40 protein-coding genes (2 of these 40 only partly in view) are annotated in these 57,671 nt (G+C 36.9%); 1 reads left to right on the forward strand and 39 read right to left on the reverse strand.

The window, feature by feature from the left end:
* The 25 genes from ACWNCI_RS06335 to ACWNCI_RS06455 all read right to left on the reverse strand — a co-directional run.
* Window positions 1-1,868, reverse strand: partial view of a glycosyl hydrolase 115 family protein gene (locus ACWNCI_RS06335; protein ID WP_449387623.1) — the 5' portion only. Its footprint begins 655 nt before the window's first position; only the first 1,868 of its 2,523 coding nucleotides appear in the window; the start codon lies at window positions 1,866-1,868; its stop codon lies beyond the left edge, outside the window.
* Window positions 1,869-1,890: 22 nt separating this feature from the next.
* Window positions 1,891-3,834 carry a glycoside hydrolase family 97 catalytic domain-containing protein gene (locus ACWNCI_RS06340; protein ID WP_449387624.1) on the reverse strand — a complete coding sequence of 648 codons (1,944 nt, stop codon included), beginning with the start codon at window positions 3,832-3,834 and terminating at the stop codon, window positions 1,891-1,893.
* A 2-nt stretch (window positions 3,835-3,836) separates the two neighbouring features.
* Window positions 3,837-5,213, reverse strand: a complete 1,377-nt coding sequence (locus tag ACWNCI_RS06345; RefSeq protein ID WP_449387625.1) for a glycoside hydrolase family 43 protein — start codon at window positions 5,211-5,213, stop codon at window positions 3,837-3,839.
* Window positions 5,214-5,353: 140 nt separating this feature from the next.
* Window positions 5,354-6,754, reverse strand: coding sequence for a glycoside hydrolase family 43 protein (locus tag ACWNCI_RS06350; protein WP_449387626.1), 1,401 nt, complete (start codon window positions 6,752-6,754; stop codon window positions 5,354-5,356).
* Between the two features lie 15 nt (window positions 6,755-6,769).
* Window positions 6,770-9,352, reverse strand: a complete 2,583-nt coding sequence (locus tag ACWNCI_RS06355) for a TIM-barrel domain-containing protein (RefSeq protein ID WP_449387627.1) — start codon at window positions 9,350-9,352, stop codon at window positions 6,770-6,772.
* Between the two features lie 10 nt (window positions 9,353-9,362).
* A complete protein-coding gene (locus ACWNCI_RS06360) occupies window positions 9,363-11,318 on the reverse strand; it encodes a glycoside hydrolase family 97 catalytic domain-containing protein (protein ID WP_449387628.1) in 1,956 nt (651 codons plus the stop codon).
* 23 nt (window positions 11,319-11,341) lie between these two features.
* Window positions 11,342-13,357: an NPCBM/NEW2 domain-containing protein gene (locus ACWNCI_RS06365; protein ID WP_346985071.1), complete on the reverse strand. Its 2,016-nt coding sequence runs from the start codon at window positions 13,355-13,357 to the stop codon at window positions 11,342-11,344.
* Window positions 13,358-13,498: 141 nt separating this feature from the next.
* Window positions 13,499-14,890: a glycoside hydrolase family 43 protein gene (locus ACWNCI_RS06370; RefSeq protein WP_449387629.1), complete on the reverse strand. Its 1,392-nt coding sequence runs from the start codon at window positions 14,888-14,890 to the stop codon at window positions 13,499-13,501.
* A gap of 17 nt (window positions 14,891-14,907) precedes the next feature.
* Window positions 14,908-16,026, reverse strand: a complete 1,119-nt coding sequence (locus ACWNCI_RS06375; RefSeq protein ID WP_449387630.1) for a glycoside hydrolase family 43 protein — start codon at window positions 16,024-16,026, stop codon at window positions 14,908-14,910.
* A 91-nt stretch (window positions 16,027-16,117) separates the two neighbouring features.
* A complete protein-coding gene (locus ACWNCI_RS06380) occupies window positions 16,118-18,571 on the reverse strand; it encodes a glycoside hydrolase family 31 protein (protein ID WP_449387631.1) in 2,454 nt (817 codons plus the stop codon).
* A 53-nt stretch (window positions 18,572-18,624) separates the two neighbouring features.
* Complete coding sequence (locus tag ACWNCI_RS06385; RefSeq protein ID WP_449387632.1) at window positions 18,625-20,550, reverse strand: alpha/beta hydrolase-fold protein; 1,926 nt, start codon at window positions 20,548-20,550, stop codon at window positions 18,625-18,627.
* Between the two features lie 351 nt (window positions 20,551-20,901).
* Complete coding sequence (locus ACWNCI_RS06390) at window positions 20,902-22,512, reverse strand: glycoside hydrolase family 43 protein (protein WP_449387633.1); 1,611 nt, start codon at window positions 22,510-22,512, stop codon at window positions 20,902-20,904.
* Between the two features lie 217 nt (window positions 22,513-22,729).
* Window positions 22,730-24,448 (reverse strand): glycoside hydrolase family 43 protein, encoded by a 1,719-nt coding sequence (locus ACWNCI_RS06395; protein ID WP_449387634.1) that lies wholly within the window; start codon window positions 24,446-24,448, stop codon window positions 22,730-22,732.
* Window positions 24,449-24,566: 118 nt separating this feature from the next.
* Window positions 24,567-27,026, reverse strand: a complete 2,460-nt coding sequence (locus ACWNCI_RS06400; RefSeq protein WP_449387635.1) for a glycoside hydrolase family 95 protein — start codon at window positions 27,024-27,026, stop codon at window positions 24,567-24,569.
* A 4-nt stretch (window positions 27,027-27,030) separates the two neighbouring features.
* Window positions 27,031-28,329, reverse strand: a complete 1,299-nt coding sequence (locus tag ACWNCI_RS06405) for an MFS transporter (RefSeq protein ID WP_449387636.1) — start codon at window positions 28,327-28,329, stop codon at window positions 27,031-27,033.
* Window positions 28,330-28,965 carry a bifunctional 4-hydroxy-2-oxoglutarate aldolase/2-dehydro-3-deoxy-phosphogluconate aldolase gene (locus tag ACWNCI_RS06410; protein ID WP_449387637.1) on the reverse strand — a complete coding sequence of 212 codons (636 nt, stop codon included), beginning with the start codon at window positions 28,963-28,965 and terminating at the stop codon, window positions 28,330-28,332.
* Complete coding sequence (locus ACWNCI_RS06415; RefSeq protein WP_449387638.1) at window positions 28,962-29,957, reverse strand: sugar kinase; 996 nt, start codon at window positions 29,955-29,957, stop codon at window positions 28,962-28,964. Before ACWNCI_RS06415 ends, ACWNCI_RS06410 begins: the two co-directional genes overlap by 4 nt.
* A 94-nt stretch (window positions 29,958-30,051) precedes the next feature.
* A complete protein-coding gene (gene uxaC / locus ACWNCI_RS06420; RefSeq protein ID WP_449387639.1) occupies window positions 30,052-31,470 on the reverse strand; it encodes a glucuronate isomerase in 1,419 nt (472 codons plus the stop codon).
* 157 nt (window positions 31,471-31,627) lie between these two features.
* Window positions 31,628-32,443 carry an SDR family oxidoreductase gene (locus ACWNCI_RS06425; RefSeq protein ID WP_449387640.1) on the reverse strand — a complete coding sequence of 272 codons (816 nt, stop codon included), beginning with the start codon at window positions 32,441-32,443 and terminating at the stop codon, window positions 31,628-31,630.
* Window positions 32,444-32,489: 46 nt separating this feature from the next.
* Window positions 32,490-33,668: a mannonate dehydratase gene (gene uxuA / locus ACWNCI_RS06430; protein ID WP_449387641.1), complete on the reverse strand. Its 1,179-nt coding sequence runs from the start codon at window positions 33,666-33,668 to the stop codon at window positions 32,490-32,492.
* Window positions 33,669-33,758: 90 nt separating this feature from the next.
* Window positions 33,759-35,714, reverse strand: a complete 1,956-nt coding sequence (locus ACWNCI_RS06435) for a RagB/SusD family nutrient uptake outer membrane protein (protein WP_449387642.1) — start codon at window positions 35,712-35,714, stop codon at window positions 33,759-33,761.
* Window positions 35,715-35,726: 12 nt separating this feature from the next.
* Complete coding sequence (locus tag ACWNCI_RS06440; protein ID WP_449387643.1) at window positions 35,727-38,609, reverse strand: SusC/RagA family TonB-linked outer membrane protein; 2,883 nt, start codon at window positions 38,607-38,609, stop codon at window positions 35,727-35,729.
* Window positions 38,610-38,702: 93 nt separating this feature from the next.
* Window positions 38,703-40,031 (reverse strand): xylose isomerase, encoded by a 1,329-nt coding sequence (gene xylA, locus ACWNCI_RS06445; RefSeq protein WP_449387644.1) that lies wholly within the window; start codon window positions 40,029-40,031, stop codon window positions 38,703-38,705.
* Between the two features lie 99 nt (window positions 40,032-40,130).
* Window positions 40,131-41,615 carry a xylulokinase gene (locus ACWNCI_RS06450; protein WP_449387645.1) on the reverse strand — a complete coding sequence of 495 codons (1,485 nt, stop codon included), beginning with the start codon at window positions 41,613-41,615 and terminating at the stop codon, window positions 40,131-40,133.
* A 19-nt stretch (window positions 41,616-41,634) separates the two neighbouring features.
* Window positions 41,635-42,360, reverse strand: coding sequence for an NUDIX hydrolase (locus tag ACWNCI_RS06455; RefSeq protein ID WP_042719662.1), 726 nt, complete (start codon window positions 42,358-42,360; stop codon window positions 41,635-41,637).
* 631 nt (window positions 42,361-42,991) lie between these two features.
* Between ACWNCI_RS06455 and ACWNCI_RS06460 the strand changes: the two genes are divergently transcribed.
* Entirely contained in the window at window positions 42,992-43,420 is a 429-nt protein-coding gene (locus ACWNCI_RS06460) for a hypothetical protein (RefSeq protein WP_449387646.1), read from the forward strand.
* Between the two features lie 157 nt (window positions 43,421-43,577).
* On the opposite strand, the gene ACWNCI_RS06465 is transcribed toward ACWNCI_RS06460, so the two are convergent.
* The 14 genes from ACWNCI_RS06465 to wecC all read right to left on the reverse strand — a co-directional run.
* A complete protein-coding gene (locus ACWNCI_RS06465; RefSeq protein WP_449387647.1) occupies window positions 43,578-44,732 on the reverse strand; it encodes a DegT/DnrJ/EryC1/StrS family aminotransferase in 1,155 nt (384 codons plus the stop codon).
* Between the two features lie 22 nt (window positions 44,733-44,754).
* Window positions 44,755-45,351, reverse strand: a complete 597-nt coding sequence (locus ACWNCI_RS06470) for an acetyltransferase (protein WP_449387648.1) — start codon at window positions 45,349-45,351, stop codon at window positions 44,755-44,757.
* Between the two features lie 11 nt (window positions 45,352-45,362).
* Window positions 45,363-45,968, reverse strand: a complete 606-nt coding sequence (locus tag ACWNCI_RS06475; protein ID WP_449387649.1) for a sugar transferase — start codon at window positions 45,966-45,968, stop codon at window positions 45,363-45,365.
* 27 nt (window positions 45,969-45,995) lie between these two features.
* Window positions 45,996-47,231 carry a glycosyltransferase family 4 protein gene (locus ACWNCI_RS06480; protein WP_449387650.1) on the reverse strand — a complete coding sequence of 412 codons (1,236 nt, stop codon included), beginning with the start codon at window positions 47,229-47,231 and terminating at the stop codon, window positions 45,996-45,998.
* Window positions 47,232-47,257: 26 nt separating this feature from the next.
* The gene (locus ACWNCI_RS06485; protein WP_449387651.1) at window positions 47,258-48,580 is read right to left on the reverse strand and encodes a hypothetical protein; all 1,323 of its coding nucleotides are present in this window, start codon (window positions 48,578-48,580) and stop codon (window positions 47,258-47,260) included.
* Window positions 48,577-49,599, reverse strand: coding sequence for a glycosyltransferase family 4 protein (locus ACWNCI_RS06490; protein WP_449387652.1), 1,023 nt, complete (start codon window positions 49,597-49,599; stop codon window positions 48,577-48,579). The genes ACWNCI_RS06485 and ACWNCI_RS06490 overlap by 4 nt, the downstream gene beginning before the upstream one ends.
* Complete coding sequence (locus tag ACWNCI_RS06495) at window positions 49,592-50,662, reverse strand: glycosyltransferase (protein ID WP_449387653.1); 1,071 nt, start codon at window positions 50,660-50,662, stop codon at window positions 49,592-49,594. Before ACWNCI_RS06495 ends, ACWNCI_RS06490 begins: the two co-directional genes overlap by 8 nt.
* Before the next feature lie 24 nt (window positions 50,663-50,686).
* Window positions 50,687-51,784 (reverse strand): hypothetical protein, encoded by a 1,098-nt coding sequence (locus ACWNCI_RS06500; protein ID WP_449387654.1) that lies wholly within the window; start codon window positions 51,782-51,784, stop codon window positions 50,687-50,689.
* Complete coding sequence (locus ACWNCI_RS06505; protein WP_449387655.1) at window positions 51,781-52,335, reverse strand: serine O-acetyltransferase; 555 nt, start codon at window positions 52,333-52,335, stop codon at window positions 51,781-51,783. The genes ACWNCI_RS06500 and ACWNCI_RS06505 overlap by 4 nt, the downstream gene beginning before the upstream one ends.
* 71 nt (window positions 52,336-52,406) lie before the next feature.
* A complete protein-coding gene (locus ACWNCI_RS06510; RefSeq protein ID WP_449387656.1) occupies window positions 52,407-53,630 on the reverse strand; it encodes an EpsG family protein in 1,224 nt (407 codons plus the stop codon).
* Between the two features lie 28 nt (window positions 53,631-53,658).
* Complete coding sequence (locus tag ACWNCI_RS06515) at window positions 53,659-54,651, reverse strand: acyltransferase family protein (RefSeq protein WP_449387657.1); 993 nt, start codon at window positions 54,649-54,651, stop codon at window positions 53,659-53,661.
* A gap of 2 nt (window positions 54,652-54,653) precedes the next feature.
* Entirely contained in the window at window positions 54,654-55,235 is a 582-nt protein-coding gene (locus ACWNCI_RS06520) for an acyltransferase (protein ID WP_449387658.1), read from the reverse strand.
* Complete coding sequence (locus tag ACWNCI_RS06525; RefSeq protein WP_449387659.1) at window positions 55,232-56,716, reverse strand: oligosaccharide flippase family protein; 1,485 nt, start codon at window positions 56,714-56,716, stop codon at window positions 55,232-55,234. Before ACWNCI_RS06525 ends, ACWNCI_RS06520 begins: the two co-directional genes overlap by 4 nt.
* 1 nt (window position 56,717) lies before the next feature.
* A protein-coding gene (wecC, locus tag ACWNCI_RS06530; RefSeq protein ID WP_449387660.1) for a UDP-N-acetyl-D-mannosamine dehydrogenase crosses the window boundary here: on the reverse strand, window positions 56,718-57,671 show its 3' portion. Its footprint extends 258 nt past the window's final position; 954 of the gene's 1,212 nt are visible here — the last part of the coding sequence; its start codon lies beyond the right edge, outside the window; its stop codon occupies window positions 56,718-56,720.

A 57,671-nucleotide genomic window follows, 5' to 3' on the forward strand; every position in this document is an offset into this window, starting at 1 on the left:
TATTGATTGTCCAAATAGGCATTTCTGTCAAAATATTCTTTTACTTTATCTGCGTAATAATTGGCTTTCAGATCATATTTAGCAGCCAATTCCCTGTTTTTAGCAACGGCATAATACATTTCATATAAATTAGTGCAAGCATCAATCGGATATAAAACCAGCTGATAATACGCATCCTGATATTCTGCAGGAATCTGCTCTTTCAATCGCAAAGCTTCTAAAGCCAACGCTCTGTAATCATTCAAAACAGTTTCAAATTCGTTATAATTTTCCAGGCTAAATGTTTTGCTGTCCAACGTTTCCGGCGTTACCCTGCGGTTGTATTTAGCATAAAGATTAATCATTCTTGCAATTTCCTTTGAATGTTTTCCACCAAACTGTTGAGCAGACCATTTTTCCGTGTAATCTAAAAGATTTTTTGAATTGAATTGTTTGGGATTCCAGGCCATTTCTAAGAAAAAGCTGATGGGGAACTCCATAGGTTTCAAATCTCCGACATTCACGACCCAAACCTTGTCTACTTTATGTTCGTAAGAAAGATTCATCTGTTCCCAAACGCGCTGAATCGGACTGATATTGATCCATTTAGAATTTCTCGGTCCGCCCACATAATCAAAATGATAATACATCCCGTAACCACCTTTGTGTAAAGGTTTTGAAAGGTCCGGAAGTTTTCTTACATTTCCCCAATTGTCATCACAAAACAGCAAAATAACATCATCCGGAACCCGCATTCCTTTGTCATAATAATCCTGAACTTCTTTGTACAAAGCCCAAACCTGAGGCGTTTTATCGGCTCGTTTCCCTGTGACATCCGCAATGATTTTCCGCTGATCGTTCACCACTTTTTCCAGAAGGGAAATGTTCGTTCCCTCTCCCATCGCTTCGTCGCCGTCCCCACGCATTCCGACAGTCACAAGTTTTTCCCAGTTTTTGCTTCTTTCCAATCCTGACTTCCAGAATTCTTTCAACACTTTCTCGTTTTTGGCATAATCCCAAACATTAGGCAGATTATTTTTCTTGATGTATCGGTGCCAATCGGTCTGCGCCAAAGCCATCGGTTCGTGGTGCGAAGTTCCCATTACGATTCCCATTTCATTCGCCAATGGTCCGCTCAAAGCATCGTCGTCATAAAACGCTTTGCCCCACATCGCAGGCCAGATGTAATTGCCTTTCATTCTCAAAATCAGCTCAAAAACTTTCTCATAAAATTTAGAATTAATTCCTCCAAAAGTCGCTCTCGCCCAACTTCCTAATGAAGGTTCTTCATCATTAAGGAAAATCCCGCGGTATTCTACGGCCGGTTCGCCATCGGTATAAATTCCCTTTTTGAAGTATAAATTTTCCTTCGCCGAAACCGGAACATCTGCCCAATAATACCACGGCGAAACGCCAATCTGCTGAGACATTTCGTAGATTCCGTAAATCGTTCCGCGTTTGTCACTTCCCGCAATTACTACTGCTTCAGAAACACCTGGAAATGGATTAATAATATTCTGAATGATATATTTTTCGTTTTTTCCGGTTAAAGATTTTCCGTCGATCTTCTTTTGTTTAATTAAATCATCGATCACCGATTTTGTTCCGATTGTTCCGATGATAATTAAAGGCGAATTCATTTCTGAAATCTGATTCAAAATCGTTGGCTGAGTTCCCGTCACTTTCTGAAAATCTGATTGCAGATTCCTAACAGCTCTCAAAATTCCATTGTCGATTCCACTATTGGTGAAAATGGAAAGATTGACGAATTTTTCTTTTAAAACGATATTTTCTGATTTTTTTTCTGTGCTGATAAATGGTTCTGTTGCATCAATTTGCAGACAACATCCGAAAAAAGCGACGAGAAAAAATATTTTTATTTTATTCATAATTTTTTATTTTTAAATTATTTCAATTCCTCAAAACAAAACCTCCGTTTGGCTGAATTTCTACATTGAAATCTCCTTTAGCACTTATTTTCACTTCTTTTTCTGATGAATTTCCCTGCATATCGTCGTTAATAATTTTCACCAATTTTCCGGTTAACATTGGAAGATTGATTTTCAGTTTTTTCACCGTTTTTTCCGCATTGATTCCCGCTATAAACCATTGATTCTGATGTCTTCTGGCAATCACCGAATATTTCCCCGGATAACCTTCGATGAGAACTGTTTCGTCCCAAAGCGTCGGAATTTCTTTCATAAAATCAAGCTGAAATTTTGGAGCGTCTGCAAGGTTATTCGGCATCACAGCAAACATCTGAACCGGATTTTGAAACAGAACTGCGGTTGCCAACTGGAAACTATCCGTCGTGTGTCTCTTATTTTTCTCTTTATTGGATTTCGTTAGATATTTATTAAGGAAAGTACCACCAAATTCCATACTCCCGACCGTGTTTCTGATGAACGGATGCAAAGCCGCAAAAAACGCTTCCTGCTTGCGCACATCTTCCGAAAAGTACAGCATTTCTGAGGCAAGAACCGCTTCGCTTCCTGCATAATTCGGATACATCACTTCCCAACCTCTCGGCAAAGTAGCACCGTGGAAAATTATCTTTAGTCCAAAATCATTGGCATCCGACAAAATATCTTCATATAAACGCATTGTTTCTTGTTTGTCTCCTCCAAAAAAATCAACTTTAAGACCTTTCACGCCAGCTTCTTTCAGCCATTTCATTTCTTTTTTTCGCTCTACGGAACTGCTCATTTTGTTTCTCGGTCCCATAGGCGCATCGTTGGCCGAACCGTTGGAATTGTACCATAATAAAACACCTACATTCTTAGATTTTGCGTATTGAATGAGGTCTTTCATTCTTTCTTTTCCGATATTTTTATCCCAAAGTGCATCCATCAAAATGTATTCATAACCAAGTTTTGATGCTAAATCGATAAAGAGACTTTGATCTTCATAATTCATACTGTTATCCTGCCATAGAATCCAGCTCCAGGTAGATTTTCCGAAAGTGTATTTCTGCGAAGGTTCATACATTGGTTCAACAACATCAAAAGGAATTGTAGTTTCGACAATTGGGTTTAAAGAATCGCCAATCGTGATGGTTCTCCACGGCGTTTTTCCCGGAAGTGAAATCGCGGCTCCGGTACTTCCGAAACCATTGTTTTCCGCCATATTCGGATAAGCAACCTGATAAAGATTTTTTTCGGAAGTCGTATCTAAATGAGAGGCACAATAGAGACTGTTCACACCCGTTTCGGAAAGTAAAATCCATCCGTCATTTCCAACGTGAAATAAACCTGGAAAAACATAACCATAATCGGCTTTTGTTCCTAATTCTGCATCTGCTTTGTAACCACTTTCGTAGCTTGGCGCCGTTCTGGCAAAACCGGTCATCGGTTTCATCATAGGCGAAAGGAAAGTTGTGGTTTGGGAAGGGAATCTGTAACCCGTAATTTCTGACTGCACGACGGCACTCAGACGCTCTTTCATCGGTGCAATATCATACCTGAAAGCAATATTGTTGTTGCTGACCTGAAACTCAATTCCGATATTGAATTGGTCTGAATTGGTAAAATTAACCGTTAAAGAATTGGCTTTATAATCAACCTCCGATTTTTTAATTTTTCCGTTGGAATATTTTTTAGAAACCTGGTCTTTTTTACTGTCAATGAATTTCAAGTTTTTAGAAAAATCAGATTCATTGGTGATTAAACCCAACGGAGATTTATCCAACATCTGCTTTCCCTGAAAAGTTACAGAGTATAATGCATTTCCATTCTCCGAAAAAACATTCAGTTTCAGTTTTCCATCAGGGCTTGAAACCTCCGCCACCTGTGCTGAAAAAGTGTTTAGCAACAAAACACTTAGGATGAATGATAGTTTTAGAATAAATTTAGTCATAATTAATTATTTTCAAGAAATGTCCAAGAATCGAAAAACATAATATCCTTTTCTGCTTTTCCGTTAAACACAAAATAGATGTCATGAACGCCCGTAATTTTTTCTTTTAATTCAGCTTTCACGTTTTGCCACCGGTCGTCTCCTCCGGTCAGCGGAACTTTTACCGACGCAATAACATTTCCGTTGAGACTGTCTACACGAACATCCATTGTCACTTCGCTGTTATGCGTCGTTCCCACTCTTGCAGAAAAATTGACTGCACCTTTTTTACCAAAATCGACATTTTTCACACTGGTGTAAGCACCGCTTTTTTTAGCTTTTATGAAAACGCCGGCTTCTTTATTCTGATACGATTTTACATTTTCCGACCACGCAATCATTTCCGCCTGATTGAAAACGTAAGGATTGACCGTTGCAATGGCTTTTGTTATTCCATTATTCATTTTGAAAGGCGAAATCGAACCGTCTTTGTTGAATTCCATTTCCTGCACGCTTACTGACCTTGTGAATCCGCTTCCGCCCGGCAAAGCACCGTTGTGATAGAAAAAATAGGTTTTCCCTTTAAAATCAATCACGCCGGGATGGTTGGTAAATGATTTTCCTTCTGAAGGCATCACAATTCCGCCATATTTCCACGGTCCCTGTGCGCTTTTACTTGTGGAATATCCGATGAATTCAGGAAGCGGACCGCCCGGCCAGAAAAGGTAATACAGATTTTTTCTTTTGTAAAGCCAAGGTCCTTCTTCGTATTTTGTAGGTCTTTCAGGGTTTTCTTTTCCATCTCTTTTGCCGAAAGATTCTGCCGTCATCGGAACCTCAACAATATCACCGGAATAGGAAATCATATCCTGATTCAGCTTTACATATTTCAGTTTCGGATTTCCCCAATACATATGCGCCTGTCCGTCATCATCCACGAAAATGGTCGGATCGATATCACCCCATTCGCTCTGCACCAACGGTTTCCCAAGCGGGTCGTGAAAAGGACCGAACGGACTGTCGCCCACCGCAACACCAATTGCACCTTTGTTATTGGTTTTACTAATCATCGGAACGTACATAAAGAATTTGCCATTCCTTTCGATACATTGCGCCGCCCATGCATCACGCTTTGCCCAGTCGAAATCTTTATAGGAAAGAATGGTTCCGTGGTCTGTCCAGTTCACCATATCGTTGGTAGAATAGACTTTCCAGTCGTTCATCGTAAACCAGGTGGAATCGTCTTCATCGTGGGTGGTGTAAACGTACAGCCTGTCATTATAGACCATTGGCGCCGGATCGGCGGTGTAATTGGTCTGAATAATGGGATTCTGAGATAAAAATGTTCCCGAACATCCTATTAGACAAATATTTACGATTGATTTTATTGTTTTTTTCATATTTAATTTTTTGATTGTTGTTTGAGTCTGAACACTAAGCCCACAAAGTTTTTAATTAAAAATATTTTCTTTTAGGTTTCACAAAGCCGCTAAAGCTTATAAAAGTCTTATGCTATTAATTATGACAAAAGAATTTAATTTTATTTTTTCTGAAAACTCCAGTAATCAAAATTGAAAAGCTTTCTTCCTGCCGTGATATTTTTTCCTTTAAAAACAAAATATACATCGTGAACTCCGGAAACAGCTTCAGTTATTTTCGCAGTTAACATTTTAAATTCTTCCCAACCTCCAGTTCGAGGAACCTCAATTTCAGCAATTTTATTTCCGTCTAATTTATCCAGTCTGACTTCTAAAATCCCACCATCGATTCCTGCCCCTACAGAAGCTGAAAACTCAGACGAACCTTTACCAAAATCTACCGCACGAACTTTAATATAACCTCCCACTCTGATATCTGAAACAAAAACACCAGTTTTTTTGTTCTCCGACGTACTACATTTCTCTGACCACGCCATCGTCTCCGCTTCATTTCTTTGGTAAGGATTTAAAGTTCCCACAGGATTTACGCCTTCTTTGGTCATTGCAATTTTTGGGATGCTTCCATCGGCATTATATTTAAATTCTTCAATCGAAGTTGAACGACCGTAGCTTCCGCCATTCGGTAATAATGCTGTGTGATAAAACAGGTAGGATTTCCCTTTATAATCGACAATTCCGCCGTGATTAGTGAAACTGTTGGTTGGCTGGTCGGTCATTATTTTCCCCTGATATTTCCAGGGTCCGGTTGGTGAAGAGCTTGTTGAGTACGAAAGACATTCTGTGCGGTTTGTCATTCCGGCGTACATCATATAATATTGATTTTTACGCTTGTACAACCAAGGTCCTTCCACGTAAACATCTTCAAATTTTTCCTGTTTCTGTAAAATTTCCTCACTTTTTCCGGGACGTCTCAATCCGCCGAAAGCTTCTACCGATTGTGGAATTTCAGTAATTTTATCATCATAAGTCGTCATATTTTTATTGAGTTTAACATAAAATAATTTGCTGTTTCCCCAATAAAGATAGGCCTGTCCGTCATCATCAATAAAAACGGTCGGGTCGATATTATCCCAGGTTCCCGTTGTTACCAAAGGTTTGCCTAAAGCATCTTTAAACGGTCCTGTCGGACTGTCTGCCACCGCAACGCCGATTGCCATATTGTTATCAACCGTCTGAGCGCAGATGTACCAGTAAAATTTACCATTCCTTTCAATACATTGTGCCGCCCACGCCCGGTCTCTTGCCCAACTGAAAGATTCCAGTGAAATCGGGGCGCCGTGGTCTGTCCAGTTGACCATATCTTCGGTGGAATACACCCTCCATTTGGTCATCGTATAAAAATCAAATCCCGGTTGGTCGTCTCCTGTATAAACATAGAGTTTATTTTTGTAAACCATCGGCGCAGGGTCAGGCGTGAAGTGGGTTTGGATAACCGGATTCTGAGCTAAAATTGTATTTAAGCCGCAATAAATCAGACTGAAGGTTATTACTATTTTTTTCATATATTTCTTTTTATTTTAAAATTTAATGGTAAGTTCATTCCCTTCGTAAAAAATTTTTTTGGTAATAACTTCCTTATTGATGCCTATAATCTCAAGATTAAAAATTCTATGGCTTGTTTGTCCTCTATAAAAACCAGAACGGGTTTCAATCTGTAATTTTCTTTTTTTATCATTCCATTTGAAAGGAATCAAGGTGTAATTCCCTTTTTCATAGTTATAATTATCACCTTCGTCTTCGTACAAAGTAAAATTTCCATCATTGCCCGCATATATTTTTATAGTAAGCTCCTCATTAGATTTTTCTGAGGAATATTGCATTACACGACCAAAAGGAATTATAGAGCCTGATTTTATAAAAAGTGGAATTTTATTTTGCGAAGCATCGGCTAAAATGGTTTTCCCACCATTATTTTTTTGGTTGGTGTAGAAATCGTACCAGAAATAGCCGTTAGGAAGATAAACGTCCCAATTTTCAACATTTGGTTTGATAACAGGAGCAACCAGTATAGATTTTCCAAACATATACTGATAAGACTGTTCAATAGCTTTTTTATCTCCTTGAAAATCCATTACCATAGGCCGCATAATGGTAGAATTATTTTTTGAAATTTCCCAGGATTGAGAATAGATGTAAGGCAATAATTGATATCTAAGATTCATCAAATCGCGCATATCGCTTTCAATTTTTTCTCCATATTTCCAAGGTTCTGTTTCAGACTGATAACCGTGCATCCTGAAAACCGGACTAAAAACACCCCACTGAAACCATCTCATCAAAATATCGTGGTATTTTGGGTCAGAATATTGGGAAGAACCGGGACGGAAAAATCCGCCAATATCGGTTGTCCAGTAAGGCATTCCGGAGATGGAATAATTAAGTCCGGCCACAATTTGCCTTCTGTAAGCATCCCAATCCCAGCCAATATCACCAGACCAATTGATCGTTCCGAACCGCTGTTGCCCGGGAAATGCAGACCTGGTTAAAATGACTACTCTTTTATCAGGATTAGTTGCTCTCTGTCCCTCATAAACTGCTTTGCTCACAAAAAACGGATACGTCAATCTGTAAAATTCACCAATTCCAAAAAAAGTATTTTTCCCGACCAATGCATCATTTTCCGGTTCTGTAGCATCCATCCACCAGGAATCTACTCCATTGTGAAAAAGATTTTTGTTCAACGCATTCCAATGTATTTTTTGTGTTTTCGGATTAAAGATATCAATCCACGGGCTGTCTGGGATGTACAGCCCATCATAATCTTTGGCTACCTCAGATTTTTTATCTAAATTTTCCCAAACGGATACTGAAAATTTTGAGTGAAGCTGATGCAATTTTTCAATAAACTTTTCGGGTTCAGCATAGTTTTGCTCATCAAATTTAGGTACGCCCCAACCATATTTTCCCCAATACTGCCAATCCTGAACAATGACATCTACCGGTAAATTACGCTTTCTAAATTCTTCTACTGTCTTTACCAGATGTTCTGCAGAAGTATATCGCTCTCTGCATTGCCAATATCCGAAAGCCCATTTTGGTAACATCGGCACCTTACCTGTGATTTCCCGGTAAGACGAAATAATCTCATCTGAATTATTGCCTACAAATAGGATATAATCTAATGACTTACTGTGCGGTGAACGGAATGTAGAAATATCTTCCGCCGATTTATACTGTAATGAAGGGCTGTTGGTTGCTTTACAAATCACCTGAAAATGATGTTCCCCTTTCGTAAGAAAAACTTTAGTACTCACGGCAGGAGGAAGCCAAAGGTTAGACTGGTCTATTATCGGTTTTCCATCGATGGAAAGAAAATGACGGTTATCCATATTCCCCAAGTCCAGCATAAAAGTATATTCTCCATCTTTTTTAATTAAAATCTTACCTGTATGCAAGGCTTGTTGCTGAGAAACTTTTACGGTTCCTGAAGTACCGGTTACTTCTCTCTCTACCCCATCAGTGACGGCTTCTTTTTCCAAAGGAACTGATTCGTCTGCCGGATTATACCAGGTTAATCCAAACTGATTCCACAAGATTCCGTATCCTTTTGAAGAATACAAAAAAGGCAAAGCAATCTGGCTGTTGACCTGAATGAGTTTTCTGCTGATATTTTTCAAATTGTAATGACCATCCTGAAACTGACCTAATCCCAGAAGCTGCTCATCTTTATCATTGATAAAACTTTGCTCTGCAATATAACATGATTGAGAAGAGACTCTACTTTCTGTAAGCTTTCGGCTATTTACAGCTTCTGAAAGCAAAACTTTACCATTGCTATCCAGAAAGGTAAGCTGAGCCGTTTTTTTATTGAACAAAACAGCATAATTTTTAGTTTTCAGTTTTAAAGAAGAGGTATTTTCTTTAAATTTAAAATCTGAAGAATTATTTTCATTGATAAAAACAAACTGATTTTCTTCCGGTTTTATTTCTTTTATAAACTGTATTCTTACCGCATTTTCATTCATAGGTCTTAAGACTAAATATCCATCAGAAAGCTTCACAGAAACCTCTTCAGTATTCTTGCTATAGGATAAATAGTGTTGTCCAAAAACTAAAATGGGAAGAACGGTAAGCCAATATGTTATTATTTTAAATCTCATAATTAAACTTTTACAGAAGAGAAATCACCGCCACAAAACCGCCTTGTCGCAACACTTTCACATCGATAGAATCCGTACTTTCTATGACAGAATTATCGGTTAAAAGCTGTTTATCATGTTTCCCGTCTTTGATTAATCTCAGTTTGTATTTTTTATTTTTATCTAGAAAATGAAACTTAATTTTGAGCATTTTTTCAGTATTCTCCCCATTGATTCCACCGATGTACCATTGCGTATTTTTGTTCCTTGCCATCACCACTTCTTTCCCGGGAAAGCCTTGTAATAAAAGTGTTTTGTCCCAACTTGTCGGAATTTCTCTTAAAAATTTCTTGGGTTCATCAGGCAATTCATAATAACCTTCCGGTCTGTCGGCGAAATGCTGAAGTGCAGATTCGAATAAAACGCTTAAGGCTAACTCGTGACCATAAGAAGTCAGATGTGGAAACTGTGAATTGGTAAATGTTACGGGTGTGTAATCCATAGAACCAACCACATTTCTGGTAAAAGGAAGAATGGTGTTGTGAACAGGCGCAGTTGCGGTAAATTCAGGACCGTTGTTGTACCATTCGGCACCGCGAACCGCTTCGTACGTCATCAGGTTCGGATACGTTCTGGCCCAGCCTCTCGGAACCAGACAGCCGTGAAAATACACCATCATTTCAAACTGAGAAGCATCTTCCAGAATATCAATGTAATATTGAATCATATCCTGCTTTTCACTTTCGAAAAAATCTACTTTTACACCAGCAACGCCTAGCTTTTTAAGCTTTGAAAATTCTGCCATACGATTCTCGTGCGTAAGCATTCTGTCTTTTGGCGTAGAAGAAACCCATGTATGGTCGCCACCCGAATTGTACCACATCAAAGGTTTGATGCCTTTGGAATGAATATATTTCAAAGCATCTTCCAGGTTTCCACCATTTCCCATCGAGTCCCATTCCCAGTCGAGCAACGTGTATGGCCAATCCATCGCAACCGCCAAATCTGCAAATTCGCAAACCGTTTTGAAATCTTTGGTCCCGTGATTACTCGACCAATAATTCCAGGAAACTGTGCCCGGTTTTATCCAATCCGTATTTTTAATGACCGAAGGCGGTGCAACATCATCCACCAAAGTGGAAGCTACAATATCATTAAGATTCCCAAGGATGATGACTCTCCATGGAGATTTCCACGGAAAAGTGATTTTTGGCAAAGATTCTCCTTTTCCGCGACCGTCTTTCGGGTCTGGAAACGTGATTTTATATTTATTTTTATCTGATTTGTTGCTTAATTTAGAACCACAATAAGTTCCATCAACAGCCGATTCGTGCAGTAAAAACCAGCAATTATCCTTGGTCTGAAAAAGTGCCGGATAACACCACTCTTCCTGCTGAATTTTGTCGCCAACCATTGATGCATAAAGTCCTTCATTTGCCGGATTCCATTTTTCTGTCCAACGTGTGGCTTCCTGGTTGACAGAATAGGAAGTCAATTCATCCTGAACGGTGAAATTTCCCTTTCCTGACAGTGAATATCTGAAAGCAATGCCGTCATTATAAACCCGAACAGTGATATTTAATTTCTTCTTTTCTGTATTTTCAAAGGTAAAAACAACTTCATTTCCTTCATTTTGTCTTTGAGAAGATTTTCCGTGAGGCATCGAATAATTTTCCTTTATTAAAAGCAGTTTTGACGATTTCATTAATTTCATTTCATCAAAAGAAACGCCTTCGGAAAGAATTAATCCCAAATCAATTGCCGAGATGGCTTCTGTAATTTTTCCATTATCATTAAATTTCACATTCAAAGACCATTTCCCGTTTTCGGTATTATTTAAGTTGAAAAGACTAACTATAATTTTCTCATTGGGAGATTTCACCATCAAATTATTCGCTGAAATCCAATAAGAAAAACCAAACAAAACCATCAACAGAATTGTTTTTGGGAAGATATTTTTAACGATATGATTTTTGATGCTATTCATTTTGATTTGGATTTCTCACTGAACTATTTTGAAATGAATTTATAAAAAGAAACGCCGTGCGCCGGAATATCCAAAGCCAGATTTTCCTTATCTGTATTGATTTTTGCAATATCTTTTTGTCTCCAGATATCTCTCACAACCTGATTTCCCGAAATTCCTAACGATTTGAAATCCTTGTAAGAAATCTTTACTTTTTCTCTTCCGAAATTGGCAAAAGCCACCGCTTTCCCGCCGTCTTCCAGTTCTTTGACATAAATTTTAAGTTCGCCGATCGTCTGCAGGCAAACACCCTGTTTTCCTAAAACGTCTTGGTTAACGGCAATGACTTCATCATTCGTTAAAAGATTTAAGGTAAAATCATCCAGTTTTTCAAGGTCGCAACCAATTAGCAACGGCGCAGAAAATATACTCCATAAACTGATATGTAAATACTGTTCATCGGGTTTCAAACGGCTCTGGTGCGGATTTCCCCAACCTACAATGCCGACAACCAGCATATCCGGGTCGTTCCAGTTGCCGGGTTTTGCATACGGCGCGGCTTTGTCCTGTGCTAATGCAATGTTTTTTACACTTGCCCAGGTATCAGTAATATCGTTGGTGGTTCGCCAGGATTGCGCATCGCTCTCGTCACCCCATTTCCAGACATCGCCCATCCCGTATTGACAAAGGTTATAGACAATATCTCTCGGTTGCTGTTTCAAAAGACGGCCCATCAATTTGAATGGTTTCACACCTTTATCCAAATCTCCGCCGCCGTTGAAAGCCAGTGAAGGAACTTTGTTCGGATCGTTATCAGGCAAACCGTCAATCACACCGCCGTAACTGCACCAGTCGTATTTCAGATAATCCACGCCCCATTTGGCATAACTTTCTGCGTCCTGTTTTTCATAACTGTAGCTTCCGGCGCAACCACCGCAAGTCCACGGTCCGGGCGAAGAATAGATTCCCATTTTCAAACCGTTTCCGTGAATGTAATCGCCGAGATTTTTCATATCAGGAAATTTGGAATTAGTTAAAATATAACCGTTTTCATCCCGCATTTTTCCTTTAAAAGACGGATCTTTTCCGTCTCTGTTAAATTGCCAGGAATCATCAATATTGATATAATTCCAACCGTGATTGACCAAGCCGGATTTCAACAAAGCATCGGCTGCGCGTTTTACTTTATCAGCAGAAACTTCGTGTCCGAAACAGTTCCAGCTGTTCCAGCCCATTGTTGGCGTGAGTGCGATTCTGTCGCCTATTTCTATCTTTAATTTTTTTGAAGCTGACCCTTTTGCGTTTTTTGCATTCAAGACAAGTTCATAAGTTCCTTTTTTATCCAATTTTCCGGTAATAATTCCGGTTTCCGAATCTATTGTTAAACCTTTTGGAAGATTGTTTGCCGAAAAAATCATTGGTCTGTCGCCTGTCGCGGGAATTCTGAAAAGAAAAGGTGATCCCGGACGAGCACCATAAACGCCTGCCGAATTAATTTTTGGGGTCGGAGTTGGTTTTGGGGTTAAAATATAAGGCTCCGAAGCAATTGGATTGAATGTTTCCAGCGTATTGATTCCGATGGTTTCAAATTTCGCATTCACCCAATCGGCATGGTCGTAATACGGGCCGTTTCCACCATCAGCAACGACTAATTCTAATTGTTTAATTCCTTTCAATAATACAGAAACAGGTTTCGCTTTGTCGCCCAATTTCATAATTCCGCTTGACCAGAGTTTTTTGTTGTCACCATAAATTTCAAATTCGACGGCAGGATTTTGTCCTTTTATTTCGTCGTCAATTCCTACCAAAGCTGAGAATTTTTTGACTTTTCCATTTAATTTAATCAACAGGGAACTTTCAGCGTGCGTTCCAAAACCTCTGTCGAAAGTTTCGCCTGCAATCGTCATTTTTTTTCCATCCACAGAAGTATTGATTCCGGGTTTGCCGTGACCTTGCGTGGCGACGCTCAAATCCAATTGGTCCAGCCAAACGATGGATTGTGCATTTAAACAACATCCGGCAATGAGAAAATTGAGAATAAAGAGTTTAAATCTGTACATTTTTGAAATTAATTAAGATGATTTATTGCGTTTAAAAAATATAGAGTTGTCCATAACTTCACCTAGTCTTCGACTCCACTAAAATTCAAACGTCTACTATGAAATGTCACACTGAGCGAAGTCGAAGTGTCTGTGTAATTTTTAATTTGCACTGAATTTCCACCAATCAAAATAGAAAAGGTCTTTGCTCCCTTTGAATACGAAATACACATCGTGTACGCCTTTTATATTTTTTACCGAAGATTTTATGGTTTTAAAAACATCGCCTTCCGCTTTTCCGGTGACCTGAACGGTTCCTAATATGGGTCCGTCAACAGCATCGGTGTGGATTTCTATGCTTCCACCGTTCATTGAGGCAACTGATACTTCAATAAATTTTGTTCCTTTTGAAAAATCAACGCCCTGAACTTTGAGGTAATCTCCGTTGTTAATTGATGAAACCACGAGACGATCGGTAATTTTTTTGCCTGTGTCGTAAGGATTATTCCTTTCCCACTCGGTCATTTTTTCTGTTTTCAAACCTTCACTGTACGCAATGGTTTCCGCTTCAACTTTTTCATACGGATTCAAAGTTGCGATTCTTTTCACGCCTTCAGGATTCCAGAACGGCAGTTTTTGAATGGTGCCATCGGCATTATAAGTCATTTCGCTTACACAAATGGAACGGCGCTCATAATGCTTGCTTATTGTTTGTTTTCCCAGATTGTAATGGAAACCGAAGGCATAAGATTTTCCTTTGTAATCTATGATTCCGGGATGATTTCCATTGGAGCGTTTGTCGCTGTCCATAATCATTCCCTTGAATTCCCACGGACCGGTTGCCGATTTGCCCATCGCATAACCAATTCCTTCCGGGCAACAAGTGGACGCATACGCCATATAATAATTTCCGTTTCTTTTCCACGCCCACGGTCCTTCCTGATAATGAAACGGATCGGGAGAACCTTTGACTTTGGCAATCGAAGGGTCTTTTACGACCGGTCCATCCACAGAAATCATATCTTTATTCAATTTTACGTACCATAAATTGGGATTTCCCCAGTACAGATAAGCCTGTCCATCATCATCAATGAGAACCGTCGGGTCGATATCATCGCTTGAATTTTTAACCAACGGTTTCCCGATTGGGTCTTTGAAAGGCCCATACGGACTGTCGGCTACCAAAACACCGATTCCTCTCTGTCCGGGCATCGGGCAATACATATAAAACTTGCCGTTTCTTTCGATAACCTGAGGCGCCCACGCTCCATTTTCAGGGTCAGTCCACTTGAAATCCTTTAATGAAGCCACAACGCCGTGGTCTGTCCAATTGACCATATCGGTCGAAGTATACAACAGCCAATCTTTCATTTTAAATCCGAATGCATCATCTTCATCGTGACTGGTGTATAGAAAAACGGTGTCCTTATATACCATCGGCGCAGGATCAGCCGTGAATTTGGTCTGAATGATGGGATTTTGGGCAGACAGCGAAAATCCTGTCAGCAGTAATCCTATATTTAAAGTATATTTTAAAAATGTTTTCTTAATCATAATTAGTTTTTTTGAATTTAATATTTAATGATTTGTTCTGTCCACGTCGGACCTGTAATGTAAAACATTCCGTCTTTGTAATGAACGGGTTCGATTCCCATTTGCGGACCTAATTCCCAAGGCTGGAAAGTCTGACTGTATGGATACGGTCTTTTTTTGTACATAAAATAATGGCAGGAATTCCAGAGATTTCCGTCGGGACCGATGAAAAGTGCATTATGTCCGGTTTCCTGATAAGGATCTTCTGTATCTGTAAAAAATAGATTATCGTAGCCGTTTTCTTTTGCCATTTCGGTTCTGTAACCTTTTTTTCGAGTTCCGAAAATAGGCTCAGGTGATGCCAGTTCCCAAGGTCCAAGAGGTGATTTTGATTTCAATAAACCAACTTCATAACCTCGAGTCCAGGTGGAGAAAAACATAAAATAAGTACCCTCTTTTTTGATGACGAAAGGTCCTTCGATTCCGCCAACCATCCATTCCGGCCATCCGGGTTGTTTTTTGTCGAGAAATTTTTGAATAGGTGTAGTTAATTTCCCTGTTTTCAAATCAATTTTAGCCTGAAAAAGTCCGTTGCCACTGCAATACAAGTAAACCTGACCGTCTTCGTCTTCAAACAAGGTTGAATCATTATTATATTGAGGCGTCAAAGGTCCGTTGACCAATTTGTAAGGACCGGTCACTTTATCTGCTGAAAACAACCAAACGCTGTGCGTCGCCATTCCTTTCGGGTCTTCTTTGGTAACTTTTCCGCTGTTCACGGTAAGCCAATATTTCCCCTGAATAAAATGAATTTCCGGAGCCCAGAATCTGCCGTTGTAAGGCGTGTCTTTCGGAAGTTTTTTGGCATCAATGATAAAAGAATGCTGCTTCCAGTTGATCATATCTTTAGAAACCAACATTCGGACACCGGGATTCGGGCCTGTCCAGACCGGGTTGGAAGTTCCCACGCAATACCACATATCATCTACTTTAATAATAAAATGATCGCGCATCGAAATGGCGGAATCTCTCGTAATTGGATTGGTGTAGCGAAATTCTTTCTGTAAGGAAGTTTTGCTTTTTTCAGATTGAGCAAATCCATTATTCAAAGTAAAAATAAATAATGAGAATGCGAGAATATTTTTTAAAATCTTCATATTTTAATTTTATCTTTTATAAGAACTTTCATCCATTTTCAAATAGTTTTTTCGTAACCGCCGTTGTCGACTACTACTTAAAGTTTTATCATTATTTAAAAATAACTTTAACATTTTTACCTGAATAAGGCACCATTTTCTGCTGACCATCCGGAAGAATAATGGTGAAGCTTCTGTTCTCAATCATTCCCTTATATTTTCCTTTTCTAGTGTCAATGGTAAGTGTACGGGATTTGTCATTCCAATGCATTGGAATTTCGGTGTAATCGCCTTTTTCGTAATTGTAATTGTCGAATTCATCTTCGTACAATACAAAATCTGCATCTGAACCCGGATAGACTTTCAGGGTAAGATTATCCCATTTTTTCTCTGTTGCATATTGAACATCGGGACCAAACGGAATAATGCTTCCCGATTTCACATACAACGGAATGCTTTGAAGATTAACCGTTTTCTGAATTTCCTGACCGCCTTTTTGTTTTTCATTCGTCCAGAAATCAAACCAGTCTGATCCTGCCGGAAGATAAACTTTCACGGTTTTATTTTGTGTGAAATCTACATTGGAAAGTGTATTTTCTTTGCTTTCCTCTTTTTTATCCCAGCCTTGATTTTCATCTGTTTTTACAATTTTTTCAGATGTGTATTGAGGATTAAGAATTGGCGCAACTAAGAATGATTTACCGAAAAGATATTCATTATTGATATCCCAGGTTTTTTTGTCTGATGAAAAATCCATCGAAAGCGCGCGCAGAAAACTCGAATTATTTTTGGAAACATCCCACGAAACAGAATAGATGTACGGCAACATAGTGTAACGCAACTTGATAAATTTCTCTATCGCATCGTAAACCACATCGCCTTTTTGCCCGAACTGGTAAATTTCTCTTGGTACATCAGTTCCGTGAGAGCGCATCATCGGCGTGAATGTTCCGTATTGCAGCCAACGAACGTACAATTCCTGAAACATCGGATTTTTTGAACCTGAACTCTCGCTCCAGCCTTTTTTGTAACTTCCGGCAAAGAATCCACCGATGTCCGAATTGAAATTAGGGTTACCGGTAAGGCTAAAATTTAAACCAGCCGGAACCTGATTTCGCAACGATTCCCAGGAAGAATTGACGTCACCCGACCAAGTATTTGCGCCATAACGTTGCTGTCCTGCAAAGGCAGATCTTGTCAAAATAAAAACTCTTTTATCACTCGTTGTAGCCCGCTGATGGTCATAAACGCCACCAACAGCCATCAACGGATACGCATTTCTAACTTTTCTGAAAGAGCCTAAATATGTTTTGGTATCTAAATCTTCGGGTTTCTGGCTAAGATGATCCGGTTCTGTAGAATCCATCCACCAAGTGTCTACGCCAAGACTGAAAACGCCTTTGTTCAGATATTTCCAATAAATATCTCTGGCTTCGGGATTGTAGGCATCGTAAACACGCACTCCGGAAGGATAATTCATATCCGGAGGCCAGACTTCTCTGCCTGATTCCGGCCAGGTTTTAAAATTGAAAAGCATTCCTTTTTTATCCATTTCACGATATTGATTCGTCATCGGTCCGAATGACGACCAGATGGAAACAGATAAATGCGCATTCATTCCGTGGATGTCATTGATCATTTTTTTGGCATCAGGAAAATCGGGGCTGATGAAATCCATTGCATTCCAATGGTAATTGTTTCCCCAATATTGCCAATCCTGAATAATTCCGTCCAAAGGAACTTTCAGATCACGGTATTTTTTTACCACATCTACCAATTCATCCTGACTTTTGTAGCGTTCTTTGCTTTGCCAATAACCGTAAGTCCACAACGGAATCATTGGCACATTTCCTGTCAGATTTCGCATTCCGGCAATGATGCCATCCGCATTTTTTCCGTAGATAAAATAATAATCCACACCTTCTCCAACTTCCGAAGAGAATGATGTTTTATCCGGTTTATCGGTAAATTGTGTCGGAGAATAATTATCCCAAAAAACGCCGTAACCTTTTACAGACTGGAAAAAAGGTACGAAATCCCAAGTATTGTTCTGCACCATTCTGATGTCCTGATTCCGTTGGGATAATTTTCCGTTTTGAAGAATTCCCAAGCCGTAAATTGGCTCTTCTTTTTCTAATTGAAAAGATTGGGTTACAGAATAAGTTGGATTTCCGGCGTCATTAAAAGTTTTGAAATCACTTCCTTTTTCTTTCAGAAGTTCTTTTCCGGATGGTGTTTTGTAAGTAATCGTTCCATTTTTAGCATCAATAAAAAGCTGTAAATCATTCGTTTTTAATGAAATAATATGGTCATTTTCTGAAACTGAAAATTTAGTTTTCTGTTCTTGTTTAATGACAGACAAGCTGTTTTTCTCAAATGATTTTCCTGAAGGATATTTAATAACTCTAATCGTATTTTCTCCATACAATTTCAATTCAACATTCATCTTATCGGCAGAAAATTTCAAACCTGAATCTGTTTTCTGATAAGATTGTGCATTGATATTTCCCGACACAATAACAATCGTGATAATGAGTGTTTTTATTTTTATATTATTGAAATTCATTGATTTATGACTTTTTAGATTAGAATATTAACAGTCTGTTGGCTTAAGTTTGATTATTTAAAAAGCTCCTGCGCAAACTCATAAAGACTGTCTCTCCAAACCGGCCAGCTGTGACCACCCGGATAATCTCTGTACGAATAATTGATTCCGATTTTATCCAGTTCCTTCAGCATTTTCTGACCATTTTCATAAGCGATATCGTCTTTTCCGCCCATTGAGATCCAGAAATTTTTAACATTTGATGAAAAGGCAGATTTATTTTCACTTAAAAATTTGTACTGTTTATCGGCAACATCCTGAAGCATCGGCAACATATATCCTGAACTGAAAACGCCCAGACTAGTGAACATATCTGAATTCTGAATCCCGGCATACAAGGTGTAAATTCCGCCCATTGAAAGCCCGGCCAAAGCACGGTTTTCTTTACCTTTTTTAATTCTGTAATTGGATTCTGCAAACGGAATGATGGACTCTTTCAGTTCTTTTTCAAACATCTGAAGATTACGCTCGCCAAAGTTTCGGATTCCGCCCTGACCAATATTGGCATCAGGCATAATAATGACCATTTTTTTGGCTTTACCTTCCGCAATCAGATTATCCAAAATCAGATTGGTTTTGCCCTGATTGGCCCAACCGCTTTCGTCCTCGCCACCACCGTGTAAAATATACAAAGCTGGGAATGATTCAGATGTATTTTGGTCGTAACCAGGTGGTGTATAGATGAAAACCCTTCGCCACGAGTTAGTGACTTTAGAATAGAAATTTTTAATTCTTACGTCACCGTGCGGAACATCTTTTAAAGCATAAAAATCATCGCCGTCAAAAGGGATATCGATTCCGCTGGCATATCTTCCCATTCCGTAAAATGTCTGGCTTGAAGGATCTGCAACCGCAGCACCGTCAATTAACAAAGAATAATAATGAAAACTTCGACTCTGAGGCTCGGTCGTTCCCGTCCAGAAGCCTTCAGCGTCTTTTTTAAGGTCATATTTTTTTCCTAAATCGATTTGAACTTTTTGCGCTTCTGGAGCTTTCACTTTGAACATCACCCTTCCGTCGGGAAGGATTTGAGGATATTGGGCATTCCTGATATTGGTTGCTGCAGGCGTTCCCAAAACGGTAAAATTGTCGAACTGTGTTTTATCAACCGACTTGAATAAGAGCTGTGAGAAAATGTATAAGTCGTTTTTCCAGACTTTGAAATCGTGACCGCCCGGTTCGATGTAAAAGATGTGTGGAATTTTATTTTTCTTCAGATAATCGCTGGTTCTTTTGCTGAACGGCATCAGTCCGTCCTGGTCGCCGCAGGAAATCCAAAGCAGTTTTAATGCTTTAGCTTTGGCAGGATTCGGGAGTAATTGTTGAGGTTCTTTTGTATTTGGAGCCGAGGAAAAAGCACCGACCCAAGCAAATTTATCGATATTTCCAAGTCCGAAATTCAGGGTTTGTCCGCCACCCATTGACAGTCCGGCAATTGCTCTATTTTCTCGGTCTTTTTTTACGGAGTATTTTTTTTCGATAAACGGAATCAGGTCGTTCAGCAAATCTTTTTCAAATGTTGCGAAGGCTTCCACTTTGTCTTTTGCCATAATATTTCCGGTCGCACGGTCGTCTTTCATCGCTCTTCCGTTGGGCAAAACGACAATCATTGGCGTGAGTTTTCCCTGCGCGTAGAGATTGTCTAAAATGATTTGAGGCGTTCCGCTTTTGTACCATTCTTTTTCGTCTCCGCCAATGCCGTGAAGCAGGTATAAAACCGGATATTTATTACCCTTTTTATATCCCGGCGGTGTGTAAATCAATGCTTTTCTTATAGTTCCTACAGTTTTAGATGCGTATTGTATAGAATCAATTTTTCCGTGGAGAATATCTTTTTTCTCAACATCGAAACCTTGCGGTGCCTGTCTTTCAGTATTTTGAGCGGAAACAAACAGTCCCGACAACAAAAAAGCGATAGTCAATACTAGTGAATTTCTCATATATTTTTATTTGTAATTTTTACACTTATTAATTTAGACAAAAAAATAATACTGGCAAGGTTTTATCTTTTTTACATTTTTATTGTTAGTTTTTCGTGACCTTTAACAGGTCGCCTCTACGAGACTTTGCTATGGTTTGTAAGAATTATCTATTAACAGTTTGTTCCTACAGAGCGTTAGTTTTTATTCTTTTTAAATACCGAACGCTCGTAGCCCGACCTGAGCGGAGCTTTTTGCATTACTTTAGTTCTATTTATTCTGAAATCGTCTACAAAAAGATTGAGAGCCATTAGCAAGCTCAGGATAAATTTCAAACGGATAAGCTATCCTAAAAAATTAATTTAGCCTTTATTACTCTGAACTTTTACTGACTCTGAAAAAATCAACATCAACAAAACCGCCAAGATTTTTGGTTGCATAATTGAAAATCGCAAACTTGGAACCCATAAAAAATCTTCGGTAATCGAAAATCATTTTGTAATCCTTCGCCATTTCCGTCCAGTTTTTTTGGTCGGTGCTGTATGAGAAATTTGCCAAATCTTTTCCGAGGTTGAAATCGGCATCAATTTTAAAGTAAACCTTGTCTGAGTTTAACGGAATTCTCTTTTTTTCATCTTTTTTGACATCCGTAACCGCCTTGGTTTTATTGTCTAAACTGACTTCATTGGTTGAAAAAACAACAAATTTTTTATTGCCTTCCATTACCACCGATAAAACCCCAGAATCGCCGTTGAACGCACTGAAACCTGTGACATCGCCATCTTTCATTCCTTTCAAATCTAATGCAACAATAGCACTTGATTTTGGACCGGTCATTCTTTGAGTTAAAGTATTCGGAGCAGCGTAAAGATTATCTACCATACGACTCGTTTTCAGCCTCATAAACCCTTTTCTATCGGATAAAGACCAGGCTTCATTCACAGGATTATGATTCCACTGCCATTGGATTTTTAACTTTTTATCAGAAAATTCGTCACTTTCTACGATGTTATTTTTTGGTTTAAATGGAGGAAGCGGAACCTCGCCATTTAAAGGAATTTTACCATTATCTCCTAAAACAGGCCAGTCATTTTCCCATTTTACAGGAATCAAAATCGGAACGCGCCCCACTCCACCTCTATCCTGGAAAATCAGTGAATACCAATTGCCATTTTTATCATCAATCAAAGCACCTTGTCCGGCGTAAGAAAATCCAAGAAAATTATCCTCAAGAATGACTTTTTTCTCGAACGGTCCGGTCACTTTATCGGCTCTGTACACTTCCTGACGGCGTTTTCCACCTCTCGGCCAGGAAATCATCATCATATAATATTTGCCATCTTTTTTAATGATTTGATTGCCTTCTAAAAGTCCGGTTTCTGAAGCATCTTTCTGAAAAACTTCTGTTCCATCCGGGTTTCCGATAATAGTTTTAAAATCCGGACTCAGCTCAAAAACTTTGTTGGACGTGAAAACATAAACCCTGTCGTCATCATCAAAAAGCAAAGAAGCATCATGAAAATGTCTGGTTCTGGTCAGCAGTTTCCAGTTTCCTTTTTCAGGATTATCGGAAACATAAAAATAAGACTTGAAAGGCTCGTCATTCGGGGAAAACAAAACGTAATATTTTCCTTTGTGAAAACGGATGGATGACGCCCATTGTCCTCGTCCGTAAACAGTTCCGTTCAGCAAATCGTATTTAGAATTGTCATTCAGAGTTTGGAAAACGTAGCTCGACATTTCCCAATTGACCAAATCTTTAGAATGCATCACCGGAGCGCCCGGCATCAGGTGCATCGTGGTGCTAATCAGGTAAAAATCGTCACCGTTTCGGGTGATGGACAAATCCGGTGCATCTGCCCAAATGATGGGATTTTTAAAGTCTGTTACTTTCTTGTGAAAAGGGTTTATCTGGGCTGAAATATGATTCAGCCCGATAAATCCCAAAAAAGAAACTATATAAAATGATTTTTTAATATTCACGGTTTTGATATTTTGGCTTTGATTTAATTTATTTTAATCAATCTTAAAAACACTTCGACAAGCTCAGTGTAACATTGCTAATACTAACTGTTTACTTCAAACTGGCTTATCATATCAAAGCCCATATTATCTTAAATTTTGGCTAAAGCCAAATTGACTATTCTTCTTTGAAAACGGGCTAAAGCCCCTATTGATATCGTATGTGATTATTTCAATATTAATTCGGCACAATATCGTTAGACGAAGTGCTGTATAAACCGATTAAACTTCCTGTGAAACCGCCTGCAACATCTGTTGAAAGAATGTCTCCGGAAACCGGACCACCCAAATTTTTGAAGTTTTTACCATCCAAAGAATAATTAAAACTGATGTCATCTTTCTCGCCAACAGCCTGGAATTTAATATTTTTAGACAATGAAATTTTCTCGCTTGCAATCAGTTTTGAAGTCCCTTTTTCGGTTCTTTCCAATACGATATAGAAGTCTTTGTCCTTCTTTGTAACTCCGAAAACGTAATTGAATCTTTCGCTTTGATAGAGCGTGATTCCAGCTAATTCTTTGTCAGATTTCGGTTTGTAATCTAATGTTACTGAAGTTTCAAAATCTTCGTGCTGCAGTCTGTGAAATAATGCAGAAACCGGAGCTAACGCTTTAATATTGGTTTCAAAAGGAGTTACTTTTACTCCATTTTTCGTAGCCGTAATGAAATTTTCACGAGGTCCACGCATTGCAATCCAACGGAAATCCAGATTTTTATCAGTTAGTCTATCATTGTATGTGAAATTTCCGTTCGGGAAAAACCCGTTTTGTCCGTTTTGATTTTGAACACCTTCCGGCATCTTCAATTTTGGCTTCATCGGAACCAAACCGTTTTGAAAAACAGGATATGTTCCACTCCAGTCAACCGGAAGAATGAATGTTTCTCTACCGTGATTTACACGTCCTTTTTCGTTGGGACGAATCGCTAAAAATACGCCATACCATTGTCCGTTTGGACCCTCCACCAAATCTGCGTGACCTGCCCAATCCACTTTTTCCTTTCTGTCTTTCGGGAAATATCTTTGCGTAAGAATCGGGTTGTTTTTAGCCGGTATAAACGGTCCTTTCGGAGAGTCTGCCATAAAAATAACCTCGCTGTGGTTACCTCCTGTTCCACCTTCGGCACACATCAGGTAATATTTTCCTTTAAATTTGTACAAATGCGGGCCTTCAATCCAAATTGGTCTTTGAGAAAGGTCGACGCCTCCGTTTACGATAATTTTATCTGAACCTGCCACAACCTGGTCTTTTTCCAAATCGTAATCCCACATTTTGATGACGCGGTGACCTTGATACTGCTCTGTTCCTTTTGGGGGAGCGTCGTTATGAACAATGTAGGCTTTTCCGTCATCATCGAAAAAAATAGCAGGGTCGATTCCGTCGAAATTCAGTTTTTGAACTTCACTCCAGCCTTTTGCAGGGTCTTTGGTTTTCACGACCATATTTCCGACTCCACCCGCAATCTGCGTGGTAATCATATAAAATGTGTCGTTGTATTTGTTGTATTTGATATCTGGTGCGTAAATTCCCTGAGAAACGCCTCCTTTTTCTACTTTAAGCTGAGAAGGCCTGTCGAGAACGTGACCAACCTGTTTCCAATTCACTAAATCTTTGGAAGTAAAAATCGGAACACCGGGAAACATTGAAAATGAAGAATTTACCAAGTAATAATCTTCGCCTTTTTTGGTGATACTTGGATCTGGGTAACAGCCCTGAAGAATCGGAGAATAGAATTCGTCTGATTTTAACGGATTATTGTTATATATTTTGTCGTTTCCTTTATATTGGAAATCGGTAAAAGTCTGTGCTGATAAACTGGTTACAGAAAGTAAAGCCAGCGTAGCAAAAATGCTGGTTTTGTTTTTTAGAAAATTTGGATTCATTGTTATCTTTTTCATATAATTTTTAATTTTTTGTTGTTATTGTTGAACCCTTTCAGGGTTCGTGGTTTGTTTTGTTATCATTCCACAGGTTTCACTTGTGGCTATTGTTGTTAAACCCTTCGGGTTCTTTTTTCTATTTCATTTTTAAAATATAAGTTTTTCCTGCTTCCGTCGGGAAATCGTACATCACAGATTCTTTTATTTCGACAGGATTTAATTTTACTTCACTGGAAATCAGTGGCTTTTTAATTTCAGGTGTATCAAAAAAAGGATTTGGGTTTCTGCCTTCTGCTTTTTTGAGTTTTATTTTACCTGATAATTCCATTTCGTTGGGAATTCTGACTCTACAGTTTCCGCCTAAATTTGATTTTATGGTGATTTGTTTGGCTTTATTATTTTCCCAGACAATGCTGATTTCAAAGTCGCCATATGTTTTCAGTCCTGATATTTTTCCGTTTTTCCATTCATCGGGAAGTGCGGGAAGAATGTCGATGAAACCGTTTTGAGTCTGTAAAAGCATCTCAGTAATTCCCGAGGTACAGCCGAAATTTCCGTCAATCTGAAACGGCGGATGTGCATCAAAAAGATTGGGATACGTTCCGCCTTTGCTACCCCAACCGTCTTTTTCTACCAAGGTTAATTGGTCTTTGATTAATTTGTTAGCGTGATTTCCGTCTAATAATTTTGCCCAAAGATTGACTTTCCAGCCCATACTCCAACCTGTGGAAACGTCGCCACGATGCAGTAAAACGATTTTGGAAGCATCCAGCAATTCGGGCGTTGTGAAAGGATTGATTTGGTTAGACGGAAATAATCCGTAGAGATGCGAAACGTGTCTGTGATTGTCTTTCGGGTTGTCCCAATCTTCCGCCCATTCCTGTAGCTGTCCATATTTTCCGATTTTCATCGGTGGTAATCTGGAGATAATATTGTCCCAAACTTTTATTTTATCTGAATCTACATTAAGGATTTCTGCTGCTTTTTTTGTTTTAGAAAACAGGTCAAACATTAGCTGATTATCCATCGTATTTCCGGCTGCCAAAGCACTTCCGTTATGTCCGTCCGGAATATTTTCGGGAGACATTGACGGACTTACAATCAGCCATTTGTGCGTTGGTTCCCCAATCAGAAAATCTTCATAAAATTGAGTGGCAGATTTTAGAATCGGATAAATGGATTTGAGATAATTTTTGTCGCCACTGTACAAATATTTTTCCCAAAGATGTTGCGAAAGCCAAGCGCCACCCATTGGCCACATGCCTGCATTAGCAAAATCTACAACGCCTGTGATTCTCCAGATATCCGTGTTGTGATGCGCGACCCAGCCACTACTTTTATACATTACTTTTGCCGTTTCTTTTCCGGATTCGCTCAAATCTTTTACCATCTGAATCAGCGGTTCGTGCATCTCGGAAAGGTTGGTTTTTTCCGCCGGCCAGTAATTCATTTCCGTGTTGATGTTGATGGTGTATTTGCTGTCCCAGGCGGGTTTGTTGGAATTATTCCAGATTCCCTGAAGGTTTGCCGGCTGACCATTCGGTTGTGAAGACGAAATCAAAAGATAGCGACCAAATTGGTAATATAAAGCAACAAGTTCCGGGTCGTAATGGGTTGCGAAATTTTTAATTCGAACGTCGGTTGGATTTTTTGAAGCTTCGGAAGTTCCTAAATTAAAATCAACTCTTTTGAAATATTTTTGGTAAGAAGCAAGATGATTTTTGAATAAAGTATTAAAACTCTTATTTTCTGATACTTCGATGTATTTTTTACTTTTTAAAACTTCGTTGGTGCTTAAAGTTTTATAATCTGTAAAATTGGTCGCAATTGAAATGAGAATCATCACTTCATCGGCATTGCTTACGGAAATTCCGTTTTCTGAAACTTCCGTTTTGCCACCTTTGTTGATGAATTTTGCGAGTGCATTGAATTTAACCTGACCCTGAACGCCGTCTAAAGTTGAAGACAATCCGTCCATTTGCAAGGTGTTTGAATCAATGGCTTTACTATTTTTTTTGAGTTCGCTGTTGAATTGAGCGGTTAAACTCAGGGCATTTTTTTTGTCTGAACTTAATTTAATTACAATCACATTGTCCGGAATTGAAGCAAAAACTTCTCTTTTGAAATTAATCCCATTGGCTGAAAATGTAGTTGTAGTAATTGCTTTTTCGATGTCTAATTCTCTGTAATAATTTTTAACATTATTAAGATTATTAAAATCAAGCGTAAAATCACCGATATTCTGAAATGCTGAACCGTGAAGTGTTTTGGCGGTCAAACCTTTATCAGCAAGGATTTGCGCTCTTTTGTAATTCCCATTAAATAAATAATATCGGATAGAATCTAAAACTTTCGGGCCATCGGGATTATCGTTTCGGGAAGGTCCGCCTGACCAAAAAGTAGCTTCATTCAGCTGAACTTTTTCCTGAGAAGGGTCGCCAAAAACCATTGCTGCCAACCTTCCGTTTCCAACTGGTAATGCTTCCACCCACTGTTTAGCAGGTTTGTCGTACCAAAGCTTGTATCTTCCTCCTTTTTGAGCAAAGGAAAATCCGCTGAGGAAAAGAAAGGTTAATATGGAAAGCTTGAAGTTCATTTTTTTAAATTTTCTTTTCTGAAACAGAATTTCCGGTTGCATTTCTATTAATCAGCCAAATAATTCCCCACGCCGCAATGTAAGAAACACCGGCAATGAAAAATATGATGTTGTAACCGCCGTTGATATTTCCGGCTTTTTTAAATGTATCTAACACAATCCCGATGAAAAGTGGAAAGAGAATTCCGGCTGCTGAACCCAGCATTCCGCCAAAACCGATAACCGAACTCACGTAATTATTGGGTAATTTGTCTCCGACCGTTGTCATCAGATTCGCTCCCCAACCCTGATGTGCAGCTGTTGCCAAAGCAATGATAATCGTAATCATCCACATATTGTCGACGTATTTTGAAAACATTACCGGAACGACCATTAAGGCAAACAGTAACATTGTAAAACTTCTCGCTCTTCCGATGCCCCAGCCTTTTTTAATTAAAAATGAGGACAGATAACCACCGCCGATACTACCAATTGTGGTTCCACTGTAAATGATAATCAACGGGATGGAAGGCTTGGTCAAATCCATTTTGAAAACGTCTGCAAAATACGCCGGAAGCCAGAACATAAAGAAATACCAAATCGGGTCGGTAAGGATTTTTCCAATGGCAAAAGACCAGGTTACCTTATATTTTAATATTTCGGACAAAGGAACTTTAGATTGCTCCTGTGTTTTTCCGTCTTGGTCACTTTTAATGTATTGTAACTCTTCCTGACTTAGTTTTTTTGTTTTTTCCGGAATGGTGTAAAATCTCCACCACAAAACAATCCACAATAAACCCAGTGCACCGATCCAGACAAAAGTTTCCCTCCAGCCGTAATGTCCCAAAATAAAAGGAACCAGCAGCGGTGCCAAAATGGCTCCTACTGTTGCGCCCGAATTGAAAATTCCTGTTGCTAAGGCTCTTTCTTTTTTCGGAAACCATTCGGCGACAGATTTTATTGCTGCCGGAAAATTTCCTGCTTCACTGATTCCTAAAGTACTTCTCGCAACTAAAAACCCGACCGTACTTTTTACAAAACCGTGTCCGATAGACGCTAAGCTCCAGACAATCAAAGAAACGGCGTATCCGATTTTAGTTCCAACCCTGTCAATGAATCGTCCCATTGCAAGATAACCTATGGCATAAGTTGTCGTAAAAGCCATCACAATGTAGCTGTAATCCTTTTCGTCCCAGCTGAATTCCTTTTCAAGAACAGGTTTTAGCAAGCCCATTACCTGACGGTCGAGATAATTGATGGTCGTCGCAAGGAAGACCAAAGACAGCATAAACCATCTGATATTTCGGTTTTTAGGAGCCTGCATTTAGTTTTGATTAAGTTGTTGTAATAATTTTTTCACTTTTTCTGTAAGTTCCTGCTCTTTCACATCTGATTTTACCAAAGAACTTCCCAATCCAACTGCCATTGCACCACCTCGGAACCATTCATTGATGTCCTCAACATCGGCATTTACGCCACCTGTTGGCATAAAATTCATTCCGGGAAAAACGGGTTGAATTGATTTGATATAATTTTTACCTAAAGCATCGGCTGGGAATATTTTAACCAGATTAAGTCCGCTCTGAAAGGCCAGATTAACATCCGACGGGGTAAAGCAGCCCGGAATCAGCAGTACATTTTTCTTTATGCAATGCTTTATAAGTTTCCTGCTAATGACAGGTGTAATGATGAAATCGGCTTTTGCATTAGCATAATCGTCTATTTCGTTTGTATTTTTAACAGTTCCGATACCCAATAAAAGTCCGGGAAATTCTGTGGAGGAAATTTCTTTAAGCTTGGTGAAATTTTCCAAAGCCTGAATACCACGGTTAGTGTATTCTATAACACGGATTCCGCCGTCATAAAGGGCTTTTACTGTACTTTTTGAAACTTCAAAAGATTCGTTGTAGAACAACGGAACAATTTTCTGGTCTTTTATTTTTTGTATGATTGGATTCATAATTTTTCGATATTTATAGATTCATCGATGGTGTCGCCTTTCACAAATAGTTTTTTGAAAGCAACTTTTGTCGCATCGTCTAAAATCTGCTGTGAAGAATTTCCTTTGATTTTTCCGTGAATTAATGCAGCCATAAACGAATCTCCACTGCCAACTCTTTCCTCAATTTTATCAGATTGATATTGTTCCGAAACCAAAAGTTGGTCAGTAAACAAAGTCGCATAATAATTCACTTTTTCACCCATTGTGAAACGGAAAGTATTCGCTACCATTTCCACATTCGGAAATTGTTTCTGAATTTCCAACGCAGATTTTTCGGCTTGTTTTAAAAGATTTTCGTCATCAAAATTTCCATTCAGTTCGTATTCAATCGGGATTTCCATAAACTGCTGAATCGACCAGATATTTCCCATCAAAACACTGATGAAAGGCATCATTTTTCTGATTAATTCTGATGGATTTTTTCCCTGCCAAAGCGCTGCACGGTAATTCAAATCCAAAGAAACGGTGATATTCCTTTTTGCAGCTTCACTCATCAAATCGAAACATTTCCGATAAGCTTTTTCGCTCAACGCCGGCGTAATTGTACTGATGTGAAGCCATTTAACTTCAGAAAAAATTTCATCAAAATTAAATTGAGAAAAGTCGGACTGTGTAAAAACCGATGGAAAACGATCATAGACCACCGAAGCATTTTGCATATCGCCATCCGATGAAAGGTAAAAAGTTCCGATTCTGCCGTTACTTTTTTCTGCTAAAATTTCGATTCCTTTATTTTGAAGCTGAATTTTCAATTGATTTCCGACAAAATTTTCCGGTAAAGCTGAAAGTAATTTAACAGGATTTTGCCATTGCGCAAGTGCAGAAGCCACGTTGTATTCTGCGCCGCCGACGAAGATTTTCAGAGACTGTTCATTCAGCCATTTTCCTTCGGAATCCGGAGCGAAATGGAGAAGCAGCTCACCAAAGCAAAGTATTTTTCCTGAATTCATTTTTTATTCTTTATGATCTTTTACTTTCATTATCGGCAGGAGCTTATTCAGAAGCTCCTGCGAAATAATTTCTCATTAGATTTATTTCAAACTCTCAGAATCCGAAATAGTTTTTTGTATTATAATAACAGATGTCCTGTATAATTTTTCCTACCCATTCTTCGTCGTTGGGAAGAAGCCCTTTTTCCATTTCGGAGCCAAATATATTGCATACAAGTCTTCTGAAATATTCGTGTCTTGAAAAAGAAAGAAAACTTCGCGAATCCGTCAGCATTCCGATAAAAGTGCTTATCAGTCCTAAATTTGAAACTGTATTCATCTGTTTTTCCATCCCATCCAGCTGATCCAGGAACCACCAGGCGGCCCCGAACTGTACTTTTCCTTTGATTCCTTCTTCATTAAAGTTCCCGGCCATGGTTGCCAAAACTTCATTAAGCGTTGGATTGAGGGTATAGATAATAGATTTTGCCAGCTTATCTTCCGCATTGAGTTCGTCAAACATCACACTCATTCTTTGGGCAAAGTATGATTCTCCGATAGCATCATAACCGGCATTTATACCGATACGATGAAGCATTTTCGAATTGTTATTCCGGGTTGCGCCTACATGAAACTGTTGTACCCAGCCTTTAGCCGCATACATTTTGCAAAGCTCTTTCAGAAGATAGCCGGATAAGGCTTCAGGATCTGAAAATGTTTTTCGGTTACCCGCTAAAAACTCACGGAACTCATGGTCTAAAGTACTGTTCCACTTTGTAGTATCCGGAAAAAATTCAAATCCATGATCTGAAATTCTGGCTCCGTTATCGTGAAAATAATTTATTCTTATGTATAATGCTTCCAATAGATCAGAAGCTGATTGGATAGCTACTCCACTGGCATTTTCAAGTTTCTGAACATTTTTACGGTAAGCTTCCTCATCGGTAAAAGTGATGTAAACATCAGGTCTGAAAGCAGGAAACACACGAGTTTTAAAATCAGATGTTTTAATATCCTGATGAAATTCCAGATTGTCTGAGGGGTCGTCTGTGGTACAAAGCGTTTCTACCCCGAAGTGCTGAAGCAACTGTTGCGGCCTGAAACTATCTGACTTAAGCGCATCATTCATTTTGGAATACACCGCTTCCGAATTTTTCCCGGAAAGATATTCTGTGATTCCGAACGGATTTTTAAGCTCCAGATGGGTCCAGTGAAATAAAGGATTTCTGAGTGTATAAGGTACTACTTCTGTCCATTTGTTGAATTTCTCTTCGTCTGTTGCATTTCCGGAAATGAATTTCTCCTGTACTCCGAAGTTTCGCATAGCTCTCCATTTGTAATGATCGCCATCCAGCCAAATTGCTGCAGGAGAACGGAAATTTTGATTTTTTGCAATGACATCAGGTTCGAGGTGATTGTGATAATCGATCACCGGGAGATCTTTTGCATAAGAAAAATACAGATTTTCAGCTTTTGCTGATTCCAACAAAAACGATTCTCCGAAAACTTCTTTATTGTTAATGAAACTCTTCATTATTAATAGCCTTATTATATTACATAGCACAGTTTTCACCTGTGACTGTCTTTATTAACCCTTAAGATTAATTAATTTTTAACTTAAAAAACAAGACCCGATGAAACTTTCACAGAGCCTTGCCTCTATATGAAGAAAATTAAGTTTAGTTTACAATTTAAACACCACTGAAAGCACTGAAACCGCCATCAACAGGCAATAATGCACCGGTAATGAAGCTTGCAGCATCTGAACACAGGAACTGTACCGCTCCGTTGAGCTCTTCCACATCTCCGAAGCGTGCCATTGGCGTTTTAGCGATAACTTTTTTACTTCTGTCGGTTAAAGATCCATCAGGATTCAATAAGATAGCCCGGTTCTGATCACCTATGAAAAAACCCGGAGCAACAGCATTAACGCGTATTTTATCACCAAATTTTAAGGCAACATCAGAAGCCAGCCATTGGGTAAAATTGGTAATCGCAGATTTTGCGGCCGAATAGCCGGCAACTCTTGTAATCGCCGAATACGCTGCCATCGATGAAATATTAACGATACTTCCGCTTCCCTGATCTGCCATTACTTTACCGAAAACATAGCTTGGATAAACGGTTCCGTTGATATTAAGGTCGGTCACTTCATTCCAGCCTTCTATTTTCATATCAAAGAATGACTGTTCGGGAGATAAAGTTGCAGCAGGAATATTTCCACCGGCAATATTTAATAAGATATCTATCTTTCCGTATTTTTCTGTGATCTTTTTTGATGCTGATTCAAGACTTTCGATGTCCATTACATTCGCTTCTACAGCAAAGGCATCACCGCCTGAATCACTCAATTCTTTGACGCGAGCATCCAAAGTTGTCTGATTTCTTCCAAGTACTACCACTTTAGCTCCGGCTTCTATAAAGCTTTTCGCCAAACTTCCTCCTAAAACTCCTGAAGCTCCCGTAATAACGGCCACTTTATCTTTTATGCTGAATATTTCGTTCATTATTATGATTGATAATTGATGATTAATAATTGATCTAAACGTAATATTAATTTCCCTTCGACATTTCGTTTTGTACAGTTGCCATTACGCCTTCAATCTGTCCCAAAGCCAGCATTCTTCCTAAAAATGAATATCCTGGATGATAACCTTTATCAACATCATCGGTTAAAAGCCTTCCGTGATCGACTCTCATCGGAAGTGAAGGATTTTCTTTTTCAAATACACGAATCACGTCAATAAGTTTACCTCTTCCTGATAAATGTGTAGCTTCTATAAAATCGCCGTTCTCGAAAACATTGGTACTTCTGAGGTGAACAAATTTTGTTCTGTGTGCATATTTTTGGGCGAGCTTGGGAACGTCATTCTGAAGACCGGCACTCAGTGAGCCTGCACAGAAAGTAAGTCCGTTGTGAGGATTATCCACTGCATTCAGGAACCAGTCGATATCTTCTTCATTAGTCACGATTCTCGGTAAGCCCAGCAAAGCAAAAGGCGGATCGTCCGGGTGTACGCACATCTGAATGTTCCATTGCTCGCAGACAGGCATGATTTTTTCCAGAAAGTACTTCATGTTTTCACGAAGCTGATCTTTATCAATCCCGTCATATAAACTCAATAAATTCTTAAATAAAGCTACCGGATTCTGATCGCCTTCTTTAATATTTCCATTGACAAATCCCTGAGTTTTGACAATAACTGAATCAATCAAATCATTGTTATCAGATTCTGTCAGGGTATTTTTAAATTCTTCTACTTTTTCAAGTATTTCTGAATTATAATCGTTTTCAGCGCCCTCTCTTTTCAGAATATGAATTTCGAAATAAGCAAATTTAGCCTTATCAAAATAAAGTGATGAAGCACCATCTTCCCATTGATAAAAAAGATCGGTACGCGCCCAGTCCAGCACCGGCATAAAGTTATAGCAAATGGTATTAATGCCAGTTTTTCCCAGATTCTCTAAGCTCTGAATATAGTTTTCTATTAAAGAGTCCCGGTCTTCACCTCCGTATTTGATGGCTTCACTTACAGGAAGACTTTCCACTACAGACCAGCGAAGACCGTGACTTTCTATATATTGTTTATATTCCTGAATGGCATCCACCGGCCATATCTGTCCGTTCGGAATATCGTGGAGAGCAGAAACAATACCTTCCACACCGATCTGACGGAGCATATTTAATTTTATTTTGTCTTTCTGACCAAACCAGCGCCAGGTTTTTTCCATAATCTTTAAAAATTTTTATTCATTAAACAAAGCAGGTGCTTTTGGTAAACACCTACTTTGCTGTTAATATGAATGTAAGAATAAAATCAATTAATAACCAGGATTCTGGTATTTTGCTTTCACATCAGCAGAAACTTCCATTGCATCAAGCTGACTTTGAGGAATCGGTCTCAAGTAATGAAATTTCTGAATATTTCGTGTTACTGTTTGAGGTGTGTGGTCTCCATAGTTAGTACCTCCAATTTGATATGAAGCACCAAATTCTTCCCATTTCTGTGTACGTACCAGATCGTACCATCTGTAAAATTCACCATAATATTCTCTTGAACGTTCTGCCAAGATATAATCAATAGTAATGACAGAAGGTGTAGCGGCAACCATAGCAGCGCTGTTATCAGCTACATAAGTCACATTTTGAGCATTATTAAACTTCCATTTTCCTGCTCTGGCACGAATTACGTTAATCAAATCTCTTGCTGTCACCGATCCGGAAGCTCCTTTTACAGCAGCTTCTGCCGCAATGAAATAGAATTCTGAGAACTTAGCCACACTAAATGGACGTGTCAATCCTGCGTTAGGATATCCCAGGCCATTGCCATTATCTGTACGATAGGTTCCTATTTTCCACAAACCAGGGAAAACCATTCTGCTAATACCGTTTGGCGCAATCACCCAATCTGCTCTTCCGGGTAATACACCTGCTCCCACACCACTCTGTCCACCTCCGGAAGGGTACGTTGGTGTTTGTGAATCATCATATAGAAAGGATAGGATTGGATCACCTGGATGAACTGGTAAATTATTTGCATTGTATAGAGTTGTATAACTTGTAAGTCCTGTTCCTTCCTTGTCCCAATTTCCTCTATAGCTAGTTACAAAAGTTCCATCATAGCGGGAATCATTTGTTTTATCTGCAAATGTATTCTTTATAACTCCTATAGGAGGAGCCATTCGAACCCAAGGACGACCTAACGGTTGGGTAGCTGCACGCTGCACAGAACTTGAAATATCTGTAGGACCCCAAGCTGTTGTTTTACTGCTTTTAATATTGGTATAGTTCCAAGTCTGCATCCACGCTGCAAAGTTATCCGGACTCCAGCCACTGCCTTGTCCAACAGGATTACTTTCATTATAATAAGAACTTGATTGTGTGTGATCCGCATACAACATACATTCGCTATTTCTGTCATTGGACCCCACATTCACATCATAGTAAGTAGGTTGTAAAGCATAAGGTCCGGGATTATTGATTGCTGTTAAAGCTATATCGTAAGCCTGTTGGAAATACCATTGAGCATTATGACCATCTAAATCAGTTCTTGCAGTTTCCGGATAAGTTGGAATATTATTAGGATTCTGCAACCACCAACCATACGTGAGGTAGGCTTTTGCTAAAAATAGTCTTGCTACATTTTTTGTAACTCCTCCCGTTACACGTGGTGTTGCAGGTAAATTATCTATAGCTTTTTTGAGATCTGGAAATATTACCTTACTGTACACTTCTGGTACTGTATTTCTAACTGATGTTGCAGACGGGTTGATATTAAATGCCAACTCTCCGGAACCCAAATCCAAAGGTACTCCACCGTAAGTTTGCACTAACAGAAAGTAATCGAATGCTCTAAAAAACTTGGCTTCTGAAATTAATGATTCAGAAATTCCTAACGCCGGACCTTTCTCAATAATTCCATTGGCAGTGTTAATATAAGGAAATACAGAATTCCAGACCATACTAGTTGGAAAAGTATTAGAGTTGATATTTCCCTGGCCAGACATATCTAATTCCTTAAAATTTCCATCGGCACTTTGCCCCCATGTAGATTCATCTGTACCATTTTGGCAATTACTCATGTAATATCCATTCCCATACAAGCTTCGAAGATGTCTATATAAAGCAGTAACTCCTTCATTAAGTCCTTGGGTAGTACTAAAATAATCAACAGTATAAGTTGTTCTAGGTTGCTCATCTAAGATTTCATTACATCCTGTTAATGTAAGTGATAAGAAGAATGCCCCTATTATCACTTTTTTACTATGTTTTATCATGATTGTATTATTTTAAAAAGTTAAATTAAGGCCCATTAAATAATTTCTTGTCGAAGGGTTATTAGTACCTATAACTAGCTGACGAGCTTGATATCCACTAACCGCCTGATTTTGATCTCCTGTAGAGTTCGGTTCCGGATCCATGCCTGAAAATTTGTGATAAGGAGAGAATAGCACGATAGGATTGGTTACTGTAATATATATTCTGAAACTATTAATCTTAAGATCTTTCAGGAAATCTTTATTTACATTATATCCTAAAGTAATGGTACGGATTTTTAAATATGATGCATCGAACATTGCTAGTGTAGAAGAATATTTAGGATTATCCCCACTTAAGTGACGGCCTGGACGTGGATAATATGCATCTGTATTTTCAGGAGTCCAATAATCTACATCTACGTTATTTCCCCTACCTGTCAATCTGTTAAGATAACTTGCTGATCCATAAAGAGTACTGATCAAAACGCCCCCATGCTGGAATGCGCCTACTGCACTTAATTCAAAGTTTTTGTATGAGAATTTAGTATTAAAACCACCCTGCCAGTCAGGAGCTGTATCAATAATCTGTCTGTCATCTGGACCTATTGCTCGTACTGGAGTTCCATCTGCATTATATCCTCCAGTGTAAAGAACCTTAATAGATCCTACTACATCGGCAGCTGTACCTGGCTCCAAAATACTTTGGTAAGGATCACCCGCTTGCCAAAGTCCTACATATTGATAATCATATAGTGAGTTGATATTGTGACCAACAAACCAAAGGTTATTTACGTCCCTGTCAATTCCGGATGATAAAGCTAAGATCTTATTTTTATTGCTATAAAAATTAACTCCTGCCTCCCACGAGAAACCGTCAGGATTATTAATAATCAAACCATTAAGTGAAACCTCTAAACCTTTATTTTCTGTCTCAGCAACATTTTTAGTTACAAAAGAAAGTCCTGAAGAGGCAGGAAGTCCCTTATTAGCTAAAAGGTCAAAAGTATGAGTTCTATAGTATTCAACTGATCCTGTCAATCTATTATTGAACAATCCAAAATCTACACCGTAATTCTGAGTTTTTGAGTACTCCCAACCAAGTCCAGCATTTGGTGCTTGATTTACATAAACACCACTACTGTTGGTCGTACCAAAGTTATAAGGAGTAACCGTTAACGCACCTAAGGTAGAATATGGATTTACAGCCTGATTGGATGTCTGCCCCCAACCAAATCTGAATTTAAGCAGATTTAGCGCTTTTACATTCTGCATAAAGGATTCATTGGTTACATTCCAACCCAACGATATTGCTGGATAAGTATGCCATTTGTTTCCCGGAGCCAATCTTGAGGATCCATCTGCACGAAGTGTTGCCGTCAACATATACTTATTATCGAAAGTGTACATTACTCTTCCCATTGCAGAAAGAAGACCAGTCTGTGAATATGCCTGATCATTAGGATTTACGGTAATATCAGCTTGGGGAGACTGTCCCAGGTTATAATATTGGAAAAAATCTGCAGGAACATTTAATGCACTCATATAAGTACTGATATATCTGTTATTCTCTGCCGAATATAAACCGACTGCATTAATCTTATGCTTTCCAAACGTACGATCATAGGTAAGCAAATTTTCCAGCACCCAGTGATAAGTTTGATTATTACCTCTTCCTGCAGAAGATGCTGAAGCAGGATTTGTATTGAATACACCTACTCCTGTATAATTTCCACTATTGGTAGTACGATAATCCAAGCCTACATTAAGTCTATATTTTAAACCATTTAAAGGCAAGGTTAATTCTCCATATAGGTTATTATAAGAGGCAAATATTTTACTTTCATCTACATATTTTCCACCCAAGCCATTCAATCTTTCTCGGGTGTAGATCCAGGTATTATCGTTGCCTCCTGCAGTATTCATCAAAGGTAATAAACTGCCATCAGCATTATAAGGATTAACAAGCGGAGAATATCCTACAACAGCTCCAGAATTAATACCATTACCTTCAGTTTCAGTATAGTTGGTATTAGTAGTAAAACCAAATTTGAAACTTTTACCCACTTGCTGATCAAGTGCTAGTCGAATCGAGAATCTCTCATAATTCTGAAGAGGAATTATTGCATCCTGTTTAAAATAAGATATGCCCGCATTATAATTACCCCCTTCTGTACCACCAGAAACTCCAACGTCATGACTGGTAATCATTGCTGGTTTGTAATATAGCTTCTGCCAATCGGTATTATTATTGTTAGATTCATTCGTACCATTTGTATATATCCCAGCATCTGCACGTAACTTCGCAAATTTTGGTCCATCCATTACCGGATATTTTGAAAATAGTGTCTGAACACCCGTAAAAGTGTTATATGAAAAACGAGGTTTTTGCCCTTTTGTTCCTCTGTTAGAAGTTACCAAAATTACCCCATTTGCACCTCTGGAACCATAAATTGCAGTTGCAGAAGCGTCTTTTAAAATGTCAATACTTTTAATATCACTTGAGCTAATATCTGATAAAGAACCTGCAAAAGGAATACCGTCAAGAACAACTAAAGGATCATTTGCACCTGCACTTGTTCCTAAAGAACGAGTTCCCCTGATTCTTATCTGTAATGCTGCGCCAGGTTTGGTAGATGACTGAGAAATATCTACACCTGCAGTTCTCCCTTGTAAAGCCTGGGTAATGTTGGCAGAAGGTACCTCGCGAAGTGCATCTCCTTTTACGGTAGCCACAGATCCTGTTACGGCTTCTTTTCTTTGGGTACCGTATCCGATCATGACTACTTCCTCTATCTTTTTCTCCTTAGGCACCGTATCTTTCTTAACCTGGGAATACGCCAAGCCGGAAGGTAATAAGGCCATGGCAAAAAATAAGGCCGCCTTATTGGTTTTAGCTAAATAAAATCGGTTCATAATTATTATTTTTAAATATTAGGGTTGAATAAAAAGGCCATTAATAATTATAATTCTGAAAATCCTTAGTGTTAGCAGCCTTTTCATTTTTTATTAGATATACATGTTCACAATAGCTTCAAACAATTCTTGTTTTCCACTTTTTGGCTCAGGTTCCCCGATTTCATGTGCTATTCTCTGAAGATCTTCCAATTTAAGGTTGCCTTCTTCAAATGCCTTCCCGTTTCCGTTGTCAAAAGAAGCGTAGCGATTTGTTCTTAATTTTTTATAATCTGAATTTTCAAGGATATCGGCCGCTGCCAGAAGTCCTTTTGCAAATACATCCATCCCAGAAATATGAGAGATAAATAAATCTTCCGGATCGATAGAATTTCTTCTGATCTTAGCATCAAAATTAACTCCTCCATTTCCTAAACCTCCTGCAGGAAGCAATACAAGCCAAGCCTGAACCATCTCAAGATAATCTACAGGGAACTGATCTGTATCCCAGCCATTCTGATAGTCTCCTCTATTAGCGTCGATACTACCTAAAAGTCCCGCATCTACAGCAACCTGAAGCTCATGCTCGAAAGTATGGCCTGCCAGCGTAGCGTGGTTAACTTCAATATTTAATTTAAAATCTTTATCCAATCCATAGTGTCTCAAGAAACCAATCACCGTTTCAGAATCGTAGTCATATTGGTGTTTTGTAGGCTCCATCGGTTTAGGTTCAATCAGGAAAGTCCCTTTAAAACCTTGCTGACGTGCATAATCTCTGGACATTGAAAGAAAACGTGCCAGGTGATCTTTTTCACGTTTCATATCTGTGTTCAGAAGGCTCATATATCCTTCTCTTCCGCCCCAGAATACGTAGTTTTCACCCCCTAAAGCAATTGTCGCGTCGATGGAATTTTTCACCTGAGTTCCTGCACACGCAACAACATCAAAATTAGGGTTTGTAGAAGCCCCGTTCATGTATCTTTCATGGGTAAAAACATTTGCTGTTCCCCATAAAAGCTTGATTCCAGTCTCTGCCTGCTTTTGCTTTGCATACTCTACCACTGCCTGAAGGTTTTTTTCGTAATCTTTCCAGTTGTCGGCCGGGTCTACAAGATCGATATCATGGAAACAATAGTAGCTGAAGCCCATTTTAGACATAAACTCAAAACCTGCATCCATTTTGTGCATTGCTCTTGTAACAGCGTCATTACCGATATCCCAAGGATGATGAATGGTAGCTCCTCCGAAAGGATCGCTTCCGTTTGCACATAAGGTATGCCACCATGCCATTGCAAAGCGTGTCCAGTCTTTCATAGGTTTTCCCATGACAACTTTTTCAGCATCATAATAGCGGAATGCCATTGGATTTCTGCTTTCCTTCCCTTCAAATTTAATTTTGTCGATACCTGTAAAAAACTCTTTCGTACCTGTTAAAGTGTTCATATTTCTTATTTATTTTTATTTAAAGTTTGCGTAGTCATTCCCTTCTCACTGATGTAGAAAGATCAGTAAGTGCCGAGGAATTTTTCCGCTGATTCGTTTTTAGATTATTTCATTAAGATGATGCTTCCATCTTGTATAGGCTTCCAGATATTGTTCTTGTTTCTCGTGTTCAGGCTCTATCACTGCAATTTTTTCGAGTGATGAAAATGCTTCTTTAGAATCTGCATAAAACCCTATTCCTATTCCCGCAGCTCTTGCAGCTCCTACAGCTCCGTCGGTATCATAAAGTTCAATTACTGCATTACTGACACTGGAAAGTGACTGACGAAAAATTGAACTTAAAAACATATTGGCATTTCCTGCACGAATCACCTGAATATCCATCCCGATATTTCTCATGATATTCATTCCGTATTCGTAAGAAAATACGATTCCTTCCTGCGCTGCGCGCAATATGTCTCCTTTTGTATGGATATTAAAATTAATTCCGTGTATTGAACAGTTGGTTTCTTTGTTTTCCAGTACTCTTTCTGCACCGTTTCCGAAAGGTACAATACTTAATCCTTTGGAACCTACAGGCGAAAGCGAAGCCAGCTCATTCATGTCTCCGTATGAAGATAATGACGTTGCAAAATTATGCTTCAGCCATGAATTCAAGATTCCTGTCCCATTGATGCAAAGCAAAACGCCCAGCCTGATCTGCTCTGGTGTATAATTAACGTGAGCAAATGTATTGACTCTTGATAATTTGTCATATTCAAGCTGATCGAGCACACCATACACAACTCCTGAAGTTCCGGCAGTGGAAGCAATTTCTCCCGGATTAAAAACATTTAGTGAAAGTGCGTTGTTTGGCTGATCTCCTGCTCTATATGAGATCGGTGTTCCTTCTTTTAAACCTAATTCCTGAGCTGCTGCTGCAGAAACCGTAGCCTGAATCCCGAACGTAGGAATAATCTCCGGGAAGAAGCTTTTAGGAATTCCGTAATGGCCGATTACGTCTTCCGAAATACAATTGTTTTTAAAATCCCAGAAAATCCCTTCCGACAACCCTTCGATCGTTATTCCGATTTGTCCGGACAGTTTCATAGCGATATAATCTCCGGGAAGCATTATTTTATCAATCTGATCAAAAATTTCAGGTTCGTTTTCTTTCACCCATGCTAGTTTTGATGCTGTAAAGTTTCCCGGTGAATTTAATAAATGAGATAAACATTTTTCTTCACCAATTTCTTTAAAAGCCTTTTCTCCATACGGCACTGCGCGGCTGTCGCACCAGATAATGGATGGTCTTAATAAATTCTGATCTTTGTCTACAAGGATAAGCCCGTGCATCTGCCATGTAATGCCAATTCCTTTAATATCTTCCGCATGTACTCCTGATTCATGCATAACAGCTTCATGAGCCAGTTTCAGGTTTGTCCACCAGTCACCGGGGTTCTGTTCTGCCCATCCGGGATTGATGGCGGTGATTTTCATTTCCTTTTTTGGAGAAAATTCTGAAGCAATCACCTTTCCGCTAGATGCCTCGATGAGACAAACTTTTACAGAAGAACTGCCGATGTCATAGCCTAGTAAGTACATAATTTAGATAGAAGCGTATTTATTTGATTAGTTTAGTATTATTTTTCTTGTAGATCTTTGCATCGAACTTATAATATCTTGCAGCACGGTGCGAAACGTTTTTCTCAATCTCATCCAACGGTACAATATAGTTGAAGGATGATATTTTTTTATGAAAATTTTTAATGTCAATATATTTTTCACTTAATGCGCTGTAAAGCTGGTACAGTTGCCTGATCGTAAACCTCTTCGGCAGCAGCTCAAAAATAATGGAGAAGTCGGATTCTATCCACTTTCTGATCTCCACCAGCGATTCGCTGATAATCTTATTATGATCGAACGGCAAGGTCGGCACTTCATCAATCGGAAACCAGTCTACTGTGTCATATTTTGTGCTGTTGATCTTATGATCGATCTTACAGAGCGATAAATATGCTACTGTAATGATCCTGTCTATATGATGCTTATACTCCTTTCCCATCCATTTTATATCATGTTCATTGTTGGCACGACTGGGATCTGCAAAACATTTGAACTGCTTAAGGACCATTTTCCTGATTCCTGTCAACTCGTGAAGTACTCTTTCAGCGGCATCATCTACATCTTCATCACTAAAAATCAAACTGCCCGGAAGTTTTCTCTGTCTTTCCAAAGGGATCTCATCCACATGTCGCTGAACCAATAAAATATTTAGGCGGTTTTCGAGATCAAATCCGAATACTACACAATCTACAGATACATACGTATGAATAAAGTTAGGGCTCATTTAATTGTTAACATTTATGTAACATCACAAATATAAAAATTCAAATGAATAAAAAAAATAAATTTACTGCTATTACCTACATATCAATAATTTACATATCGATTTTTTATGATAACAATTGTATATAAAATATGATAAGGTTATCATATTTTATATACTTATCCTGATCTTAAAATATGAGTTTACAACACTTTGTAAAAAAAATGTTAAAAAATAATAATGAAATTTTCCTTACAAAATACTATGATAAGAAACGTTAAAAAAAATATTAACTTTTTTATTAAAAAGTGTAAAAAAAACACTTTTAAGGGTTAAAATACTCAAAAAAATCGTTTTTTTCTTTACCGTTTTTATACCCAAGATCATAAAATTATGCTAAAAAGGAAATATTAATGAAAGTTTGTAAATTAATTTATGATAACATACCGTTGAACAAATTTAACCTTAAATATACCCTGTATTCTGCACGCATTTACAGCAAATCAAAAGAAGAAGCAGAAGTTTATTATTTCCTTATATTCCATTAAGCATATAAAAAAATAATAATTTAATGTGAGTATAATTTTACATTGGAATTGTGTGTATGGCACAACTTCTGATATAGCAAAGGCAACACTAAAATCAAAAAATTATGTCTATAAAAATACAAGTTGCTATGTGCAAGGATTGCAATGGCTATTACTCCGCGGCTCCTTTAGAAAAAAAAGATGTTCATCACCCTGAAATCATCGATCATTTTTTTTATCATGGTGAGCCATGGTTTACTCTTGATAAAAGTACTTTTGTAAAGTTTAAAAACTATGAAAATTCGGAAATCGTAATCGTTGATCTTCATCAGCATCAAAAGCAGGATTACCAGTATTGCAGATGTACAAAGAGGAAAACAGTTTCTAAAAAGAAATATGCCCACAGCGTTACCAGAAAGCAAAAAGAAGCTGGTTTTGTAGAGAAAAACGATGCTGATACTGATATTTATTTTAAAGATTTATATTATACTTATAATAATTTCCATGGTTTAAATACCAATAGTTATAGTAACTCTAACAGGAAGTTTCATTAAGATGTTTCAGCAGCTTCAAAAGAGCTCTTTAGAATAAAAAGCCAGAGATAATCCTTAATTATCTCTGGCTTGTATTTTCCGGACTAGTATTAATTTTAGTTTTATTAGGTGTCTTTATGAATAATTAAATTATTCAATGGTAGGTGTGTGGTGTGGTTTACGAAACTAAAATCTTTTTATTTGAAAAAACATTAACCATGACTTTTTCAATTCTGTTTCGATCAGCATCTGTCAAATTAGATCCCGAAGGAAGACATAAACTAGTATTGAAGAGCGTTTCTGCAAAGTTACCTCCATAGTATGGTGCATCTTTGAAAACAGGCTGCATATGCATTGGTTTCCATATAGGACGTGATTCTATATGATCTTCTAAAAATGCCAGGCGAAGATCTTCGTGGCTTTTTGATGCTAATTTCTTATCAACCGTAATTACAGACAGCCAGTGATTGCTGTAAAAATCTCCGTTCGGCTCGGAAAAAAGTTCAATACCATCCATATCTTTAGTAACATCAGCGTAGAAATCGTGCATTTTTCTGCGGCCTTCTACTCTGCTGTTCAGAACTTCCATCTGACCTCTTCCGATTCCTGCACATATATTGCTCATTCTGTAATTGTATCCGATCTCAGAATGCTGATAGTGTGGTGCTTTATCCCGAGCCTGTGTAGAAAGGAATACAGCCCTGTCCTTATCTTCTTTAGAATGGCAAACCAATGCTCCCCCACCCGAAGTAGTGATGATTTTATTACCATTAAAAGATAAGATCCCGAAACGTCCGAATGTTCCGCACGCTCTGCCCTTATAGGTTGATCCTAATGATTCGGCAGCATCTTCAATCAAAGGAATATCAAACTCTGAAGCTACTGCTAAAATTTCATCCATTTTGGCGGGCATTCCATAAAGATTGACCGCAATGATTGCTTTTGGCTTTTTCCCTTTGGTAATTCTATCCTTCACTGCCTCCCTTAAAGCCACAGGACACATATTCCAAGTGTCCTTTTCTGAATCTACGAATACCGGAGTTGCCCCAAGATACACGATAGGATTAGCAGATGCTGAAAACGTTAAAGACTGGCAGATCACTTCATCTCCATACCCTACATTACATTCAATTAATGCAAGGTGTAAAGCCGCCGTACCTGAAGAAAGAGCTGCGACCTTTGTTTTCTGATTTAAAAAATTTTCCAAATCACCTTCAAAACCATTTACATTGGGTCCAAGAGGAGCAATCCAATTGGTCTCAAAAGCCTGGTTGATATACTTTAGCTCTCCACCTCCCATGTGAGGTGAAGAAAGCCATACCTCGATGTTCATACTCAATTTTTATTTTTATTATTTATAATTCGGTAACTTTTATTACTTTACCAGGGTTTCCGACCACTGTTGCGCCGTCAGGAATATCACTGATGATAACTGCTCCTGCCCCGATAGTACACCATTTTCCTATTCTTATGCCCTGGATTACGCTTACTCCTAATCCAACATGCGTTCCTTCTCCTACATAAACGCTTCCTCCCAATGCAGCATTTGGTGAAATATGCACAAAATCCTCAATAACACAATCATGATCTATTGATGAATTGGTATTGATAATACAATGCTTTCCTATACTCACTGCAGAGTTGATGCTGACTCCTGACATGACAACTGTTCCTTCTTCTATATCTACTCTTTTGGAGACCGATGATTTCGGATGAAGTAAGGTAACATAAGTAAATAACGTATTCTGGTCAACAATATTCTTTCTTATTCGATTATTCCCTATTGAAATGATGATATCTATACTTTTTGATGGCGGTTTATGAATTACAGGATAATCCAGCAGTGTAGTTTTAGATATATTTTCATCTATAAACCCATTAATGTGGTATCCTTTTTCTTCAGCAACTTCAGCAACTACCTTGCCATGACCACTTGCTCCGTATAAATACATGTTGTTTCTGTTTAATTATTTCCGTTAAAAACCTCTGTCGTTGCCTGCCCTTCCTTATTAATTCCTTCTTTTTTAAAAACTTTCTTAAAAGTGAGAAATATAATTTTGCAATCCAATGCAAAAGACAAATGATCGATATACCATACATCCAGTTCAAATTTCTTTGCCCATGAAATAGCATTTCTTCCGTTTACCTGTGCCCATCCGGTAATTCCCGGGCGAACTTCGTGCCTGCGTTTCTGAGACTCGTTATACAAAGGCAGATACTGTGGCAATAAGGGCCGGGGACCTATCAACGACATATCACCTTTCAACACATTGATAAGCTGAGGAATTTCATCAAGAGAAGTTTTACGAACAAATGCTCCTATTGAAGTAAGTCTGTCCGAATCCGGAAGCAGATTTCCATCAGCATCTTTCTTGTCATTCATCGTTTTGAATTTGATGATTTTAAAAATTCTTTCGTTTAAACCCGGACGTGCCTGAAAGAAAAATGGCTTACCTTCATTTGCAAAAAACAGTCCAATGGTTACAATAATAAAAACTGGAGATAAGATTAATAATCCTAAAAACGCTATAATGAAATCAAAAAATCTTTTTAAAAAAAAATTGTACATTATATTATTATATTATTTAAAATATGATCACCGAATGATTTGTTTTATTGATTTCAAATATTCCTTAGCTAATAACTCTCTGTCAAAATTATTCTTCGCATACTGATATCCGTTTTGGCCTTCTATCTGTAGCCTTTTTTCATCATTAAGATATTCACGTATTGCCTTACTGTATTCTTCAGCATTTTCGGGCTCAACATAAATACCTGCACGGGCTTCTTCAACTAATTCGCGTGATACTCCGTCGATTGCCATCAAAATGGGCTTCTTACATGAAAAATAATCAAAAGATTTATTTGAATACACCGTTTTAAATGTCTCTACTTTTTTTAATACAGAAGCTCCCATTTCTGATGCTAAAATATACTTAAATACCTCTTTTTTGGGAACAGGATTTAAAAAGCGTACATTAATTACGTTCATTTGCTTTGCTTTATCTTTCAATCGATCTTTTTCCATACCCTGTCCAATTAATAAAAATAAAACATTTGTATCTTCAAGCTTTTTGCCTGCATCCAAAATTTGGTCTAAATGATTGGCAACCCCATGTGCTCCAACATAAGTAATTACAAAATAGTTTTCCAAATCATGCTCTTTTCTAAAGCTTTTGCGATCAAAATTTCTCATAATTTCTTCCGAAAGAGAAAAATCTGCCGCATTAGGTATCATAATCAATTTGCTTTTATCGACACCTTTTTTTTCATTTAAAGTTTTATAAAATGCAGGAGTAAGCACATTTATAAGTTTTGCTCTTTTATATACAAAAGCTTCAAACCAATAAGCAAACTTAATAATAAATTTATTGGTAAGTACTCCGGTATCAATAGCTGATTCTGGCCATAAATCTCTAATCTCGAAAATCATCGGAATTCTTTTGAGTCTTGAAATCAGAAAACCAGAACCTCCAACAAATAGCGGCGGTGAGGTTACAACAACGGCATCAAATTTCCCTTCAATCTTAAACATTCCTGCCCAAAGAGAGGAAAACATAAATGAGAAATAGCCCCATAAGCGACCTATAAAGCCCTTGTTATATGCTTCTGAAACATGAGTTCGATGAACTATTATTTCGCCTTGTCTTTTTTTTACGAAATATTTACCTTTATATTCTGCTCTTTTTTCCGATCCTGAATAATGCATCATTCCTGCTATAACAGTCACTTCATGCCCTTGAGCAGTCCAAGTTTTTGTGATTTCGTTCCATCTGGAACCTCCGGGATCATCTTCTTCTAAAAAATACTGATGTAATAGTAGGATTCTCATTAAGAAATATTATTATAAGTTTTCGCTTACTTAATTAAAGATTTGATTATTTGGGGTTTACCAGAAGCCGTTGGTGGAATTTCATCAACCTTAATCCATTCTATTGGAAAATCTTCCTGAAGATGGTCATGGATTTTTTTCTCAATTCGGGGCAAAACAGATTCATCATATTCTTTAGATGGAATATATTCAATTTTCATGGAAGATATATCTTCTTGAATTACACGAAATTGTGTTATTCCAGTTTCAAATTCAAAAATCCCTGTAAAAAAATGAACAATCATAAATTTATTTGATTTGGTATGTACAATATCGGTATCACGACCAATTACCTTTTCTAATAAAGGAAATGCAAATTTTCTATTAGCAGGATATTGATTGCGAGGTAAGCGAATTGCCAAATCACCAGTGTAGTATCTAATTATCGGCATTGATCTCGAGTCTAATCTAGTTACTACCACATGACCCAACTGCCCGTCTTCAACATCGTTACCTTCTTTATCAAGTAATTCCAGATAAATATGTGGGGTCATGATATAATAATAATCCAGATCATGCTGCGCTGCAATCATTAGTCCTTCTGAACAAGCATATGTATCGTAAACTTTACATCCAAAGACTTCTTTAATTTTAGAACGAAAATGTGGAAACATTTTGTCTCCCCAGCTAATTGCACCATCGAAGTGAATATCCTTGAATCCTTCTTTTTCGGCAATTTTTGCTAATAAATAAATCGATGAAGCATAACCACCTATATGATAATTTTTCCTGTTCCGAAATTTTCTCATCAACTGAGCAGACGAAGTTTCAGACATTCCGAAAGCATTGCTATAGGTTGTTCTTAAAAAATAATCTTTGAAAGTTTTTAAAATACCTCTATTAATAGTCATCCCAGTCTGTAATATAGGTTTTCCGGGCTTCCATCCTGCCCATTCCCACCATAGCATCTGGATGGCTCTATTGACATCTTGTTCTTTTACATTCATATACGTTATACCCTGAATTCCGGAAGAGCCACTAGTCATTTTTTTGATTAGTTTTTCTTTATCTTCAGAAAGCAATACGTCTATATTTTCCTTATAGTCTTTCTTCTTCATAATTGGAAATTTTTTTATCCAATTAAACGGATCTTCAGCAGTCTCAGTTTTCAATTCTTTATAAAAAGGTATTTCCTGAACTGCAAATTTCAAGAGATTAGATAAGTTTTCTTTTTGTAAATTAATCAATTCAGATTCTGAAAGTTTAGATATAAGTCGCCATTTTTTTAATTCAACCATTGTTTGAGTTGAAAATAAAATGTCACCAATAGGCATGACCATTTTTTCTAAAATTAAATTATATATTTTCATGATAATAGATTAATCCATTTATGTTTTACTACTTCCCAATCAAAATTCGAAACTTTACTTAGTGCATTTTCCGTTACGTTGTTTACCAAATCCTGATTCTCAAGCAGATCTATAATAGCTTGAGCCATTTGTTCTTTATTATTTTTTTCAACCAATAAAGCATCTTTGCTGTGATCCAATAAAAATGGAATCCCTCCTACAGAGGTGGTTACCACCGGAAGTCCTAATGCCATTGCCTCCAAAACACTTACTGGTGTATTATCGTAATTCGTAGTATTGATAAAGATATCATATTCTTCAGATAATTTATGCCATTCTTCTTTTGCTAATCGGCCCGTGATTTTAATTTTCTCCATTAAAGATTTTTTTTTAGCATATTTTTTAAATACTTCCATACTTCCGTCTTTATCAGGACCTACCATACATAATTTTGTTTGTGGATATTTTTTTGCTACAATCTCCAGTACATCTATTGCCAAATTCGGATTGTAGTCTGCATGGAAAGATCTCACCCATAATATGTTTGGAGATATTTTATTTCTTTTTTTAAATTGATAATTCTCAATTTCAATATTGTTGGGTATAATAATGGATTTATAGCCGTTTTTTTGAAAGTGATAATTTAAATATCCTGATACGGCAACATTTTCAAAAGAATTTTTAAATAAGAGATCACTGCACCATTTTGAGTTTTTCAATCTTTCAGGTAAGTTCCCTCCATGAAGAATAGGAATATATTTTATATTTAATAACCTTGAAATCATCCCGACTGAAAATGCAAACCAAAAAGCACTGGTGCTATAGGTATCAATTAAAACGTATTTGATTTGATTTCTGTTTTTAATTACAGAAAAACACATCTCAAAAAGCCTTTTAATTTTATTTAATGAATGGCCCGCATAGATCACTTCGATGTTTTCTTTTTCAAACAACACTCCCAATGTTTCTACAGTTCCCGGCGTGTTCCCGTATTTGCTTAGATTATTACCAACGTAAAGAATTTTTCTTGCTTTAGCCATTATCAAAAAGATTAGAATATTGTTTAATAATTATAGAAGAGTTAAAATTTTTCTCAGCAAATTTTCTATTTCTTTTACCGATATCTTCAAGTTCCGTTTTATTTAAGCTAAGCATATTTTTAAGTGCTGTTGAGATTGACGTTGAGTCGGTCGGAACGCATAGAAGCGAATCATTATCAATTAAAATACTATTGTCTGAAATATTAGATGCGACAACAGGTTTTCCACAAGCCATTGCTTCACATACAGCATTAGGCAAACCTTCATAAAAACTAAAAAGCCCTACTCCATTAGCTTTTTGCATCACCTCATGAATGTTTTTTACTGGATGATGAAATTTAAATATATTGCCTAATCCGTACTTTTCAATTTTTAATTTCCCTTCATCTAAGGATTTGTCCAAAACCTCTCCATACCAATTAATATCCAATTTTTCCTGAAATGATTTAGGTAAAAGAGCTATACCTTCAATAAGCCCATTCAGGTTTTTTAAATACTGATGACTGGCAGGAATTACTAAATTAAATTTTTTATTATCCGAACTTGGAGAAGTAGAATACTTTTCAAGATCAACTATATTATAAATTGTTTTACATTTATTTTTTAATAAAGGATTGGAACGAATTACCATATTTGCGTTTAGATGGGAATTACAGACCACAAAATCCGCCAGACTATGAAAAAGTCTCATTATTTTCCACTTCATTTTTATTTGCATTACCGGATTTGCACTACGCTCCCCTACAATCAGCTTCCATCGACGAAAAGGCAGAGACGAAATTTCGGAAATAAAAACAGGTCCTGATAAAAAAGAAATAACGACATCAAAATTATTGTTTCGTATAAATTTTCTAATCTTAAATATTCTTCGCAGATAATTTTTGTGGCTAATTAAATTAATCTTAATTCCAGCATTACTTAATTCAGCATTATAAAAATCCAGCGGATGGTATACTAAAAATTGCACCTCGTTATTATTAGCTAAAAATCCTTTAGCCAATTCAACCATCTGCTTTTGGGCTCCGCCAGAACCCAGACTATCAATAAAAAATAATATCTTCATTTAATTAATAAAAAAGGGTAATCATTATAATTTTGTATTTATTAATTCGATGAACCTATTGGCTACGTTTTCAATATTATATTGATCTATATCAATTTCCAGCGAATTGCTATAATTTCCTCTCAAAAATTGATCAAAATCAGAAATATTATTAATGTCAAATTGCATACTAAGTATAGGGCGATTCGTTAAGCCATAATCTATTAATTTACTAGGAGATTGAGCTGACTCTTTATTTTCAAAATTTATCAAAAAATCCATTTTACTTAATTCGTAAATTAGTTCATCTCTGGGTATATACTCCCTCACTTCAATCTTACTATTAAGACGGCTGTAGTAGTCTTTGATTAAACTATCATCTTTTGTGTAGATAATAAATTTAAAGTCATCTTTTATGGTACACAAATGATCTAAAAACAATTTGGGATCACGAATTTCCGGATAAAAAACTCCGGCATACGCAAATGTAGGCACAGAATTATGTATTTCACCCTCAAAAACTTTAGTATTTGAAAAATTAAAACCTTGAGGAATTACATGTATCTTGTCATGAAACTCCGGATAGTATGAACTTCTGGCATTTTCTATAGGAATAGTAACAAAATCAGCACGTTCCATAAATTGTTTCTCCAATTGTTTAAAATAAAAAGGGGGATTTTCTAAAACGTTCATCATAAATGGATCGCCACAATCTGCTATCCATACTTTTGCTAATTTTGTATTACTGCGAATTGCTCTGTAGCACCCCCAATGAATTGCATGTGGCGCAGCAATGGAAATTAAAACATCAAAATCACTAAAATCTTTTAATGTCTGCGGAATCTTCCATAAAAACTCAATATTTGGATACATTATCTTTTTTCTGAAGAGTTTTAACAGAATTTTATCTATCAATGAATATTTTTCTTTTTTATTAGAATGTTTTTTTATAAATAAAAGTTTAGAAAAAGATTTTAAGCTAATTTTATTAAATAAATTCCATTTTGAATATTCTTCTGGAGAGCAATTGGCTACTAAAGTAACATTATGATTTTTCGCTAATTCCACAGCCAATTCGGTTGTTCGATAAGATCGAGGGGATTGAAAAGGATAGATCATGTGGGAAACTATTAAAATATTCATTCAACTTTATTATTAATTATATTATAACAAGGATTTTTTTTGGGAATTATTTTCCCCGGATTACCTATGACTATACTTTCACTTGGCACATTAAAATTAACATAAGCTCCAGGTGCAATTAAAACATCGTCTTCAATCACAATACGCCCTACAATTACCGCATTTGTTCCAATCCAAACATTGTTTCCAATAATGGGTGCACCTTCTTTATTACCGCCATGAATTTTTCCGATAGTTACTCCGGGAGATATATTACAATTGATTCCTATTTTCACTTTTGGATTAATAATAATATGACCAAAATGGCCGATGTAAAAGCCTAAACCTATTTTAGTGTTGGGAACAATTTGAAATCCAAATTTATATCTTAAATGTCGAATGACAAATTTTGAAAAGAGCCGGATAAGCTTATTATTAGATAACGAACACATTCTGAAAAACACTAAATAACAAAAGCCCGGGTTACTCATGTTATATAAAATATCTTTGAATTTATATTTATTTTTAGGATAAATCCGATATAAATCACTTAATATATATTTTTTTAACATTAAATTAGAATAAAATTATTTAACAATTTTGCTTACAATATTCGATCTAAAAATTTAGAGATATAACTTATCTACAAATAGAGATATAATAAATAAATAGGATTCGAAAAATAGAAAACAGGTTCAAGCACTTTCATGTACAAAACAGCCTGCACATAAAAAGAGAAAGAAAAAATGACCGGCATCGCATACACAACCTTATTATATTTTCTTCCTTTGAAGTTCACCAGCCAAATATAGGCAATTATAGGGTATGATAATAGCATATATCTTCCACCAAGAGAAGGGATTGCCATTGTAAAATTGACAAATACCATCAGCACCAGTAAAAATGAGAACAGATATTTAGTCTTAGCATTATCAATGATTTCTTTTGAATTTTTAATAAATAAATACACTAAAAAATTCATGTAAACCCTGGTCAGAAAATCGAATGTTGCAGCAATCCAATAAAAACCGGTACCACCACTCGCTTTTCCTTGTATATAAGATTCGTCTGTATAAGACTCAGCCATTTTCACAATAAAAGTAGGGAATAGATCTATATAGTTTCTAACCAGGTCTAAAGAAATATTGGATACTAAAAAGCTTACAAAGAATAAGATTGTCCACAGCTTATAAAAATTTTTGCCAAAATACGCAATGACACTAACTCCTAAGAAAACCCAGAATGCTCCATGAAAAAATGGTGCGCACAACAGCAAAAGAAAATACTGATACTTCCCATTTCTAAAAATCTGAAAAATACTATACACTCCAATCCAGCCGGCCGTCCAGAACCGTACTCCGTTTATATTGAATATTTGATTTATCATGAATAAATACAACAAAATAAAGCAGGCAAGAGAAGTTGAATAATTTTTTTCTGCGATAAAAAATTTAAGGGATTTTAAGGCAAAAAATGTAAAAACGATTGCAAAAACCATGAACATGATATGGTAATTGGATGTAAAACGCGATACGTAAAATGCTACCGTATCAAAATAATAATCCTGCTTCCCTTTTTCAAAAGTAAAATATTCTATAAGATCTTTGTAAAATTTTGAATCAGTAACAAACCTATAGTGTTCAAATTTTTCGCGGTAAGTCGATCCGTCGATACTATCATTACTATTTTTCCCTTTATCAACCGAGAAAGAAAGACCAAAAAAAACAGAAAACAGGAAGATAATAATGAACGAAGATTTTGTTTTTAAAGTACGTAGTGAAAATAGAAATGCGAGAATGGGTGAAACCAGGAATAAAATTATTTTTATTACCTTATCCTCATTATTTTCTTTCTGCCAAACTGCCATAATATATTTTGTCTTTTAAAAATAAAGATTATTGTTTACCTAGTGTAATAAATTTCTTCTCTATATAATTATATGTAAAGCTTGAAATTATTAATGTTAATAATATTGTTACAGCTAAAAGAGCAGGTATATTCTTTATCCAAATAATAAGTAAGCTAATTATTAATACATGGAAAATATAAATTGAATAAGAAATGTCTCCCATGTAAATCATAGATGCCGTAGATCTCTTATTAATATCAAGAGAGAAATAATTTTCATATTGAAGAACAGAAGTAAATAACAATATGCATGCAAAAAATGAAAGTATATCATTATAAGGCATTAGCATTGCAATTATCATGAAAACAAAAGATCCAAACAGAATAAGACTATATACATTTTTCTTCAATTTAGGAATTCTATTCTTTATAAATAATTCTGCTATTACACAACCTGCCAGGAAAAGAATCATATGGAGAGAGCCTGCCAGACTTACGAATAAAGATACAAAAGGGATGTTATTTTCAATCGAAGTAAATTTAATAAGAGAAAAACAAATCAAAAATAACAATGGAATCAGAACAAAAATAATTCTCTTCTGAACTTTAAAAAAAAGAAGAATAAAAAACAAACTGTAAAAAAACATTTCAAATAAAGTAGACCATGCAACACCAACAATTAGGCTATTATAAGACCATTTTGTATCCCAAGGAAGCATAAGAATATTTTGAGAAAGTGTTTTAAAATCTAGGTTAAAATCCTGAAAATTTATTTTATACAAAATATAAAATAGTAAAGCAAATAAATATAAAGGATAAATTCTGAATACTCTTTTTTTAAGATATTTCCAAGGGTTTGCTTGTTCTTTAGTCGTTAAATATATTAAGAATCCACTTAAAACAAAAAAAATATCAACGCCATACTGACCTGATAAAAAGTATTCGCCGAAAGGCTTAAAATTACTTTTTTGGAACACATGAGTAATTAAAACACTTATTGCGGCAAAAGCCCTTAATATTTGCAGGGTATTTATTTGCATTTTTATTTTTTCAAAATTTTATTTTTAGGTATAAAGCCATAATATTCTACTTCCCCTTTCCAAGGAATAAACTTATCTGGATCTAAATCTTTTATCTTTTTTGCAGGATTACCTGCAATAACACAATAACCCTCCGGAAAGCTTTTAGTAACAACGCTCCCTGCAGCAACGATAGTTCTTTTGCCTAATTCTACACCAGGCAATACTACAGAATTCATCCCTACCCATGAATAATCGCCAATAATGACTTTTTTATGGTTATATTTCCGCTGGTCATACAAATCATGATTTGTGCTTAAAATTCCTACATTAGGCCCAAATTGCACATAATCTCCAATTTCAACACCTCCAACCGCTTGAATATAATTTCCTGGTCTTGTCACTAAACAATTAATCCCGATTTTCACTCTTTTATAATGAGCAACCTGACAACCTTTTTCAATAGGAAAAGGTATTTTTGAAATTCCTGTTTTAAATTTAAAAAAAACAAAATAGCTGGATTTTTGCCCTGATTTCCTAAATTCTAAATATTGTTTACTAAAAGGTATCAATATTAAAATTACATTTTTTATGAGATTTTTCATTTTACGAATTTGTGTAATAATGGTTTAAAAATAGAATGATAGTCAATCTTTTTATATTTTGTCCAAAAAAACATCAATATAATGTATAATATTGCAGAAATACAAACGATGAAAAATTTATCCAGAGTTGTGTAATTTATAAAAAAATACCTTAAAGGAAGCAAAATCAAAAATGAGGGAACTATTAAGTTCAATATTAATTTGACAGGGAATAAATCAATAAAATCAATTTTAAAATATTTGGCCACAAAAAATAACATCGCTATAATTCTACCTATTTGACATATAACAGAAATTACGGTTATGGCAATTGCCGATTTAATTGTATATACCGATAATGCTTCTAAAATAATTAATAATATAGCACCATATAAATGTACACGATAATAATGTTTTTCACCTCCGATAGAAAGAACTAATGGTCCATATGAAATCAACGTAAAAAAGTTCACTACCAATTTAATCTGGAAAAATATTCCTGATGTATGATACTTTTCACCATATAATAAAACCATGATGATATCAGCAAAACAAAAGAAAAAAACAACTACAGGATAGATTAATTTTACGGTTTTACTAAATACAGAATGCCAAAGCCTCAAAGTTTCCTTTTTATAATCTTTATCCTGACGAAAGTTATTTTTTGAGTATATTGGCGATAAAACTACAGAACCCGCAGAAATAATCATTCCAACAAAAGGCAATTCTAACGATCCATTGGCAAAATCAGCGAAAACCTCGGTACCAAAATACCTACTTATAAAAAACTGATCCGTTGAACTGATAATTGTGCCCCAAATACCAGCAAACATAATCGGCAAAGTATATTCAAATACTTTTTTATAAGAAATATTCGATTTTTCTTTTTTAAGTTGTCTGACAGGATAAGATTTTAAATACAATGCAGCTAAAAAACTTATAAAACTAGCTATTGTAAAACCCATTATTGCATCTTTTACACCTCCTTTCCAAATCAATACCGGTAATGCAACACAACAAAGCATTAAAACTCTTGTACTAATATTATATATCGCAATGAGAAAGCTTTTTTTATATGTAGATAAAATCCCATCAAGCCCCATAGTAGGCAACATCAAAAAAGGGACTGGTGAAAAGTACATCAAAGGAATGGCTAAATCATCATTCTTTAAAAATGCCGCAATCGGCTTGCTAAGCAAAAACAACATAATGCTCATTAAAGCACCTGAAAACAATAAAACATTATTAATTTTATTAATCAGATCTTTCGCTTGATTATCAGGTATCCTAGGTAAAAAAAAAGAATATGCTTTTGGCAATCCTAAGGTAAATACAACAACACAAGTTGAGTAAACATACATGACTTGCTTATATGTTCCATAATCTTCTTTGTTAAAATAACGGCTCAAAATCATGGAACTAATAATAGTAAAAGCAAATGCCGAAAGGCTACCCACCATTACCCAAAAAGTCTGAACCGTATTATTTGTACTTTGAGCCATTTTAATTTGTTGCCCCACAAAAATCTAATACAACCTGATTTTCGTGAAATTCTATATTTTTAAATTGATTATGTGAAACTAATAAAGCAACAATATCAGCTTTTTTAACAGCATCATTATAATCCGTCAATTTAAAGATATTATGTTCGTGAATATTTGGTTCTACAATAAAGTATTCATCATCGTTTGCTTCTTGTAAAACTCTTTGAACAATATATTTTGCAGGAGATTCTCGTAAATCATCAATATTCGGTTTAAAAGCTAAGCCCATTAAAGCGATTTTCGGTTCGCGGTTATATTTCAGTTTAAACTCTTTTTTAGCTTCTTTAATTTTTTCCGCACACCAGAATGATTTATGGTTATTTACTTCTCTTGCCTGCCCTATAATTCTTGATTCTAATGGATATTCGGAAGTAATAAAATAAGGATCAACGGCAATACAGTGTCCTCCAACTCCGCAACCAGGCTGTAAAATATTAACACGAGGGTGCTTATTTGCCAAACGAATAAGCTCCCAAACGTTGATTCCAGCTTTATCACAAATTAAAGATAATTCGTTGGCAAAAGCAATCTGTACATCGCGAGATGAATTCTCAGTTAATTTACACATTTCAGCTGTACGGGCATTTGTAGGATGCAATTCTCCACTTACAAATTGCGAATAAAAATTGATTGCCTTTTGAGTAGATTCTTCATCTACCCCCCCAATTACACGGTCATTGTGAACTAATTCGTACATTACATTTCCTGGTAAAACACGCTCAGGACAATACGCTAAATAAATCTTACCCTCCAGTTCAGGACGTCTTGAAAAAATAAGATGCATCATTTTCTCAGTAGTTCCTACCGGAGAAGTCGATTCAATAATATAAAGATCTCCTTCTTTTAATAATGGAATAATACCTTCTGTTGCTGCTTGTACATATGAAATATCTGGTTCATGGTTTCCTTTAAA

The organism is Chryseobacterium lineare, from assembly GCF_977014045.1.

What these genes read in the sequence shown, in the direction of transcription:
- ACWNCI_RS06520 (WP_449387658.1), bottom strand. Translation starts at nt 55,235, where the DNA reads ATGAAAAATCTCATAAAAAATGTAATTTTAATATTGATACCTTTTAGT.
- ACWNCI_RS06470 (WP_449387648.1), bottom strand. Translation starts at nt 45,351, where the DNA reads ATGTATTTATACGGAGCAAGTGGTCATGGCAAGGTAGTTGCTGAAGTT.
- ACWNCI_RS06355 (WP_449387627.1), bottom strand. Translation starts at nt 9,352, where the DNA reads ATGAGATTTAAAATAATAACATATTGGCTTACCGTTCTTCCCATTTTA.
- ACWNCI_RS06490 (WP_449387652.1), bottom strand. Translation starts at nt 49,599, where the DNA reads ATGGCTAAAGCAAGAAAAATTCTTTACGTTGGTAATAATCTAAGCAAA.
- ACWNCI_RS06410 (WP_449387637.1), bottom strand. Translation starts at nt 28,965, where the DNA reads ATGAATCCAATCATACAAAAAATAAAAGACCAGAAAATTGTTCCGTTG.
- ACWNCI_RS06395 (WP_449387634.1), bottom strand. Translation starts at nt 24,448, where the DNA reads ATGAAAAAGATAACAATGAATCCAAATTTTCTAAAAAACAAAACCAGC.
- ACWNCI_RS06375 (WP_449387630.1), bottom strand. Translation starts at nt 16,026, where the DNA reads ATGAAGATTTTAAAAAATATTCTCGCATTCTCATTATTTATTTTTACT.
- ACWNCI_RS06485 (WP_449387651.1), bottom strand. Translation starts at nt 48,580, where the DNA reads ATGAAAATATATAATTTAATTTTAGAAAAAATGGTCATGCCTATTGGT.
- ACWNCI_RS06345 (WP_449387625.1), bottom strand. Translation starts at nt 5,213, where the DNA reads ATGAAAAAAACAATAAAATCAATCGTAAATATTTGTCTAATAGGATGT.
- ACWNCI_RS06455 (WP_042719662.1), bottom strand. Translation starts at nt 42,360, where the DNA reads ATGAGCCCTAACTTTATTCATACGTATGTATCTGTAGATTGTGTAGTA.
- ACWNCI_RS06435 (WP_449387642.1), bottom strand. Translation starts at nt 35,714, where the DNA reads ATGATAAAACATAGTAAAAAAGTGATAATAGGGGCATTCTTCTTATCA.
- ACWNCI_RS06350 (WP_449387626.1), bottom strand. Translation starts at nt 6,754, where the DNA reads ATGAAAAAAATAGTAATAACCTTCAGTCTGATTTATTGCGGCTTAAAT.
- ACWNCI_RS06475 (WP_449387649.1), bottom strand. Translation starts at nt 45,968, where the DNA reads ATGTACAATTTTTTTTTAAAAAGATTTTTTGATTTCATTATAGCGTTT.
- ACWNCI_RS06365 (WP_346985071.1), bottom strand. Translation starts at nt 13,357, where the DNA reads ATGTACAGATTTAAACTCTTTATTCTCAATTTTCTCATTGCCGGATGT.
- ACWNCI_RS06500 (WP_449387654.1), bottom strand. Translation starts at nt 51,784, where the DNA reads ATGAATATTTTAATAGTTTCCCACATGATCTATCCTTTTCAATCCCCT.
- ACWNCI_RS06360 (WP_449387628.1), bottom strand. Translation starts at nt 11,318, where the DNA reads ATGAATAGCATCAAAAATCATATCGTTAAAAATATCTTCCCAAAAACA.
- ACWNCI_RS06450 (WP_449387645.1), bottom strand. Translation starts at nt 41,615, where the DNA reads ATGTACTTACTAGGCTATGACATCGGCAGTTCTTCTGTAAAAGTTTGT.
- uxuA (WP_449387641.1), bottom strand. Translation starts at nt 33,668, where the DNA reads ATGGAAAAAACCTGGCGCTGGTTTGGTCAGAAAGACAAAATAAAATTA.
- ACWNCI_RS06425 (WP_449387640.1), bottom strand. Translation starts at nt 32,443, where the DNA reads ATGAACGAAATATTCAGCATAAAAGATAAAGTGGCCGTTATTACGGGA.
- ACWNCI_RS06405 (WP_449387636.1), bottom strand. Translation starts at nt 28,329, where the DNA reads ATGCAGGCTCCTAAAAACCGAAATATCAGATGGTTTATGCTGTCTTTG.
- ACWNCI_RS06400 (WP_449387635.1), bottom strand. Translation starts at nt 27,026, where the DNA reads ATGAACTTCAAGCTTTCCATATTAACCTTTCTTTTCCTCAGCGGATTT.
- ACWNCI_RS06505 (WP_449387655.1), bottom strand. Translation starts at nt 52,335, where the DNA reads ATGTTAAAAAAATATATATTAAGTGATTTATATCGGATTTATCCTAAA.
- ACWNCI_RS06510 (WP_449387656.1), bottom strand. Translation starts at nt 53,630, where the DNA reads ATGGCAGTTTGGCAGAAAGAAAATAATGAGGATAAGGTAATAAAAATA.
- ACWNCI_RS06515 (WP_449387657.1), bottom strand. Translation starts at nt 54,651, where the DNA reads ATGCAAATAAATACCCTGCAAATATTAAGGGCTTTTGCCGCAATAAGT.
- uxaC (WP_449387639.1), bottom strand. Translation starts at nt 31,470, where the DNA reads ATGAAGAGTTTCATTAACAATAAAGAAGTTTTCGGAGAATCGTTTTTG.
- ACWNCI_RS06415 (WP_449387638.1), bottom strand. Translation starts at nt 29,957, where the DNA reads ATGAATTCAGGAAAAATACTTTGCTTTGGTGAGCTGCTTCTCCATTTC.
- ACWNCI_RS06370 (WP_449387629.1), bottom strand. Translation starts at nt 14,890, where the DNA reads ATGATTAAGAAAACATTTTTAAAATATACTTTAAATATAGGATTACTG.
- ACWNCI_RS06465 (WP_449387647.1), bottom strand. Translation starts at nt 44,732, where the DNA reads ATGAACATCGAGGTATGGCTTTCTTCACCTCACATGGGAGGTGGAGAG.
- ACWNCI_RS06525 (WP_449387659.1), bottom strand. Translation starts at nt 56,716, where the DNA reads ATGGCTCAAAGTACAAATAATACGGTTCAGACTTTTTGGGTAATGGTG.
- ACWNCI_RS06380 (WP_449387631.1), bottom strand. Translation starts at nt 18,571, where the DNA reads ATGAATTTCAATAATATAAAAATAAAAACACTCATTATCACGATTGTT.
- xylA (WP_449387644.1), bottom strand. Translation starts at nt 40,031, where the DNA reads ATGAACACTTTAACAGGTACGAAAGAGTTTTTTACAGGTATCGACAAA.
- ACWNCI_RS06385 (WP_449387632.1), bottom strand. Translation starts at nt 20,550, where the DNA reads ATGAGAAATTCACTAGTATTGACTATCGCTTTTTTGTTGTCGGGACTG.
- ACWNCI_RS06460 (WP_449387646.1), top strand. Translation starts at nt 42,992, where the DNA reads ATGTCTATAAAAATACAAGTTGCTATGTGCAAGGATTGCAATGGCTAT.
- ACWNCI_RS06480 (WP_449387650.1), bottom strand. Translation starts at nt 47,231, where the DNA reads ATGAGAATCCTACTATTACATCAGTATTTTTTAGAAGAAGATGATCCC.
- ACWNCI_RS06340 (WP_449387624.1), bottom strand. Translation starts at nt 3,834, where the DNA reads ATGACTAAATTTATTCTAAAACTATCATTCATCCTAAGTGTTTTGTTG.
- ACWNCI_RS06495 (WP_449387653.1), bottom strand. Translation starts at nt 50,662, where the DNA reads ATGAAGATATTATTTTTTATTGATAGTCTGGGTTCTGGCGGAGCCCAA.
- ACWNCI_RS06440 (WP_449387643.1), bottom strand. Translation starts at nt 38,609, where the DNA reads ATGAACCGATTTTATTTAGCTAAAACCAATAAGGCGGCCTTATTTTTT.